Origin of the sequence: Cellvibrio sp. OA-2007 (genome assembly GCF_000953825.1) — a bacterium.
GTDB lineage: Bacteria > Pseudomonadota > Gammaproteobacteria > Pseudomonadales > Cellvibrionaceae > Cellvibrio.
The window spans coordinates 1-57671 of the sequence record NZ_BBUL01000079.1; the positions used below are offsets into that span (position 1 = coordinate 1).

56 protein-coding genes and 1 pseudogene (1 of these 57 running past the window's edge) are annotated in these 57671 nt (G+C 47.9%); 14 read left to right on the top strand and 43 right to left on the bottom strand.

Annotated elements, in window-relative coordinates; genetic code table 11:
* The first annotated feature begins 321 nt into the window (after nucleotides 1-321).
* Nucleotides 322-774, top strand: a complete 453-nt coding sequence (locus tag AWU77_RS20310; protein WP_152625272.1) for a hypothetical protein — start codon at nucleotides 322-324, stop codon at nucleotides 772-774.
* A 57-nt stretch (nucleotides 775-831) separates the two neighbouring features.
* Nucleotides 832-1236: an MAPEG family protein gene (locus tag AWU77_RS04995; RefSeq protein ID WP_062059939.1), complete on the top strand. Its 405-nt coding sequence runs from the start codon at nucleotides 832-834 to the stop codon at nucleotides 1234-1236.
* A 9-nt stretch (nucleotides 1237-1245) separates the two neighbouring features.
* Here the strand turns inward: AWU77_RS04995 and AWU77_RS05000 are convergent, their stop codons facing one another.
* The 18 genes from AWU77_RS05000 to AWU77_RS05085 form a co-directional block, all read right to left on the bottom strand.
* A complete protein-coding gene (locus AWU77_RS05000; RefSeq protein WP_062059941.1) occupies nucleotides 1246-1704 on the bottom strand; it encodes a GNAT family N-acetyltransferase in 459 nt (152 codons plus the stop codon).
* Nucleotides 1705-1706: 2 nt separating this feature from the next.
* Nucleotides 1707-2105: a hypothetical protein gene (locus AWU77_RS05005; protein WP_152625273.1), complete on the bottom strand. Its 399-nt coding sequence runs from the start codon at nucleotides 2103-2105 to the stop codon at nucleotides 1707-1709.
* Nucleotides 2106-2138: 33 nt separating this feature from the next.
* The gene (locus AWU77_RS05010) at nucleotides 2139-3518 is read right to left on the bottom strand and encodes an MATE family efflux transporter (RefSeq protein ID WP_152625274.1); all 1380 of its coding nucleotides are present in this window, start codon (nucleotides 3516-3518) and stop codon (nucleotides 2139-2141) included.
* Nucleotides 3519-3626: 108 nt separating this feature from the next.
* The gene (locus AWU77_RS05015; RefSeq protein WP_062059947.1) at nucleotides 3627-4316 is read right to left on the bottom strand and encodes an SDR family NAD(P)-dependent oxidoreductase; all 690 of its coding nucleotides are present in this window, start codon (nucleotides 4314-4316) and stop codon (nucleotides 3627-3629) included.
* 63 nt (nucleotides 4317-4379) lie between these two features.
* Nucleotides 4380-6707: a penicillin-binding protein 1C gene (pbpC, locus tag AWU77_RS05020; RefSeq protein WP_238582308.1), complete on the bottom strand. Its 2328-nt coding sequence runs from the start codon at nucleotides 6705-6707 to the stop codon at nucleotides 4380-4382.
* Nucleotides 6708-6793: 86 nt separating this feature from the next.
* Nucleotides 6794-7714 carry a mechanosensitive ion channel family protein gene (locus AWU77_RS05025; RefSeq protein ID WP_238582309.1) on the bottom strand — a complete coding sequence of 307 codons (921 nt, stop codon included), beginning with the start codon at nucleotides 7712-7714 and terminating at the stop codon, nucleotides 6794-6796.
* Nucleotides 7715-7741: 27 nt separating this feature from the next.
* Entirely contained in the window at nucleotides 7742-8563 is an 822-nt protein-coding gene (locus AWU77_RS05030) for an ion transporter (RefSeq protein WP_062059951.1), read from the bottom strand.
* A gap of 62 nt (nucleotides 8564-8625) precedes the next feature.
* Complete coding sequence (locus AWU77_RS05035) at nucleotides 8626-9414, bottom strand: mechanosensitive ion channel family protein (protein WP_062059952.1); 789 nt, start codon at nucleotides 9412-9414, stop codon at nucleotides 8626-8628.
* On the bottom strand, nucleotides 9411-12536 hold the full coding sequence (locus tag AWU77_RS05040) for an ATP-binding protein (RefSeq protein ID WP_062059953.1): 3126 nt from the start codon (nucleotides 12534-12536) through the stop codon (nucleotides 9411-9413). Before AWU77_RS05040 ends, AWU77_RS05035 begins: the two co-directional genes overlap by 4 nt.
* 57 nt (nucleotides 12537-12593) lie before the next feature.
* A complete protein-coding gene (locus AWU77_RS05045; protein ID WP_062059954.1) occupies nucleotides 12594-13817 on the bottom strand; it encodes a heme biosynthesis protein HemY in 1224 nt (407 codons plus the stop codon).
* Nucleotides 13817-14914 carry a uroporphyrinogen-III C-methyltransferase gene (locus AWU77_RS05050; RefSeq protein ID WP_062059955.1) on the bottom strand — a complete coding sequence of 366 codons (1098 nt, stop codon included), beginning with the start codon at nucleotides 14912-14914 and terminating at the stop codon, nucleotides 13817-13819. Before AWU77_RS05050 ends, AWU77_RS05045 begins: the two co-directional genes overlap by 1 nt.
* Nucleotides 14915-14918: 4 nt before the next feature.
* Nucleotides 14919-15767 (bottom strand): uroporphyrinogen-III synthase, encoded by an 849-nt coding sequence (locus AWU77_RS05055; protein WP_062059956.1) that lies wholly within the window; start codon nucleotides 15765-15767, stop codon nucleotides 14919-14921.
* Between the two features lie 2 nt (nucleotides 15768-15769).
* Complete coding sequence (gene hemC / locus AWU77_RS05060; protein WP_062059957.1) at nucleotides 15770-16714, bottom strand: hydroxymethylbilane synthase; 945 nt, start codon at nucleotides 16712-16714, stop codon at nucleotides 15770-15772.
* Between the two features lie 157 nt (nucleotides 16715-16871).
* A complete protein-coding gene (locus AWU77_RS05065; protein ID WP_062059958.1) occupies nucleotides 16872-17969 on the bottom strand; it encodes an extracellular solute-binding protein in 1098 nt (365 codons plus the stop codon).
* A gap of 1 nt (nucleotide 17970) precedes the next feature.
* Nucleotides 17971-18738, bottom strand: coding sequence for a spermidine/putrescine ABC transporter permease PotC (potC, locus tag AWU77_RS05070; protein ID WP_062059960.1), 768 nt, complete (start codon nucleotides 18736-18738; stop codon nucleotides 17971-17973).
* Nucleotides 18722-19594, bottom strand: coding sequence for a spermidine/putrescine ABC transporter permease PotB (gene potB / locus AWU77_RS05075; RefSeq protein ID WP_062059962.1), 873 nt, complete (start codon nucleotides 19592-19594; stop codon nucleotides 18722-18724). Before potB ends, potC begins: the two co-directional genes overlap by 17 nt.
* Nucleotides 19584-20684: a spermidine/putrescine ABC transporter ATP-binding protein PotA gene (gene potA, locus AWU77_RS05080; RefSeq protein ID WP_062059964.1), complete on the bottom strand. Its 1101-nt coding sequence runs from the start codon at nucleotides 20682-20684 to the stop codon at nucleotides 19584-19586. Before potA ends, potB begins: the two co-directional genes overlap by 11 nt.
* A 282-nt stretch (nucleotides 20685-20966) precedes the next feature.
* Nucleotides 20967-21278: a hypothetical protein gene (locus AWU77_RS05085; protein ID WP_062059966.1), complete on the bottom strand. Its 312-nt coding sequence runs from the start codon at nucleotides 21276-21278 to the stop codon at nucleotides 20967-20969.
* 300 nt (nucleotides 21279-21578) lie between these two features.
* On the opposite strand from AWU77_RS05085, the gene AWU77_RS05090 reads away from it, so the two are divergent.
* The gene (locus AWU77_RS05090) at nucleotides 21579-21902 is read left to right on the top strand and encodes a hypothetical protein (RefSeq protein ID WP_062059968.1); all 324 of its coding nucleotides are present in this window, start codon (nucleotides 21579-21581) and stop codon (nucleotides 21900-21902) included.
* 147 nt (nucleotides 21903-22049) lie between these two features.
* Here AWU77_RS05090 and AWU77_RS05095 read toward each other — a convergent pair whose 3' ends face one another.
* The 3 genes from AWU77_RS05095 to AWU77_RS05105 form a co-directional block, all read right to left on the bottom strand.
* On the bottom strand, nucleotides 22050-22388 hold the full coding sequence (locus AWU77_RS05095) for a P-II family nitrogen regulator (RefSeq protein ID WP_007639554.1): 339 nt from the start codon (nucleotides 22386-22388) through the stop codon (nucleotides 22050-22052).
* A 185-nt stretch (nucleotides 22389-22573) separates the two neighbouring features.
* Entirely contained in the window at nucleotides 22574-23842 is a 1269-nt protein-coding gene (locus AWU77_RS05100; protein ID WP_062059970.1) for an ammonium transporter, read from the bottom strand.
* A gap of 32 nt (nucleotides 23843-23874) precedes the next feature.
* On the bottom strand, nucleotides 23875-24213 hold the full coding sequence (locus AWU77_RS05105) for a P-II family nitrogen regulator (RefSeq protein WP_049631555.1): 339 nt from the start codon (nucleotides 24211-24213) through the stop codon (nucleotides 23875-23877).
* 445 nt (nucleotides 24214-24658) lie between these two features.
* Here AWU77_RS05105 and AWU77_RS05110 point away from each other — a divergent pair, with 445 nt between their 5' ends.
* The 6 genes and pseudogenes from AWU77_RS05110 (at nucleotide 24659) to AWU77_RS05140 (ending at nucleotide 31635) form a co-directional block, all read left to right on the top strand.
* Entirely contained in the window at nucleotides 24659-24883 is a 225-nt protein-coding gene (locus tag AWU77_RS05110; RefSeq protein ID WP_062059972.1) for an accessory factor UbiK family protein, read from the top strand.
* A 120-nt stretch (nucleotides 24884-25003) separates the two neighbouring features.
* A pseudogene (locus tag AWU77_RS05115) lies at nucleotides 25004-25846 on the top strand (YifB family Mg chelatase-like AAA ATPase); the annotation flags it as partial.
* Between the two features lie 78 nt (nucleotides 25847-25924).
* Nucleotides 25925-27799: a hypothetical protein gene (locus AWU77_RS05120; protein ID WP_062059974.1), complete on the top strand. Its 1875-nt coding sequence runs from the start codon at nucleotides 25925-25927 to the stop codon at nucleotides 27797-27799.
* 167 nt (nucleotides 27800-27966) lie between these two features.
* Nucleotides 27967-28947: an exodeoxyribonuclease VII large subunit gene (locus AWU77_RS05125; protein WP_062059976.1), complete on the top strand. Its 981-nt coding sequence runs from the start codon at nucleotides 27967-27969 to the stop codon at nucleotides 28945-28947.
* 968 nt (nucleotides 28948-29915) lie between these two features.
* Nucleotides 29916-30146 carry a hypothetical protein gene (locus AWU77_RS05135; RefSeq protein WP_062059988.1) on the top strand — a complete coding sequence of 77 codons (231 nt, stop codon included), beginning with the start codon at nucleotides 29916-29918 and terminating at the stop codon, nucleotides 30144-30146.
* Nucleotides 30147-30204: 58 nt separating this feature from the next.
* A complete protein-coding gene (locus tag AWU77_RS05140) occupies nucleotides 30205-31635 on the top strand; it encodes a hypothetical protein (RefSeq protein ID WP_062059990.1) in 1431 nt (476 codons plus the stop codon).
* 106 nt (nucleotides 31636-31741) lie between these two features.
* Here the strand turns inward: AWU77_RS05140 and AWU77_RS05145 are convergent, their stop codons facing one another.
* Nucleotides 31742-32014, bottom strand: a complete 273-nt coding sequence (locus AWU77_RS05145) for a carbon storage regulator (RefSeq protein ID WP_062059992.1) — start codon at nucleotides 32012-32014, stop codon at nucleotides 31742-31744.
* Nucleotides 32015-32374: 360 nt separating this feature from the next.
* Between AWU77_RS05145 and AWU77_RS05150 the strand changes: the two genes are divergently transcribed.
* Nucleotides 32375-32746: a thermonuclease family protein gene (locus AWU77_RS05150; RefSeq protein WP_238582310.1), complete on the top strand. Its 372-nt coding sequence runs from the start codon at nucleotides 32375-32377 to the stop codon at nucleotides 32744-32746.
* Nucleotides 32747-32879: 133 nt separating this feature from the next.
* Here the strand turns inward: AWU77_RS05150 and AWU77_RS05155 are convergent, their stop codons facing one another.
* The 20 genes from AWU77_RS05155 to AWU77_RS05250 all read right to left on the bottom strand — a co-directional run bounded on the left by AWU77_RS05155 (nucleotide 32880) and on the right by AWU77_RS05250 (nucleotide 52414).
* Nucleotides 32880-34106, bottom strand: coding sequence for a hypothetical protein (locus AWU77_RS05155; RefSeq protein WP_062059994.1), 1227 nt, complete (start codon nucleotides 34104-34106; stop codon nucleotides 32880-32882).
* 14 nt (nucleotides 34107-34120) lie between these two features.
* On the bottom strand, nucleotides 34121-34924 hold the full coding sequence (locus AWU77_RS05160; protein ID WP_062059997.1) for an outer membrane lipoprotein-sorting protein: 804 nt from the start codon (nucleotides 34922-34924) through the stop codon (nucleotides 34121-34123).
* The gene (locus AWU77_RS05165; protein WP_062059999.1) at nucleotides 34869-37211 is read right to left on the bottom strand and encodes an RND family transporter; all 2343 of its coding nucleotides are present in this window, start codon (nucleotides 37209-37211) and stop codon (nucleotides 34869-34871) included. Before AWU77_RS05165 ends, AWU77_RS05160 begins: the two co-directional genes overlap by 56 nt.
* A 90-nt stretch (nucleotides 37212-37301) precedes the next feature.
* Entirely contained in the window at nucleotides 37302-37763 is a 462-nt protein-coding gene (locus tag AWU77_RS05170; protein WP_062060001.1) for a hypothetical protein, read from the bottom strand.
* A complete protein-coding gene (locus AWU77_RS05175; protein WP_084618091.1) occupies nucleotides 37753-38406 on the bottom strand; it encodes an aminodeoxychorismate/anthranilate synthase component II in 654 nt (217 codons plus the stop codon). The genes AWU77_RS05170 and AWU77_RS05175 overlap by 11 nt, the downstream gene beginning before the upstream one ends.
* The gene (locus AWU77_RS05180; RefSeq protein WP_062060003.1) at nucleotides 38384-39928 is read right to left on the bottom strand and encodes an anthranilate synthase component 1; all 1545 of its coding nucleotides are present in this window, start codon (nucleotides 39926-39928) and stop codon (nucleotides 38384-38386) included. Before AWU77_RS05180 ends, AWU77_RS05175 begins: the two co-directional genes overlap by 23 nt.
* Nucleotides 39925-40377, bottom strand: coding sequence for a 3-hydroxyacyl-ACP dehydratase FabZ family protein (locus tag AWU77_RS05185; protein WP_062060005.1), 453 nt, complete (start codon nucleotides 40375-40377; stop codon nucleotides 39925-39927). The genes AWU77_RS05180 and AWU77_RS05185 overlap by 4 nt, the downstream gene beginning before the upstream one ends.
* Nucleotides 40377-41414, bottom strand: a complete 1038-nt coding sequence (locus AWU77_RS05190; protein WP_062060007.1) for a beta-ketoacyl synthase N-terminal-like domain-containing protein — start codon at nucleotides 41412-41414, stop codon at nucleotides 40377-40379. The genes AWU77_RS05185 and AWU77_RS05190 overlap by 1 nt, the downstream gene beginning before the upstream one ends.
* Before the next feature lie 10 nt (nucleotides 41415-41424).
* Nucleotides 41425-42672, bottom strand: coding sequence for a beta-ketoacyl synthase (locus tag AWU77_RS05195; protein WP_062060009.1), 1248 nt, complete (start codon nucleotides 42670-42672; stop codon nucleotides 41425-41427).
* The gene (gene fabG, locus AWU77_RS05200; RefSeq protein WP_062060012.1) at nucleotides 42669-43418 is read right to left on the bottom strand and encodes a 3-oxoacyl-ACP reductase FabG; all 750 of its coding nucleotides are present in this window, start codon (nucleotides 43416-43418) and stop codon (nucleotides 42669-42671) included. Before fabG ends, AWU77_RS05195 begins: the two co-directional genes overlap by 4 nt.
* Entirely contained in the window at nucleotides 43411-44328 is a 918-nt protein-coding gene (locus AWU77_RS05205; protein WP_062060014.1) for an MBL fold metallo-hydrolase, read from the bottom strand. The genes fabG and AWU77_RS05205 overlap by 8 nt, the downstream gene beginning before the upstream one ends.
* Nucleotides 44325-45344, bottom strand: coding sequence for a beta-ketoacyl-ACP synthase 3 (locus AWU77_RS05210; RefSeq protein ID WP_062060016.1), 1020 nt, complete (start codon nucleotides 45342-45344; stop codon nucleotides 44325-44327). The genes AWU77_RS05205 and AWU77_RS05210 overlap by 4 nt, the downstream gene beginning before the upstream one ends.
* A 10-nt stretch (nucleotides 45345-45354) precedes the next feature.
* The gene (locus AWU77_RS05215) at nucleotides 45355-45690 is read right to left on the bottom strand and encodes an SCP2 sterol-binding domain-containing protein (protein WP_062060025.1); all 336 of its coding nucleotides are present in this window, start codon (nucleotides 45688-45690) and stop codon (nucleotides 45355-45357) included.
* Nucleotides 45691-45699: 9 nt separating this feature from the next.
* Nucleotides 45700-46662: a diiron oxygenase gene (locus AWU77_RS05220; protein ID WP_062060027.1), complete on the bottom strand. Its 963-nt coding sequence runs from the start codon at nucleotides 46660-46662 to the stop codon at nucleotides 45700-45702.
* Nucleotides 46659-48155: an NAD(P)/FAD-dependent oxidoreductase gene (locus AWU77_RS05225; protein ID WP_062060029.1), complete on the bottom strand. Its 1497-nt coding sequence runs from the start codon at nucleotides 48153-48155 to the stop codon at nucleotides 46659-46661. The genes AWU77_RS05220 and AWU77_RS05225 overlap by 4 nt, the downstream gene beginning before the upstream one ends.
* Nucleotides 48156-48157: 2 nt before the next feature.
* Nucleotides 48158-48418 carry an acyl carrier protein gene (locus AWU77_RS05230; protein ID WP_062060031.1) on the bottom strand — a complete coding sequence of 87 codons (261 nt, stop codon included), beginning with the start codon at nucleotides 48416-48418 and terminating at the stop codon, nucleotides 48158-48160.
* A gap of 43 nt (nucleotides 48419-48461) precedes the next feature.
* Nucleotides 48462-49505, bottom strand: coding sequence for a 3-oxoacyl-ACP synthase III family protein (locus AWU77_RS05235; protein ID WP_062060033.1), 1044 nt, complete (start codon nucleotides 49503-49505; stop codon nucleotides 48462-48464).
* Nucleotides 49492-50241, bottom strand: a complete 750-nt coding sequence (locus AWU77_RS05240; protein ID WP_193747500.1) for a beta-keto-ACP synthase — start codon at nucleotides 50239-50241, stop codon at nucleotides 49492-49494. Before AWU77_RS05240 ends, AWU77_RS05235 begins: the two co-directional genes overlap by 14 nt.
* A 101-nt stretch (nucleotides 50242-50342) precedes the next feature.
* Nucleotides 50343-51890 carry an AMP-binding protein gene (locus tag AWU77_RS05245; protein WP_062060037.1) on the bottom strand — a complete coding sequence of 516 codons (1548 nt, stop codon included), beginning with the start codon at nucleotides 51888-51890 and terminating at the stop codon, nucleotides 50343-50345.
* Nucleotides 51881-52414 carry a flavodoxin gene (locus AWU77_RS05250; RefSeq protein WP_062060039.1) on the bottom strand — a complete coding sequence of 178 codons (534 nt, stop codon included), beginning with the start codon at nucleotides 52412-52414 and terminating at the stop codon, nucleotides 51881-51883. The genes AWU77_RS05245 and AWU77_RS05250 overlap by 10 nt, the downstream gene beginning before the upstream one ends.
* Nucleotides 52415-52743: 329 nt before the next feature.
* Between AWU77_RS05250 and AWU77_RS05255 the strand changes: the two genes are divergently transcribed.
* Nucleotides 52744-53898, top strand: coding sequence for an FAD-dependent monooxygenase (locus AWU77_RS05255; protein WP_084618093.1), 1155 nt, complete (start codon nucleotides 52744-52746; stop codon nucleotides 53896-53898).
* Nucleotides 53899-53937: 39 nt separating this feature from the next.
* Here the strand turns inward: AWU77_RS05255 and AWU77_RS05260 are convergent, their stop codons facing one another.
* Nucleotides 53938-54894, bottom strand: a complete 957-nt coding sequence (locus AWU77_RS05260) for a LysR family transcriptional regulator (RefSeq protein ID WP_062060043.1) — start codon at nucleotides 54892-54894, stop codon at nucleotides 53938-53940.
* 1126 nt (nucleotides 54895-56020) lie between these two features.
* Here AWU77_RS05260 and AWU77_RS05265 point away from each other — a divergent pair.
* The 3 genes from AWU77_RS05265 to AWU77_RS05275 all read left to right on the top strand — a co-directional run.
* Nucleotides 56021-56314, top strand: coding sequence for a hypothetical protein (locus tag AWU77_RS05265; RefSeq protein WP_152625277.1), 294 nt, complete (start codon nucleotides 56021-56023; stop codon nucleotides 56312-56314).
* 196 nt (nucleotides 56315-56510) lie between these two features.
* Nucleotides 56511-56795 (top strand): antitoxin VbhA family protein, encoded by a 285-nt coding sequence (locus tag AWU77_RS05270; protein ID WP_062060047.1) that lies wholly within the window; start codon nucleotides 56511-56513, stop codon nucleotides 56793-56795.
* An 864-nt stretch (nucleotides 56796-57659) separates the two neighbouring features.
* Nucleotides 57660-57671, top strand: the start of a protein-coding gene (locus AWU77_RS05275; RefSeq protein WP_062060049.1) for a recombinase family protein. The gene runs 546 nt beyond the window's last position; the window shows 12 of its 558 coding nt (coding positions 1-12); its start codon is at nucleotides 57660-57662; its stop codon lies beyond the right edge, outside the window.

Below are 57671 nucleotides of genomic sequence, written 5' to 3' on the forward strand. Positions count from 1 at the left end.
ATTCAAGCGGCTGCGGCGAAAACTAGGAATGATTGGCACTAAAACAATCATTAAATCCAGTGAAACTTCCTGTTACCAAGGTCCGCTTTTGGCCGTTCTACGACCTTCGGTAGCTTTCATCACATGTAGCGTTTGTAATTTAAATGAGGCGCAAGGATGTAAATTATTTTCATAACGTTTCAAAGCTTTAAATAGACCGAAAAATAAATCAAGCACAACATCCACTATAAGTTTGACTGCAAAAAGGAGTTTTATTTTCAGTTATGGCCAGTTTAGCGCTGGCGCCTATCTCATTATCAAATCCTAAAAAATAATAACTATTTGAAAACTACGGTTTTAGTTTTACTATGCCTGAGTACTCAACAACCTTATATGAGGCTCATTATGCGCATACAAATGTCTACCCTTTCTATGATTGGTGTCCTGTTTTTTTGCAACCTCGCCCACGCCAATAAAGCTTGTTTGCTTGAAGGAAAAGGGACAATGATGGGTATAAAGCTGGATATTAAAGACTGCGTACAAAATGCAGGGCTCTCCGAGGCTAATTTTAAAGCGCAGTGCGAAGGCATGTCTCAGGCGGCGGTTGCGATGGGCGGGCCTGCGGCTAAAATCACTTACCTCGCCAGTTGCCCTGTACCGTTTCAGGCAAAGTGCGATAACACCAAAACCGCAAAAACGATTTACTTTTATTACAAAAGAGCAGCCGATGAAGCCGCTAGTTTGCAGTCTAGCTGCGAACTAATGAAAGGAACTTATACCAAAGGTACTTTTTAAAAGGTACTTTTTAATCGGATGCTAGACTAACCAGCTCAACTTGCGCAGAGCCACACCATGAGTGATGTATTAATTGCAGCAATGTTATTTCACATTTTGTGGGTGGCAATGCTCTACGTGCTGTTAACGGTAATGCGCGCGCCTAAAATTTGGGGCATTGGTGCCAAGGCTGATGGCACCAATCCCTTTGCTAAAATTGAACCTAGAGCAAGCGCAAATCTGAGCAATCAATTTGAATGGCCGGTTTTGTTTTATGCAATCTGCACCCTACTAATTGCCCGCCCGGACTTCTATCAACCCATTTATTTATGGTTTGCGTGGCTGTTTGTAGTTGGCCGAATTATTCACAGCATTGTGCAAATCTTTACCACAAACATTCGCCTGCGCGGCCTTATTTTTACTATTAATTTTGTTGCGGTTATGTGTATGTGGTTGGTTTTGGCGCTAGATTTTTTTGGCTAAAAAGTCCATTCACACAATCGCTCTAGTCATAAACGCACTGTAAGGATCTTCTTTGTAATCGCCGAATGGCCCGCAGTATTCAAAACCGAAACGCTCATAGAGTTTTCTGGCGGGGAGAAAAAATTCCTGGGTTCCGGTTTCCAAACTCAAGCGATGATATTTTCGCTCTGCGGCTACAGCCAAAATATGCTCCATCAATTTTACTGCCACACCTTTGCCGCGATACGCGTTAGCAGTGCGCATGGATTTAATTTCAGCATGCCCCAATTCAAATTCTTTGATTGCACCGCAGCCTGCCAGCTGTGTGCCGTCCCATACTGACCAGAAGGTGATATTGGGCTGGCGCAGCTTGTTCAAGTCGAGCGCGTGTACACTTTCCGGTGGCGATACGGCGTACATATCCTCCAGATGTTCCATTAATATTTGCGCAACTTCTGGGCCGCTCAGGTCATCAATTTTAATTAACACATTTATCTCCTTGTAGTTTCAGTTAACAATTCAAGCCCATGCGCATACTGATCTTCTTGCCACTCGTGGCGATTACAGATGCTGCTAAATTTATAAATCGACAATGTTTTGTTTAATGCCTCTACCCAGCCTATTGCGTTGGCAGTAGTCGCAGCGATGGGCATGCTGCTTTCAACCAGTTGCTGCGCTGCTGGCGAAAGCGCCGTGTTAGCGCCATCGGCCACAATAAATTTAATATAGAGAAATTTATTGTAGGCATTTTTAAACTCTTGATGTGTTGGAACCGGCAGGGATACATCGGGCAAGCAGGACACTATTGCCGCATAGTCAAGCTTGTGCTGTTTTCCAGCGCGATAGATAGCCAATAGAATCCAGGCATCCAGCAGATTAAGTCTGTGCATTTTGATCCCCAGCAAACCAAGCGCCATGTGTAATTATGGCTGCGTTAAATTATTCATCCATTTGCGGCTAGCAATACGTTTAATCACCGGAATAAACTTCAACCCATCTTCTAAAAACATCAGCGCATAAATATAAACAAACGATATTTTAGTGAGAAAAACCACGGCGATATAAATGGGCAAGCCAAATACCCACATAACGATGGTGTCGGTTATCAAGGTGAAACGATTATCGCCACCGGCGCGCAGCACGCCGATAATACGCATCATATTAATAATTTTTACCCACACCAACAAACAAAACACTCCGAGGGTGTTAAATAATAATTCGGTAGATGTTGCATCCAGCTGATCAAAAATATGCAGCATTAGCGGGCGCGCAAACCAAAGTGCGGTGCAAAAAATAATAAGCAAGGCAAAGGTGATGCGATCAAAAAATTTATGCAGTTGCCATGCGGTGTCATTATTCCCTGCGCCCAGTTCACGGCCGATTAATACTGCAGAGGCATTGGCTAGGCCGACAAACAACGCAAAAAATGCACTTTCAATCGGTACAATGACACCCATCACTGCGAGCGCTTCGGTGCCTGCAAAACCAGTGACCAAATGATAGGTAGAATTGCCCACGGCCCAAATCGCATAGTTAGCCACCAACGGCAATGAGAAGGCGAGATAGCGATGAATTTGTGTTTTATCCAAGCCCATGCGCAATTGCGCAAGGTTTAACGCAAAGCCGTGTTTTTTGGCATAGACCCAGCCCACTACAATCAACAACTGCAAAGCGCGAGAACCCAATGTTGCCCAAGCGGCACCGGCAACACCCAGCGCAGGAAAACCCCAGTTGCCACCGATCAGTGCATAGTTACCCAAAATATTGAGCGCCGCTGCAAATACTCCGGCGACTAGAGGCATAGTAGTGCTGCCCAATGCGCGCAGCGATGCCTCGTAAATTACAATCCACTGGGTAAACAATAACGCCGGCGCGGTGATGATGAGATATTGCGCAGCGAGCGCTACAACCGTTTCATCGGGATTAATCCAACCCACCCAAGTAGTAGAGGCAAAACCAAACACCAGCGCAAACGGAATCATCACCAGTGTGCCTACTAACAGCGTCACCGCCAGCGTGCGCTGACAACTGGTAAAATCTTTCGCACCAATATATTGCGCGACCAAAATGCTGCAGCCCGTCGCCAGGCCGCTCATCAACACCAATAATAGAAAATGAATTTTTGCGGCCAAGCCCACGGCGGCTATCGCAGTGGAACCCAAATCGCCGACCATAATTACATCGGCCATACCCAATAGCGACTGCAGCAACATTTGCGCAGCTACAGGCAGGGATAACAAAATAACCGCACGCCAAAATGCGCGCTTATCGGTAAGGGAAATTAATGCGGGGGATGCGACCAAGAGAGACACCTGACAGTGAGAGCACAAATAATACGCTCGCAGTATAAAGCTTCTTGGTGCAGACAATTGTTAAAAAGTGGTAAGGCGGCTGCGCATATCAGGGAGAGATTATGTTTTTAACGCAGACATACCGCCATCAATATGCAAAATTTGCCCGGTGATCCAGCTGGCTTGTGGCGATAATAAAAATGCCGCCATTGCGGCAATATCTTCTGGGCTGCCCAGTTTTTGTAGCGGATGGCGTTTAGCGGCTGCATCAATTTTATCCGCACTATTTAACAATTTTTCGGCTAGCAAGGTATTGGTTAACGAAGGCGCTATACCATTTACGCGAATATTGGGTGCCCACTCCGCCGCTACACTTTTGACCAAGCCTTCAATCGCGGCCTTGCTACTCGCAATACTCGCGTGAAAAGGCATACCAAGGCTAGCGGCCACACTGCTAAATAACACCACGCTCGCCTGCTCTGATTTTTTTAACAAGGGCGCTACTGCTTGCATGGTGCGCACAGCGCCCAGTACATTGGTTTGAAAATCCTGTAGAAAATCTTCCTGTGTTAAACGCGCAAAGGGTTTGAGATTAATACTACCGGGGCAATAGACAACACCATCTAAAGCAGCGGGTAAACCAGCGAGATCAGGTGCAGACTCAGCGGGATTATTAACAAAAACTTGTGCACCGGCCAGGTCTACCAAGTTGCGTGCCCAGACAGTTACCTCATGACCTTGCTCAACAAGCTGGGTAGCGAGTGCTGCGCCTATACCGCGTGTACCGCCAACAATTAAATAGTGCCCCATAAGTTTTCTCGCATCAGTTGTGTGCCTATTAAACTGATACGAATGCCGGGCAATTTTGGATCTTTACTCTTTGCCGATCACCCGAAAGCGACGCTCCAGCCGGTAACCTTGTTTATCGACAATTGATAATTTATGCACACCGGGTTCAAGCGCAACTTCGCGCTCGTGAAAAACCTTGGTTATGCCGATAAATTCATCGTCGAGATGCCAATACAATTGCGCGGCAGGATTGCGGTGCACTGCTTTTAAAATTGCGCGGCTGCGCTTTCCATCCAAATCCATGGGGATATAAATGCGGCTTTCTTCATTGGGGTAAATCAATTCAATCGGCTGGTCTTCATCAACCTGCAACAGACCGGCAACACAATCGCCGCGCCAAGGCGGCAGGGTTTTATAATCGCTATGATGTTGGCGCCAATAAAATTCCTGTACCGGTGGCAATACAAACCAGTCCTGCGCACTCATCTTGTTAATACTTTCACAGCGCGCATGCACACGAAATTGTTGCGCTTGATCTAAATGGATTCGGCGATGATTGGGTGTGACCTTATCAAAATGGCTGGTAATGGGAATTTCTTTATCGATGGCAGCACATTGATTTCCTGCGAGATAACCATCGTCAGCACAAACAGAAATTGTTTTTAACGCCTGCGCGGGTTTATTAAACCAATTCACACTGGGCAGCGCATCAAACAGATCAAATAAAATCGGTGCGGCGCTGCTTTGCCCGCTAATAAAACTCGCCGGTTCACCGCCCGCATTGCCCACCCAAACGCCGAGCGTATAACGCCCGTTGCTGCCAATCGCCCAGGCATCGCGCAAGCCATAACTGGTACCGGTTTTCCACGCAATAGTTTGGCTGCCAGAAAAATCGCGCCAGTAATTATCATTACCTGGGCGCGCCACATCGATCAACGCTTGCAAAGTCAACCAAGCGGCACCCTGTTTCATGATCGTTTTGGCAAACTGGCTTTTTTCATTCAGTAAAAGATGGGGCATAAACTGTTGTTTATCGCCGTCACGTGCGCCGGCCGCAAGCCGCGCGTAAATGCTGGTTAATTCCCACAACGTGCCTTCTGCACCACCCAAGATTAAAGTGAGGCCATAATCATCCGCCGGGCGAAATAAAGTGCTCATACCCATGGCTTGTAATTTTTGTTGAAATTTTCCAATGCCATAATCGCGCAACATACGCACAGCGGGAATATTAAGCGAGTGCGCTAAAGCAAATTGCGCCGGTACTGCACCGCGAAAACTGCGGTCGTAATTTTTTGGGCTATAGCCGCCAAATTGAGTGGGAATATCGGCAATCAAACTGGTGGGCGCCAATTCACCGTCCTGCAACATTAAGCCGTACAACAATGGCTTTAAAATACTGCCGGTAGAACGCGGGCGCTGAACTATATCCAAATTAGGCGCATAGCGCTGTTGTTGCTGCCAGGCTTCATTGCCTATATAGGCAACCGTCTCCATTTTTTCATGATCAATTAATACCAATGCAATATTATTTACCCCTTCATTGGCCAGGCGCGCACTGTGGCGCGCCACAATTTGCTGCGCACTGCGCTGCGCAAACAGGTCAATGCTGCTGCCTAATACAAATTGCGAAGGATATTGTTGTTTTAAGGTCGCCAATAAATGCGGCGCTAATTGCGGTAGGGATTGTGGCTTTTCCGGCAGCGGCTCTAACAGCGCCAACCGCAAATCCAAATCAGAAAAATAATTGCGCTGATGCAAACGATGCAATAACCGATCGCGCTTTTGTTTTAATTTTTCGCGCTGGCGCCCCGGATGAATCATTGCCGGGCTATTGGGCAACACCGCCAACAGCGCCGATTCCGCCCAGGATAAATTTTCCGGTGGCCTGCCAAAATAACGCCAAGCCGCCGCGCGCAAACCCACAATATTGCCGCCAAAAGGTGCATGGCTCGCGTAGTGGATTAATAGCTCCTCTTTGGTAAAACGCCACTCCAATTGCAGCGCACGCAGTGCCTCTGCCGTTTTACTCCACAGGTTGCGCGCGGGTTTATTTTTATCTTGCTGGCGATAGTTTTCCTGGCGCAATAAGCGCGCCAGCTGCATGGTGATTGTGCTGCCGCCACTGGTGACGGTTCCCGCCGAAAAATTTCCACGCAGAGCGCGCGCAATCGCCAACGGATTAATGCCCGGGTGGCGATAAAAATATTGATCCTCAAATAACAACAGTGCTTTATGGTATTTATCGGGCAGGGATTCTACCGGTGCAAAGCGCCACTGCTGATCTGCAGCAATAGTCGCACCCAATAAGCTGCCATCGCGCGCGAGCAATAACGTGGCATAAGATTGTTGTTGTAACGCGGGAGGCAGCGGCGCAAATGACAACGCAGAAAATATTGTGACAGCGATTACCACTAGACCGCGCCAGTAGCGCGACCTAAAGCGCCCCTTTATTGCGGGGCGCTTTTTTTCATCTGCTCGCATGTTCATTTAATTGTTAATTAATTTTTCGGTGGCGAGCCTATGATAAAAGGGGAGGATTTGATGTGTAGGTCCTGCTGCGGAAACGGAATCTCAATTTTATACTTGCGAAACGCATCATCCAACGCCCATAAATAATCAGATGTCATCGAACTCGGGCGTTTCACCACATCGGCACTTACCCAAACTGCTAATACAAAATTCAAGCTGCTATCACCAAAACCCGTCATCCACACCGAAGGCAAACGGTTGGTAGCTTCGTCATTTAATGTCCAGCTCACTGAATGCGCTGCTTCCAATGCGGCAGTGCGCACCAGATTTTTATCGCTGCCATAGGCAACACCAAACGGAATGCGAAAACGGCGCACTGCATCGGTAAGTGTCCAGTTAGTAACTCTGCCACTGACAAATTCCGAGTTGGGCACCAGAATATCTACATTGTCTGACGTGCGAATCAAAGTACTGCGGATGTTAATTTCTATTACTTCACCAAACACGCCCGACTCTAGCTCAATTAAATCGCCGATCTTTAATGATTTTTCAAACAAAATCATAATGCCAGAGATAAAATTGCTCACTACATTTTGCAAACCAAACCCTATACCAACCGATAGCGCACCGGCGATCAAGGTCAACTTACTGAAATTTAAACCAAGCGCCGAGCCAGTGAGAATAATCGCCAAACCGATCATTACATAATGAATGATGCGAGTTAAGGTATAGACTTGCGCTGGCGTGGTGCGATGGGATGCAGAAAAAACGCGTTGTAATACTCTCTGCAATATCTTGCTGCCAAACAACACTGCAAAGAATAGAAAAATAGCAAATAAAAAGCCGCTGACTTTTAGGTTATAGTCATCCATTTCTATCAGACTAATATCCATAATTTGCTGCATTATTTTTAAACTGCTCGCCAGCGTATCCATAAGAAAATTATCCACAAATAGAATATCTCAGTTTAGAAAGCATTAATTTTCGGCAGGGTTGTTTAACTCACTGCCGCAGCGGGAACAATAATCGGCTGCTTGCTCGTGACCTTTTTTGCCACAGTTAGAACATTTAATTAACAGCTCATCATTGCGCATTTCACGGGCTAATTCCGCCGTTAAAATACCGGTAGGCACGGCGATAATCGAATAACCCGTCAACATCGCCAGCGATGCAACTACTTGCCCTAGTGGGGTTTGCGGTGTGATATCGCCATAACCTACAGTTGTAATAGTGACTATAGTCCAATAGATGCTGCGCGGAATACTGGTAAAACCATTAGCAGGCCCCTCAACTACATACATGATTGAGCCAAAAATAGTAGCAAACACAATCACCACAAAGAAAAATACTGATATTTTTCGGCGCGACTGAAACAATGCACGAATCAGAACATTGGCTTCATTTAAATAATTAATCAACTTCAGTACGCGAAAAATACGCAAGACCCGCAGCAAGCGAATAATTAACAGATAAGTGATATCGGCAAAAAATAACCCTAGATACGAAGGCAATATAGAGAGCAAATCCACTATGCCATATACACTTTTAATGTACTGCCACCGATTTTGCGAACAATAGATGCGCGTGACGTACTCCAAGGTAAAGAGCGCAGTAAAGGTCCACTCTGCAATTTTAAGATACAAACTAAAGCGCTGATTGATGACTTCAATTGAATCGAGCATTAGCGCAGCAACACTCAGCAAAATGGTATAGATCAATACCACATCAAACAGCTTTCCTGCCGGAGTATCTGTTCCAAAAATAATGGTATAGATGCGATCACGTAGTGGCTCAGTCATAACACACTCAATAAATCAAAAAGGATAATTACACTAAAGGAAGGCTGGTGAACCTAAACAGGCTATTGATTTGGCCAGCGAATGTTATGTTCGTTAAAGGCGAGATGCAGGCGCTCAATTACTTCCGACTCAAAGCGCTTTTCATAGGTCACATCCAACACATAAGCTTTAAGTAAGACGCGGGTAAAAAACATATTTTCCGCGACTTGATCCTTCAGCAGTACCACAATTGGTTTTTCCAAATAAATGCAGCGACTGGAAATGGCAGCCTCACGCACTAATTTTTTTACCAGCATAAAGTCATTATCGGGTGCGATAAAAATTTCCACTTCCACCTGCATATCGAGCGCACCGGCATTGGCCGAGGTGACCGGCATATTCATAAACTGGCTATTGGGTACAGTGACAATCGAGTCGTCCAGCGTGCGAATACGGGTTGAACGCACACCAATGGATAGTACATCGCCATAGATATCGCCAAATTTAACCCGGTCGCCCACGCGAAACGAGCGATCAAACATAATGATAAAACCGGAGAGCAGCGATGCCGCCACATCTTTTGCACCAATCGCAAACGCCAAACCAATTGAGCCACCAATCGCAATCGCCGCTTCTTTAGAGCGAAACAATAAAAAAATGGCGAGCGCTACCGAACCGATAATCAACACAAAATTTACCACTGTAATGCTCTGTTCAATGCGCAAGCGATAATCAGGAAAGGCTTTACTCATGCGGCTGCTAAAAATTTTAGCCGCTTTGGCAATAATCAATGAAACTATTATGACAATCAGCGAGAGACTGATGCGCGAGAAATCAAAAGCTTCAAATAACTCTGAGGGATTGGGGTTCACAGCTTACCTCCATGAAACAGAAACTGTCTTTTCACCAGATAATTCTCTACCGATTTAAACCAGAAACTGTCTACGTGCCAGCTTTCGCCATCTGCATCATCAACCGCATACACCATTGAATAAGATGAAATTTCTTCAATTCGGCGCAGCGCAATAGTCTCCGTTGTGTTCATCACCTCACCCAAACCGGTGAGCGTAAGGCCATTGTGCTCAATCAGTGCGGCCAACAACATGAGTGATCCATCTTGCAAACGCTCCAAAATTTTTTGTTGCGGCACGGCAAATAGTTGCACGGCAACCTGATCTTTTTCCCATACCAACGAATTTTTCCAATGGTAGAGTGCATGGCGTGGGTTGCCGCGGGTATAGCTCCACAAAATACGGAAATATAATTGTTGCGCCTTTTGATTGCCTTCCGCAGAGCGAACATACTTTTTGCTTTTTGCCGAAAATTGCAACTGGGTAAAATCAGGTTTGCGCGTATGCGCCAGCGCATGACGCTCCATGACCATACGCGCCACCTCCTCTTCACTCATGCCTTCCATATCAATGGCATCAGTAAAACAGTCAATGCCGCGCACCCCCTGTTTTGCGATAGTCCAGGAATAGGAATTACAACTAACCAGCCACAAATGGCGTGCCGAGGTGTGCAAAATAATATCGATCAATAAGGTAATCGCTTCAAACCCGCCAATCTTACGCAACAGTAAATTTTCTATGTTTTCGGCAACTATAATCGACGGTGGTAACTGATCAATTCGCTCACTTAATTTCTCACTCTCACTGCCATCGACAAGCGGGAAACTTTTATTCAAATAGGTTTGCAGTAGTTCTATATTTGCCATCGCTGGATTCAGGTCTAACTGCCTTACTTCCGCACTTTCTACCTGTTCTAAAAAATGATTGATTAGCGCCGACTTACCAACTCCGCGGTCACCACTGATAATAACTCGCGCACCTATACCCGTGCTTTTCCATTCGCGATAGACAACCTGTAATTGCTCATCCTGCTCGGGGCGTTTGACATAGGCATCACCCGCAATGCGCTGCCGATAATCAAACAAATCGCGATAACTAGCAGGCATTTCATTGAGCGTTTCATGTAGAAGTAAGCGCGGTTTTTGTCGCTCCAAAATTGCGCGACTCAGAGTTGCCTGCAAGCTGCGCGTCATATCAAGCTCAGACAGGCGTGCAGACAATAAATCCCACAATAGACGATACACACCCAAGCCACCGCTAACCAATAACACCAAAGGCTCCCACCAGCGACCACGGGATTCAGCAATTAACTTTGCCCAGCGAGTATCTTTTACTATAGGAATGCCAATAAGGCGCCACTGCTGTATATGGCGTGCAATCGCAATATACATCGCCACAAAACAGCCGAGCTTTAAGAGCGTGACCAAATAAAGTTGCAGTAAATTTACATTTAAAATTTTAAACAGCACCAGCTCCACCAAGCCAGCGACTAACCAGTAATAGAGCAGCACCTTAGGCAACAGAGTCAATGCACCTTCGATCGCTTGAGTTTTTTCGTTGAGCGCAGTTGAATTGCGCAAACTGAGCAGCGGCACAAAATAATTTAACGCGCCCGACATTAAAAAAAACAAGACTAAATGGTCATAGATAGGCAAGAGTTCGAGAATGGGTGAAAAACCCAAGCTGGCGATAAAATCAATCACCAATTTGCCCATCAGGATTAACACTAGAAACACGTAAAAATATCTAAACAGATCAAACACCAACGACAGCAGACGACGCATAGATTCTGTTTGGGCACGACTATTTAAACGTTTGCGCAGGGAAGCAAGCAGCGGGGCTTTTTTGATTAATAATATAGTGGTTAAAAACAACAACAACAGCAAATTGACCAGATGCGCAAGATTGCTCACCGCAAATACACCCGTGGACGACTCCCGCCACCAACCATACTGCATAGACCAGAGGGCAAATGAGGTGCGTGTCGCCAAGGTTTTTAGTTCCAGCCACAAGGGTTCCGTATTGCCTAATTGATACGCGCCCTCTTCGATAAATTGGCCAATAATAACGCCGCGCAATGCCAGCAACTCATCGCGCTGCTGTTGATTCCAGCGCAGCACTTCATGTAGTAAGGTTTCGCGCTCGCGCTTTAATTCTTTAGCTCGCGCAATCAATACCAAATGTTTTTCTTGCAAAGCAAAAATCAGCGTCTGCGCTTGCTCCGAATCTTGCTCTTCAATTTGCAGTGAAGATATAGAAAGCCTTGGACTCCAATCGTTTTCATTGATCCCCTCATAATGGGCAAAAAAATCTGCCCGACTCCAAAGGCGGTCATTGCTTGAATACAACAACTTGCGCAACAACATCCTTATTTCATTACGCTGCAGATAACGTGCGCTGGTAAACTCCTCCTGAGTATTCGCCGGGGCAGATAGGCCACTCAATTTTGCGGATTCTTGCCGCCACTCATCTATATCGCGGGCAAATATTTTTTTAGCTTGCGCGAGCTGCCGAAGTTGCAAACCTATTTCACCCATCGCATCTTCAAGGGCTAGTTGCGACTCTAACAATTGAGTTTCACGGGCAGACTGACTGCGCTCAATCGCGCCACTGATAGCTTGTTTATTATCGTTCGATTCTCGCGTCACCTCGTCAGCCTGAGTCATAGCTGCTTCAGCTTGAACCTGGGTGCGCAATGCCAAGGCTTTAGCTTGCGCCTCCATAACCAATTGCTTGCGCTGTGGCGCAGAATATTTCAGCCACTGCAATTTTAATTGCCACAACAAAATAGCTTCTTTGAGTTCAGCACGCCGCTCAGTAGAAAGAGATACAGCAGCTTGCTGCGACAACAATTGCGTTAATTGTTCTTCGGCAATTTTTCGCTCTTTTTTCGCAGAAAAATTTTCCGTTAGCCACGGGGTAGGCATTACCCCGCCTAAGGATTCAATACCTACTAGTTTTTTTTGATAGAATTTTTCCAATACAACAATCTGCTGCGCAAGTGTGAGGGCTTGCCCAGCAGAGGATGAATGAAAATTAGATACTGAGGGGGATGTTGCTAGAGTTTCTGCCGTTGCAGATGTCGCAATATTGATTTGCACCAACAGAATATAAATAAGAGCCAATGCCGTTTTTTTTATCATTCCAATACTCTCTGTTTACAACCCGGCATATTGAAAACATTCTGCCAATAACCATTATCAGCCTTTATTAGACTCTTGGTGCTGTCCCGCCAGCTCAACACTTAGGCGATAGTATTCGTTGGCGCGCTGATGCTCGCCCATCTTCTCCATAAGATTACTCAACTCCATACTCGCCTCCATACTTTTTTGCAGATTCAAACTGCGCTGAAAATACTCTCGCGCCAATTCCCATTGTTGATTGCGTAACATAGCGCGCCCCATACTGAGCAATAGTGTTGGGTCTTGCGGATTGTTCTTGAGCCAACCTTCGAGGGTGCGAATCTGGCTGTGAATTTCTTTTACCTGCAATCGCCCATAGAGGCCTACTAAAGGCTCATACCAGCTACTAGCAAGCGCTTTACGCACAATCACTTCCGCTTCCTGATCTTGATAGTTCTCAACCAAAGCTTGGGCATAGGCTGTAATTACCGCCGGTCGCTTTTGCACGCCGCGCGAATAGGATTTCCACAAGGTTTGCAGTGCAGGCAAACGCTCAGCGATCAACAAGGATTTACTTTGTGCACTCTGCGCCTTCATTTTTTCGCAGGCGAGCAATACCTCTAACTCTTCAAATTCTACATTTGATAGCACTTTCGCCTTGCGCATAGCGGGAAACATATCTTCTAGCGCGCGCCAATTTTTCTGCGCGATGTAGACATGGTGCATCAAATCCAATACCGCCGCCTGCCGTGGCATTTTGATATCGATGGGCTTTAGAATTTCAATAGCTTTTTCGTAGCGGCCAGACTGCACATGCAACCGTGCACGAGTGAGTGCTACAGGCAACTCGCTGTGCGCAAGCGTGAGTGCTTTGTCTAGAATATTGTCTGCTTCAGCTTCATCGCCCATTTCAAAACTGCTGCGCGCAGCGGCAATATAGTTAGCCAAGGGGTATTCCACTTTGTCGAGGGTACGCACTAGTTTTTTATGAGCTGCCAGCCAATCACCCGTTAGATAATCAACCATTCCTGTTGCCGCACGTTTTTGTGCGCGCTCAACACTGCCAAATAAAAACATTTCACGGAAACGACGCACCATCTCTACACTGCCGAGCAAAAATTTACGCACAAACCAGAAGGCGACATACAACAACACAAGAGCTAAGGCAGCGACCCACAGGGTCATCTCGATAGTTTTAGTGCCGTATGCAATTAACAGATAGCCGTCGCCGCGCCAGAGAAAAAACACCAGACCGCAGGCAATGAGTAGAAAGAAAATGGCTTTTAACAGACGACGTCTCATTAGCGCACCCCGCGACGTGCTGCGGCCATTTTTTCCCGCTTGGCGATGTATTCGGTCAAGGCGGCAGTGGAGTTGCTGAAATTAGTTAGCTCAGGAGAAATCTCTTCCTGCTGCAACGCCTCTAATTCTTGCAATACGGCAGTCGCCTTTTCATTCAAACTGTAATATTGATTTATCCAATTTTGGGCTTTTACTAAGCTTTCCAGATAAATATTTTCTTCATTGCGCAGGAGTGCAACTTGCGCTTGCTCCAGCATCAAACGCAAATTTTGCTGCAAATATTTTTGCTCCGCAGGCGGCAGTACTGCATTAATCGTTTTGCCGTGATCGCGCACCCGCACATAGGAGCTCAGCTTATGCAACAGATCGTAAACATTGCGCGTAATTTTTTGTTTTAGGGTTTCTTCTGCCGGCACTTCAGCTTCTTCCAGTAATTGCTCCTGACTGCCTAGGGGCTCAATAAAAGGAATAGCTTCGATTTGATTGGACAGGGCAGACAAGCGCAGATAGATACCTTCCCTATCAATCACACCCGCTAGCTTGAGCACGGCAATTTCTTCAACCAACAGTTTGCGCACGCCGACTAAATCCGCCTGATCCATATCGCGCAATATATCGTCGGCGGAAAGCGCCAGCGCAAGTGCGTTTTGACTATCTTGCTCTAGCAAAATACGTTGGTCGGCGAGACGCAACAGATACTGCGCCTCCTGCAGTTTCCATTCATCGCGATTGACACTCGACAATGACAGCAAGCGTGCATTATTGCTATTAACTTGTGCGGCCAAATCATTCAGGCTCGCCTGCACGGCGGACTGCTGCTCGACCAACTCTTTGTCCAAGCTATCTTCCAGCATTTGCTGGCGCGCTTCTGTCGCCTGCGCTTGCTGCTCAACCTGAATACGCAAGCTTTCAATTATTTGCTGTTGATTCTTGGATTGCTGCGAAACGAAGAGTGCGCCGTAGCACACCGCTGCAACAATCAGCACTACAAATAACCACAGCAGCGCAAAACTGGCGACGTGCGTTTTTACTGTTTCGGGCACTGCCACGGAAGAGCTAGCAGCAGGTTGTTGAGTTGTCGTATCGGAATCAGTCACTGTGTTAATCCTGTAATAAAATGCACTCTTGCGTGCGACAATATTCTAGCAAGGCTGCCGTCATAGCCTGATCGGTGGCATTTTCGGCACATATAACGCGCTTCAATCCTGCTGCTTGCGCTGCCACAACTATGCGCGCACTAGGCACCAGAAACACACTGTTGTTCATCCATGCTTGCACTCTTTGCTGTTCAGGCAGAGCAAGTTGCGCCAACACCGCTAACAAATTTTGCAGACTTTCACCGCTGTGTAAGCTCACCAGCCGTTGCGCAGAACTCGCCTCTGTGTCGGTAATTAATTGCAGTAATTGGGCCTGCGCTGCCGCAGGTAAAACACGCTCGTACAATTCACAATAATCTACCTTGGCGCCGCGTTTGCTCAATTCATCGGCGAGATGACCACGCCCGCCACAGCCGCGAAAAATAAGAATTTTTTCGCCATCGACCTGCTGTAAATGCTCCGCACTTAATAAATCTTCACTGGTCATGCCGCCGCCAGTGCTCGCCGCCAAATCTTGCACAGCCACGCCATAGCTCGCTAATTTTTTTGCCGTGGTGGCGCCTACCGCAAAAAAATCTATGCCTACAGGCATTTGCGGCCAATAATCCTCTAGCCACGCCATACCAAAATCAACCGCATTTTGGCTGACAAAAATAATTTTCTGGTAAAGGTCAACATCCAGAATTCTATTTTTGATTGCGCGAATTTTTTCCGCGTCGCTCACCGCCACGATATCGAGCAAATTCACCCGCGCGCAGTTAAAACCTAACACTTGCAACTGCTCAGCCCAAGGTACAGCTTGCGCATCAGGGCGGGTGATAACAATAAAATAATCTTGCGGTGAATCGGCCATGGTTATTCCGCGCTTGCGTATACCTCAGCGAGAATTTTATCTGCACCGGCAGCGAGTAAACGCTCGGCCAATTCGATACCCATTTTTTCTGCATCGGCAACCGATCCAGTGATCTCATCAAACAACATTTGGTTGCCATCGGGTGAACCAACTAAGCCGCGCAGCCACAAATGATCGCCGCGATGAATAGCATAGCAGGCGATAGGCACTTGGCAGCCGCCTTGCAGATGGCGATTCAACGCGCGCTCGGCAAGCACCTGTTCAGCAGTTGTTTGATGATGCAAGGGTTTTAACAGTGCAATAGTAGCGGCGTCATCCACCCGGCACTCAATACCAACTGCACCTTGACCACCCGCCGGTAAACTTTGCTCGGGCGTTATGTAGGCGCGAATACGCTCTTTTAATTCCAAGCGAATCAAACCAGCGGCGGCGAGGATAATTGCATCGTACTCGCCATCGTCTAATTTTTGCAGACGGGTTTGTACGTTGCCCCGTAAAAATTTAATCTCTAAATCCGGCCGATTCGCCAGCAGTTGGCATTGGCGACGCAAGCTGGAGGTGCCGACTACCGCACCCTTGGGTAAATCATCCAGCGAGTTAAATCGATTGGAGACAAACGCATCGCGTGCATCTTCGCGTGGGCAAATGACCGATAACCCAAGGCCCTCAGGAAAATCCATCGGCACATCTTTCATCGAATGCACCGCGATATCCGCCTCGCTCGCCAGCAATGCCTGTTCTAATTCTTTAACAAACAGGCCTTTGCCGCCTATTTTCGCCAGCGGCACGTCGAGAATTTTGTCGCCGCGACTGGTGAGTGGAACTAATTCAACCAACAGGCCGGGATGATGCTTTTCCAACTCAGCTTTGACATATTCAGCCTGCCAGAGGGCAAGCAAACTTTTACGGGTGGCGATACGCAATGGGCGCGCGGCAGAGTAAGTCATGATAGAAATTCACACTATTCGAATAATAGCGGCCATGATAACACTCTGACTTGCGCTAGGGATTAGCAGATACTTACTGAGTTGAAATCAGTTCCAAAAAAAACGCCAGTCGTATGACTGGCGCTTCAGGTGAATTGCATATTTGAAATACCGGTGCTTATTGACCCGCTTTCAACAATTCCCAGTATTTTTCGTAGACCAGAACTGTATCGCCCAGATCCTGATGGAAACTGCCTTTGGCAATATCTTCCGCCGCAGGGAATACGGTTTTATTGTTGCGCAGCGCTTCATCTAACAGCGCGATACCTGCAGTGTTAGGTGCGGCATAACCCAACTCTTCGATCGCGGCTTTTGCACTTTCAGCGCGCAGCATAAAGTCGATGAACTTGTGCGCGTTTTCCACGTTTGCAGCGCCTTTGGGAATCACAAAGCTGTCAACCCAAAGTACCGCACCCTCTTCCGGATAAATGTACTGCAGGTCTTCCATCTCTTGTTGCGCCATATAGGCTTCGCCGTTCCAGATTGCGCCAATGCTGACGTTGCCTTGGATCAATGGGGTTTTGGGCGAGTCAGAGTTGATTACCTTGATGCTTGGCCAAAGTGCTTTTAATTTCTCGTAAGCGGCTTTGATTTCTTCTTCGTTAGTGCTGTTGTTTTGGAAACCGGCCACACGCAAGCCAACATAGAAGTTGTCGCGAACGTCGTCCATGATCATCAACTTACCGGCGTACTCAGGCTTCCACAAGTCAGCCCATTTAGTGATTTTGCTCGCATCAACATCTTTATTGTTGATCGCAATGGAGGTGGCACCCCACAAATAGGGAACACTGAAATCATTATTGGGATCGTAGGGTTTGTTCATCATGTTGGCATCGAGGTTACCGTAATTCGCCAACATGTCTTTTTTGATTGGCTGAATCAAACCTTCTTTGCGCATTTTTTCAACGTAGAAAGTCGACGGTACAGCAATATCGTAGCCCTTGCCGTCCATCAATTTGATTTTGGCGTACATCGCCTCGTTACTTTCGTAGGTGGCGTACTCCACTTCGATGCCGGTTTCTTTGGTGAACTCTTCCAATACTGCAGCAGGAATATATTCGGTCCAGTTGTAGATCACTACTTTTTGCGGACCTGCAGGTGCAGCCGCGTCGGTTGCAGCAGGTGCTGCGGTAGTTTCTGCAGGCGCTTGGGTTTCGGGTTTATCGGAACATCCGCCAATCAACAGTGCTGCGGCCAAAGCCAACCATTTTTTCATCTTATTTATCCTCACGTAAGAGTAGTTGGGAAATAACAACCAGAACCAAAGAAACAACCAATAAAATCGTCGAAATTGCATTTACCTCGGGTGAAACTCCCACACGCACCATGGAGTAAACCTTGAGCGGCAGGATTTCATAGCCCGGACCAGTGACGAAGGCACTGACTATAACGTCATCTAGCGACAGGGTAAAACTCAATAACCATCCAGACGCCACCGCAGGCAATGCCAGCGGTAGAATAATTTTCCAGAAAATACTGCTTTCGGAAGCGCCCAGATCGCGCGCGGCCTCCAGCATTTTCATATCAAACCCTTTCAGGCGCGAGTAAACCGCCACTATCACAAAAGGAAGGCAAAACGTGATGTGGCCAATCACCAGGGAGATAAAACCCAATTTAATCCCGAGCGCCATAAACACAATCAGCAACGAAATCGCCATCACAATTTCCGGCGTAAGCATGCTCACAAACACCATGGACGATAAAAGCGCTTTGCCTTTGAACTGATAGCGATGTAATGCCACAGCAGCAAGTGTGCCAATTACAGTCGCGACACTGGCCGCAACTATGGAAACAGTGAGCGAATTGAGCGCAGCTGTCATCAAACCATCGTTATTCCAGAACTTTTCATACCACTTAAAGGTAAAACCGCCCCATTTAATGCCGTATTTAGATGCATTAAAAGAGTTCACTACCAGCACCAAAATGGGGATATAGATTAAAAACAGGATGAGCCCGGTAAACCCTACTCTAAAAATCGGAGCCATTGAGCCCTCCTTGTTTGCTGACAAAACGGGAGGCGCGGAAATACAGCCACAACATAAAACCGAGCAACACAATCAAAATCACACTAAATGCTGAGCCGAATGGCCAATCGCGGGTGTGCAGGAATTGGGTTTTGATTACATTGCCGAGCAACAGATTTTTTGCGCCGCCAAGCAAGTCAGAAATATAAAACATGCCCATCGCTGGCAGGAGCACCATCAGACAACCAGCCACAATACCGGGCGACGTGAGCGGCACAGTGATATGCCAGAAACGGCTTAAGGGGCCTGCACCCAAATCTTTGGCCGCGTGATGTAAACGCACATCGAGTTTTTCCAGCGCGGAATACAAAGGCAACACCATAAACGGCAATAAGATGTAGCAGAGCCCCAGAATCACTGCGAATTGGGTATAGAGCAGCTGCATGGGCTTGTCGATAAGCCCCAGGCCGATCAATGATTTATTGATGATGCCCTGATTGCCCAAAATAAATTGGATCGCATAGGTGCGCACCAGGGAGTTAGTCCAAAACGGCAAAATCACCAAAAAGAGAATCACCGGCTGCCAGCGCTTTGGCAAGCTCACAATAGCCATCGCAAAGGGATATCCAATCAGCAAGCAAGCAATCATCGCCAACAGCGACATGCGCAGCGAATCCCACAGCACCCGCAAATAGAGCAGATCAAGGGTGCGCACATAGCTGTCTGCGTTGATCGGCAAACTCACTGTGGCTTGCGGGTCGCGGGTTAAGAAACTGGTGAGAATAACCAGTAGGTTAGGGAACAGGACAAACAGTGTCAGCCAGACACTGGCAAGCCCAATTGCCCAGAAGCGGAATTGACCGATACTAAACTTCATGGGGCAGCACCACTTCCCAGCCTGGCACCCATTTGATCGCGACTTTTTGATTCAGGCTGTAGTCAAACGAAGGATCGTCTTCATCAAAAAATTCACTGGCAATCACTTCGATGCCGGAGGGTAAACGAATCAGCGAATCGAGAGTTTTGCCTTTGTAGTTGCGCTCAACAACCTCGCCCACCAGATACTGGTCAGGATGGGGGTCATCAATGTATTCAACACGCACATCTTCCGGACGCAACAATACATTGACCTTATCGCCCACTTTAAAATTGTGTTCGGCATGAAGGCGCCATTTGAGCCCTTCTACACGCACTTCGTATTCGTGATTACCGTCAATTTCAACAATTTCACCGTCAAGCTGATTGATCTCGCCAATAAACTTGGCCACAAACAAATTGGCAGGCTGCTCATAAATTTCGCGCGGCGTGCCCAACTGCTGCACCTTGCCTTTGTTCATCACCACCACGCGATCCGACATGGACAACGCCTCTTCCTGATCGTGGGTTACATACACAAAGGTGATGCCCAGTTTGCGCTGCAAGCGTTTCAGTTCGATCTGCATTTGCTGGCGCAATTTGTAATCGAGCGCAGAGAGAGATTCATCGAGCAATAACAATTTGGGGCGATTCACTACCGCACGGGCGATGGCGACGCGCTGTTGTTGCCCGCCAGAAAGCTGTGCCGGTTTACGCTGGGCAAAATCACCCAAGCGCACCATCTCCAACGCTTCTGTCACACGCGGTGCGATTTCTTCTTTTGCTACGCCGCTCATGCGCAAGCCGAAGGCAACATTGTCAAACACTGTCATATGCGGAAACAGCGCGTAGCTTTGAAATACGGTATTGATCGGGCGTTTTTCGGCAGGAACCTGACCAATATTGTGGCCATCCAATTGAATGTCGCCGGTGTCTGTATCTTCCAGCCCGGCAATCATTCTCAACACAGTCGTCTTACCGCAACCAGAAGGACCTAGTAAGGTAAAAAACTCACCGTCAAAGATAGTCAGATCAAAATTATCGAGAACCCGGTTAGCACCATAGGTTTTGGACAAATTATTGAGATTTAGCAAGGCGCGCGGTTCATTCACCTCGACAGAGCTCCTCTGGTTATTTGGCAAGGGGTCAGATGTCACGTGCAGGCGCGCTCGGGACGGTTCAGGTTGGCAACAGATAAAAACTAAGCTGCGAACCTACGCAAAAGAGAGGCCATTCTACTCAAATGAGCAGCTAAAAATCCAGCATTCAGCGGCGCAAAAAACAGCCTGCCCAGATTGGCTAAGCCTATGGATTTAAAGCAAAAAAGATTCAGCGGTATTCGCTGGCAAAAACACATCGGCCCCAGTGCGGGGCCGACAGAGGATACAGACGCTTTAGATAGGGCGACCACCATAATCCGGGGTCGGTTTTTTCGGTGGATCTGCAGTGACATTAGCCGGCACCTCATTGATCTTGCCGCCACGGGCAAGAAAGGCAGCAATTTGCGCTTCTAGCTCATCGCGCGCCTTTTGACGCGAGGCGATACTGAAATCTTCCAGTGCTTCAGACTCAACCACTTTGGCAGCAGGGCTTGCATAGCTCACTTCGTCGCTATCGAGCGCACCGTCCACCTCATCGGCGTCGTCTTCCCCCTCTACGCCAGTATCTTCAATCTCTTCGTCGTTAATGGGGTCTTCATCAGTCATAATGTCACCTGAAAACTGTACAATGTGAGTTCTTAGTATTTTCATCCCAACCAAAGCCTAGCGTATTTCTACAAAGGCTTCGGCTAATTTATAGCGCAGACTCTTTTAAACGTCATGATATTTGGTGATGAATTTTTAGGCTTTTTTTATCTTACCGATAGCCATTGCGGCGGATTTTAGTTATTAACCTTGAGCAAGTCTAGCACCTGCCAGCGGCGTGAATAAAAGTTACAACAAAGCTGCAATTGCAGTGAAATCTTTGCGCATTAAACACCCACCAGTAGATTATTAATTAAGCTTATGAACTACAAACAACTTGCAAAACATTTTCCTGAATTAGCAACAATGGAGCCAGCACAGCAACAAGCCCTGCTCGCTCAGGCTTACCAAGATGCCTTTGCCACAGAGCATAAAATGAAAAACTGGCGCAACAATCTGGTTAGCGCCGCCATTATGCTAAGCCTGTGCTTTTTGTTTGTTCTGGTGCTGCGGCCGGCACTGGGCATGTCACAGCAAACCAGTGCGCTTGTTTTGATGCTGATCGCGCTGCCAGCCTATTTTTTTATTCAGCAGCGCCGCTTTATCAATCAATTACGCCGCAGCTTACAAAAACTTTTACCCTAGAAAATTAATTGCTATTTATATTTAACATCGGCTCGCTACAGCGGGAGGAGTGACAAACATAAATACCAAGCCATAAAAAAACGCCACTGGATAAGTGGCGTTTTTGTTGGTCGCAGCAAATTAATATTGCCGCGTCACACTGCTCAATTAAACAGCATCGGAACCGGTTTCGCCGGTGCGGATACGAATAATTTCATCGAGCGGAGCGATGAAAATTTTACCATCGCCAATTTTTCCAGTCTGTGCAGCTTTGGTGATAGCTTCTACTGCCTGCTCAACCATTGAGTCATCAACTGCCAACTCAATTTTCACTTTCGGCAGAAAATCTACAACGTATTCGGCACCACGATACAGCTCAGTGTGACCTTTTTGACGACCAAAGCCTTTTACTTCGGTCACAGTCATGCCTTGAACGCCTACGTCAGATAATGCAGTGCGCACATCATCAAGTTTGAACGGTTTTACAACAGCGGTAATCAGTTTCATTATTAATTCCTTTGCTGGAGTTTTGTGAGTGCCGGTGCCGGAAATTCATACCAATTTGCGCTTGGCTTGAATCCGGAAGCTTGGGGTTAAGATACACCCAAGCTTCGCACATCAACAACAACTTTATAGCGGATAGAGTTTTTACTACTACCAAATCTTAAGCGATTTGGCAGTGGCGATGAATATTACTTGCTGCGAGTGAACTCTGGATAAGCTTCCATACCACATTCAGCAATATCCACACCTTCGAACTCTTCTTCTTCAGAGACGCGGATACCAATCACCAACTTGATCACAAACCAGACCAGTAAACTAGCGCCGAACACCCAAGCAAAGATAATCGCAGCGCCCGCCAACTGACCAAAGAACGTAGTGCCTTCGGCAGTGAAAGGTACAACCAATAAGCCAAACAAGCCGGCCACGCCGTGCACAGAGATAGCACCTACCGGGTCATCAATACGCACTTTATCCAAGCTGAGAATAGAGAAGACTACCAATACGCCGGCAACCACACCAATTACGGTTGCAGCCAAAGCGCTAGGGGTATCGGGGCTAGCAGTAATGGCGACCAGACCAGCAAGAGCACCGTTGAGCGCCATGGTTAAATCCGCTTTACCGAACAGAACACGGGCCACTAACAATGCGCCAATCAAACCACCGGCAGCAGCAGCGTTAGTGTTGAGGAATACCATAGCAACAGAGTTGGCATTAGCGATATCGCCCAGTTTCAATACTGAACCACCGTTGAAGCCGAACCAGCCCATCCACAGGATGAATGTACCCAAGGTCGCCAATGGCAAGTTTGCACCGGTGATTGCGTGAACCTCACCGTTTGGACCATATTTACCTTTACGTGCACCCAGTAACAGCACACCAGCCAACGCAGCGGCAGCACCAGCCAGATGCACAATGCCTGAACCGGCAAAGTCTTTAAACCCAAATTGGTCATCGATATTCAGACCAAACATGCCTTCGGCACCCCAAGTCCAGGAGCCCTCGATTGGGTAGATAACACCGGTCATCACCACGGCAAACAGCAGAAACGCCCAGAGCTTCATACGCTCAGCAACAGCACCCGAGACGATCGACATAGCCGTCGCAACAAACACCACTTGGAAGAAGAAATCTGACGCTCCGGAATAAATAGAGCCGCCAGTGAACCCATCTTCGCGCTCGGCAAAACTTTTCAGGGTTTCGTCAACATCAACACTGGCAATACCAGACAGGAAGAAATCGCCGCCATACATAAAGGCGTAACCGCACACCATGTACATAGTGCAAGCAACTGCATAGAGCGTTACGTTTTTGGTCAAAATTTCAGTGGTATTCTTAGCGCGCACCAAACCCGCTTCGAGCATGGCGAAACCAGCCGCCATCCACATCACCAAGGCACCACATACTAAGAAGTAAAAGGTGTCCATCGCGTACTGAAGATGAAAAATATTCTCTTCCATTGGTCTTTCCCCGTCTGTTTATTAAAAGTGAATTACAACGCTTGGTCGCCGGTTTCGCCGGTACGAATTCGCACCACCTGCTCCAAATCAGATACAAAGATCTTGCCGTCACCAATCTTGCTGCTGTTGGCAGCCTTACTGATAGCCTCAACCACTGAATCAGCTTCAGCGTCTGAGACGGCAATCTCCACTTTGGTTTTTGGCAAAAAATCCACCACGTACTCTGCCCCACGGTAGAGTTCGGAATGGCCTTTCTGACGACCAAAACCTTTTACTTCGGTCACGGTCATGCCGTGTACACCTATGTCGGAGAGTGCTTCACGCACCACATCCAATTTGAATGGCTTGATGATCGCTGTTACCAATTTCATTCATCCCGCTCCTAAAAAAATCCCCGCACCTGAAGGTGCGGGAAACACCGGAAAAACTATCAAGAGGTGAGTGGATATCGCATAAACCTGGCTACCTGCCCACTTTGGGCAACACCAACAATGCGAAAACAACTAACCTAGCCTCGTAAATGATTCATTTGCAATTTTGCACAGAGCAGGCCAATTTCATAAAACCTATAAAAATCAAAATGTTACGATATATTCACGCGCCAAGGCGCAAAAATATCCAAGTTCGAATACAAGTGTTGCACCACATAAGTGCATCACCATAAATGACAAGCACCATTTGTGCACACTGACACCAAAAGCAACATCCAGCAGCTACAGTTGCCAGCAAATCAGCAAAAACAGGAGCGAGAGGATGGGTGCAGGAGAATAGAGCAGGAGGTAAACTGGGATAAATTTACCGACCGGATGATTTTTGATGATAAATGATCTAGCGCAGCGATTGCTGGAAGAGCTGCACACCCAACTCCCCAATGCCGAGCGCCTAATCCCCAAGCGCGAGTTACATATCGCACTGCAAGCAGCACTGGCACGACTGGATTTGGTCACCCGCGAAGAGTTTGACGCACAAACTGCTGTGCTGCTGCGCACCCGCCAAAAACTGGAAGCACTAGAACAGGAACTGATGCGCCTGGAACAATAAAGAAAGGCTAAACAGCCAATTGTTTTATGCCGACTGATTGCTTTATAGTCGGCCAATATTTCGCTACAAGGTTTGTGGCGAAATAAAAAAACCGTTCAAAAACAACCACAAGGATTGTCCATGTCTCTCGCCATAGTAAATTCACGCGCCAAGCTCGGCATAGATGCCCCGCAAGTCACCGTTGAAGTTCACATCTCCAATGGTTTGCCCAGCCTCTCCATCGTCGGCCTGCCTGAAACAGCAGTAAAAGAAAGCAAAGATCGGGTGCGCAGCGCGCTGATCAACAGCCATTTGGAATTTCCCGCCCAACGCATCACCGTCAATCTAGCGCCCGCCGATTTGCCCAAAGAAGGGGGCCGCTACGATTTACCCATCGCACTCGGCATACTCGCCGCATCAGGGCAAATCCCTGTGGCACAGCTAGCGCACTACGAGTTTTTGGGGGAGCTGGCACTTTCGGGCGAATTGCGCCCTATTAGTGCGGCGCTACCGGCAGCGCTTGCCTGTGGTGATGCGGCGCGAGACTTGATTATCAGTGGCGCCAATGCGAAGGAGGCCGCGTTTAGCAGTATTACGCGCGTATTTGGTGCAGATAACCTATTGCAGGTCTGCGCGCACTTGCACCAACGCGAACTACTCAAACAAGCTGAGTACACCCAGGATGACGGCAAATTCACTGAAGATATGCTCGATATTCTCGATGTAAAAGGCCAGTCGCAAGCCAAACGGGCACTGGAGATAGCGGCCAGCGGCGGCCACAATTTGCTGTTTTACGGCCCACCAGGCACCGGGAAAACTATGCTGGCGAGCCGCTTACCGGGAATACTGCCCAGCTTAAGTGAGCGAGAAATGTTAGATGTCGCGGCGATCTACTCAGTCGCCGCACAAGGGCAGGATTACCACGGGCGCCGTCGCCCTTTTCGCGCCCCACACCATACAGCGTCGGCAATTGCGTTGGTTGGCTGTAAATTCTATAAATATTTGCGAATGGCCATCGCTATATGATAATAAATAAGGGAAATTGGAAATGGATGTTGTTCTGTGGCGCGTTTTATTTGCGGACGATTGAAGAAAAGACCGGGGGTTTGGCGCGTTGATGGTATTGGGAACATTCGTCCTTCTGCCATCTTGGGCTCCAGAGTCACTTACCTTTTTTCAGAGATTAAACCGGGATTCATTAACAATCCCTATCAGGTTCATGCTACAACTGACAACGCTTACCAAATGAGCGGTCACGCCGGTTGGCTGCGATTGTTTACACCAGGCACCGTGTGGCAGGATGGGCAAAAAACAATATCGCCTCCAACTCTCGAGTTAGCAATCACTGTTGATACGCGCTCCTGCGTCTATACACTTCCAGAGAAAGTTAACCCTAATTTTGCGCCGTTCGCCACGCTGTTGCCGACGACTCATTTAGATTTTGGCGAAAATTTGGCGCACCTCAACCAAACTCTTTTTGCCCTCGTTCCTATCCCCAAATCCAATAACATTGGTGTATCTTGGTTAATCATCCCAACGGCAGAATTGTTTCGTTATTACGTGGGGGCGTCATCCCGTCTGTTAGCTAGTGCATTAACGGGAACTACGTCAAAGTTAGTTAAAGATGCAAAGTTGGTGAATGGCCAACTCATTCTCACTGCTGAAAATTCAACACTAACCAAATTCGAAGCATGCGTTTATGGGAGGGCCGCAGTATCCGATGAAGCTCGCGAAGCCTTCCATGGCCCTCATAAACACCTTGTACTAAATCGATTTCCTAACGCTAGTGCTCCACAACCGCTTTATATCAATTCCCGCTTTCCCTTCAATGGCGTTACGACGCTACATCTCGCTGGCAAAAAGATTCCTTTAAGAAATACCAGGACTTCCAAAGACGAATGGGCAATCTACGTTAATCAAATTCGTAACTGTACACATCCACTAGGCTTCAATAGTTTGATAGTCAATTGTACTGGAGCGCCCACCCAAGGTTCTGGTGGCGGTAGCACCGGTGGAGGCCGTCCTCCTACCCCACCAAAAACCGATATTGAAGATCCCGCTGAAATTAATGACAACCCGGCAGATCCGAGCCTCGGCAGGCTTATAGCCAGAAATCCCACGTTACTTTTTGATCAAATCAATCACGTACATTTTCAGCGGCAGTACCATGGGCGCGATTATATCAATGGGCGACCTTATCGATCCGACACAGAAGCGACTGGCCATACATTTGAGGACGGAAAAGGCGGGGCTGGCGCCGGCAATCAAGGCGTTGATGACGTGGATGTACCAGCAAAACCTATTGCTCGTGACATTAGCCTTTTCCTCGAAATGCTTAAGCATTTACGCGTCAAATCAAAAAAAATTAATTGGGAAATTATCACCTTAGGGCATGTAAACAACGAATACATGGACGGGGAAATCGTGACATCGTTTCCAGTCATGGATAAAAAGCTTTCTTGGTACAAAATTTTTCTTGATGAGAAGGACTCGGAGGGACGATCAAGAAAAGTCGTCTGGACTCAAATCAAAACCCCTAATAAGTATATTTATCTCATTGAAATGGAATTGCGCCCTGACGAGAGAGGCCGTAGTTCGCTCGCCATTACATCCAAAGATCTCAGCAAAGGTCCTGTCGAGTTTACTAAAGATAATTTCGGGGGTCTGCTTAAACTCACTGCATCGCATAACGGGTGGCCGCCCAGTAACAAGGAATGGAAGCCGAAGCACGCCGAAATCGCAAAACATCTATTCGAGTCCTTTTTTTTCGAAAGGTTGACACATGCATATGCGGTGGCAAAAAAGATAACACCTAAAGATTCTCAGGCGTCAACCAAAGGAGGCATAGCTGAACAAGTTAATGACCAACAGGTGACCGTAAATCCTGAAGAGTGGGCAGAGGACACATTGGAAAAAATAGTCACGCTATTTGGTTAAAGCGCTTCAGTCGATCACTCTTTCAGTTAGTGAATTCATCATATTGTTTACTTCTCCGTGACATTGGTCAACGAAGTTGGCGCACCAATATCGGAGGTCAACTGAAATTGATCTGACCTTTCTCATATACTGCAATCGCACAATCCCAAGGCCTGGAAGCTGAACACATGGAAATTACACAATCAATCACCACCTCAATCGAACCATTATGCTATTCCGTTGAAGCTCTGCTCCTGAAGGCTGGTATTAGTAGTCAGCAAAAAGTATTCACCCGCATAGAAGGCGTAGTGAGAGTCAAAGGGGTCGTCACAAAGGTCAATCGTTATAAAACCGCCACCTATCTAACGCTGAAAGATCAGGAATTCAGCATTTCAGTCAAATGTGACAGCACTGCTGATATTTATGAAAACGAATCGATTCTCGTTGAGGGGCTCTTATACCTCAAGCCAAGCACCTTTTTCGTCGGGTTAGAGTGCTGTATCCACGGCAATATTGTCGGTTCCTGGGAAATTGCTGAACGAAGGATCCCACGCAATCATTCGATACCGAAAAAGAAGCGATTCATTAGCCTCGATAACGCCATCAATGAGTGCAATCTCAACTCTCTCCTACTGCTAGGGACGGAAACGGGCATCAACGACGTACTCAGCCAAGTGGACAACGCTACCGCAAAGAGTATTCGCCAAGCTGTCATTCGTGTTGGCCGGACCGATACGTTGTTAAGCGATATAAGGGAGGCAGAACCTTACAATTTTCAAGCGTTCGTTATCGTCCGTGGTGGGGATGATAATACGATGGAAATATGGAATGATCCGGAGGTCGTGTCGTTTTTAATGCACTACGACATTCCATTTTATACCGCATTAGGACACAGCCATTCCAGGACGTTGGCAGACCAGTATGCTGACGCATCGTTTCCAACGCCGACAGCCTTCGGTTCGACTTTAAGCTCGATATTGACTACTGGAAGGCGATTCAAGGAAATGGAGGCTGAATATGCCCGGCTAAAACAGGAATACATTTTGTTGGCCAACGCGACTCAATCAGCACCGCAACCAGCCAACCATGGGCATGACTGGATTAAGATTATTGCAGTTTTCGCTGCGTGTTCATTGTTGATATACCTGCTTGTCATCGCACTAACCTAGCCAACACACATTCATTTAGTAACCAAAATGATTCGATATCCGACCGACGAAGAATATGCCGCCTACGATGGTATGCACTGCAATCGAAAATGGGAAATGCTGAACCATGGCTGGCACTGTCCGGTATGCAATAGGACCAAGCGCCAAATCCTGCAGTAGGGAAAACGCGTCGGCTCTAATGCTTTGCGATATGGCGATATTGGTTGGAAAGCGGGGATCCATACACACCATGACCATGGCCAGGAAATGGGAAAATGTCGTTTCCCTCCTACCCTCATTTGTGGAGCCTGTAATTACTTAGATGCGCGATTAAAACGCAAGATTGGTATAGGGAATGAATTCTCTTTTTCGCCCATCGAAATGCGTGAATGCCTTGTTTTAGCACGACATAACGATAAAATTCGCGACTCCGATATAGATTTTGAAACAGCACAGACGATATATGCCACTTATGTATATGCCCGTCGATGAAAAATTTACAATTCATTGCACCAAAGAAATCACTACAGCATATTGAAAAAATATGCTCATTTGGCGATTTTCCTGTTGTAGGAAATCACGCACGCGGACTATTTATTAATGATGACAGCCAGTTAAGTTATTGACTTAGAAAACAATTCAACATCCTGCATGGCTATATATACAGATAGCCGCGATGGTATTTGCCGATTACATAGTCAGGATTAACTTGTTTTGCTAATTGCCTGATTACTAAAGTAATTTTAAGCTTATTCCAAAGTGTAATAGCGTGTAACTTGCATAGTGGTACCGCCTTTGTCCATACTTGCGTAGTGACATCTAAGAAACTCTTTAATCGGAACTATTTGTTGACACTGTACCCTAATGACGTGAGAATGCCGCGCCTTTTGCCAAGGGTGACAACGCCCGATGGAATGGTTTTTGCATAAGGACGTTCGATAATTAACTTTATTATAATAACAAAGCCTTAAATACAGGAGTGATGGCAGATGAGTGTATTTGCTATAGCGATATCAATAGTATTTTTTTCACTGTTAGCCGCAGAGTTTTATACCCTATGGCGCAAGAACAGAATGCATGCAACAGAACAGCAATTCAAAGAAGCTGGGATCGTTCCTTATGGTTCTGGTATCTGTCATGGTATGGTTTTATCCCCAGACAAATCGGGCGTTCTTAAAGACCAGAAAAATACGCCCGCTTGGTATAACCGCCTCGATTGATTTAACAATAATATGTCTTTAGAAATCCTGCTCAGGCAGGATTTTTTTTGGAAAAACTATGGATAACTGGGAATACATGGGTTGGGTGCCCTGTTTGAATGGGCACCTGGACTTTGGGTTAATGAAAGTTGGCATCTCTGGGCCGTTTAGCGTTGGCAAATCGCAAGACCGCGAATACATCTCGGTCAATCAGTCCACTAAAAAGGAGCGAGACTCTCACGAACGTAAGATCTTTTTGCAGTCCAAAGTAGACTGGAGGGATTCAGAAACATTTAACCCTGAAGACGGGCTTTTCAGAGTACTGGTAACCGCAGAAGTTACCCCATCGCACTCGATGGACATGAGAGCACTCTCTGGACACATTTCCATCTACCCTATAGCCGCTGAGCCGTCATCCTATGCCGAACGCATGGACATGAATATTCATCGTCTTAGCCACGAGCTCAGGGATATTGCGACGGAGCGCGATAGAATCAACTTAAGACTGGGCCAAAATGAAAATAACCGTTTTGACGTTCTTACAAATGACATAAACGATTGCTTTTCTAAGCTAGAAAAAATTGTTTCTAGTGAAACAGCTATCGAAAAACTTGACGACTCTTATTTCTTCTCATCATTCGAGTTCCGAATCGAAGCAAACGGAATAGTTTGGATTAAATCTGTTAAAGATAATATTCGAAAAGACATCAGATATATCATTGCAAGACAAGCATATTACTTTTTGAAGTATTCGCTTCACATTCATAAACACCATCAAACCAAACAAGACGCCTTGACCACCATCGTTGCGCTTAGCGACGACAACAATGATGGAAGATCAGAAGCTGGCTTAAGGCTCGTATGTCAGTTAAAGCGAGAATTAACCTCACTAAACAGAATCAAAAGCAATAGAGCGCATCGCTACAAGGACCAATTCTTTCTGAATGATACATGCGGGATAATTGCCTATGGAAAAGCCCTCATTAGATCTCTTCGGAATGGTCAAATATTTTCGGAAGAAATCGCAGACAGAGAGCTGGAAAGATTTGATGACTTAAAATCTTCCTCTGACGCGCTCAATTTCAAAATGGACAAAATGCATGGGATCACGGAACTCGTATCCGCCAAATCAAAGGTACTAGTTGGTTTGTGCATGGGGTTGTTTTATTTCATATTGGGTAGGCAATTTGTAATCAATAACTCCGCTATTGATATAACCGGAGCAGTCAATAACATTCCAAAATTACTTACTGCCAGCAGCGTTTTCTGCATCGCATTCTTGATGAGTTATTTCATCTTCAAAAAAATTTATTCCAGTAAGCATGGTCTAGAAGACCCCGATCGAGCCGAGGCCATATTTAACACTCATAAGAACAAGTTTTATATACGAATCGGGTGCTTATGTTTCGCATGGGCAGCCATGATGTATATCAACTATCTATTCGGCGACACATTACTTAGCACCCTTTCAAAAGGATTTTCATGGATTGGTGATGCTTTCAGCGGCTAATTGAATGTGTGATGTCATTAAATGCAGAGCAGGTAACCCGATGGATGAATCCTGATGAGGGTGTCAAAAGTCTCCTGCAGGACTTGAACGGGCAATCAGCAAAGCTTCATTGGCGGTCAGTTGATCCGCGTGTAAATAATGCTCGCAACAAGGAAGTGATTGTCTTCATTTGATCTGACACCGGCATTTTCGGCATGCTGATATGCCTTCCTTTTACATGGGGACTGTCTATCTCTTCTCGCATAATTTTTACACTAGCAGGTGCGACGAAACCAAGTCTTGCTTGGCTTTCATTGCAATCATTGAGATGCACTTCGATTATGCCATCGCTGGTATGTATGTGAACGACTTGGTTAGGGCGGCGACTGAGAACAAGCATAGTAAACTCCTTTTAAGTTAGGCTGTCTTTTATTAAAGCAAGGCTGATACTAAAGATTATGCCTTCTAAAATCCGTGCGCTGGTTTGTGTTGTAGCGAAATGAACTCGTTAGACGGCACATGAGAGTTAAATTCAGTATTAACCACCTGGAGTAGTTCAGCCAGAGTGCATCTCAGTAGATACGAGCCCCCGATAAGATTCTCTGGAACTCCACTGTTGGTGACTGTTGATATTTTTTGTAGTCACCTTGGGCGCTTTGATCATCATTAGGGGGTTAGGTAATATCAAGTAATTGACATATCAATCCTTCCATACCATCTTTAATCCCAAACCAAAGCCCCCAATGGAATCATAAAAGCAATGAATGCGATCCGCTCTCTTCACGCCTCCATAATAGTTTTATTCCTGTCCATGCCGTTTTCAGCGCAAGCGACTGACATCTACGGAAAAGTAGTCGGTATCAGCGATGGTGACACGATTACAATTCTCACCAAGGACATGCAAAACATAAGGATTCGCTTGGTTGAAATTGATGCGCCAGAAAAAAATCAGCCTTGGGGTCAAAAATCAAAGCAAGCACTTTCAGACCTTATTTTCTCACTAAACGTCACAGTTGATTCGTCAGGTCAAGACAGATACGGAAGAACTCTGGGAACAGTTTTTCTGAGCGAAATAAATGTTAATAAGCACATGGTAGAAAATGGCAATGCTTGGGCCTATAACCGAGCCTGAACCCAGGCGGCAACTGAAAATGACAACGTTGCCTCTATTTTTACACTTCCCAACAAAAACGGCCCACTACACTTGAGGTGCAGGGGGCCGTCAGGTAAGGGGAATTATCGACTATAGAACTTTATTACCGCAGCTAAAAAAACTTCTCCAAAGAAATTTGAATAAAATTCTGCTCTGAAAATAAATAAACAGGATCGGTAGCATCATCGCTGTTAAAAAACCATGCATCAATACTGAGCCTGAAACTATCACCCAACCGATGGCTGGCCTCTACTTTACCCATGCTGCTGCGACGGTTGTCCAGATCAGTTGAAACCCCCATTAAAATTTCCGAGCTTTGTGGATTGTTAAAGCTATAGCGCATACCAGCGAACAAGTCATTTTGATTGGGGCTCGTGGCCTGATCGCCGCGGCTGTCGTGATTCCATTCCAGCAACAAACCCAAGTCTGCACCTTGCTCACTTACGCCGTAAACGGTGTATTCAAAACCTGCACTGAGTGCCGAATAATTTTCCGCGCTCCAGTCCCGCTCTATCGCCTCCAATTTCAACAGCCAGGCACCTAGGGTAGCTTGCAAAGTTATGCCCCATTGGGTCATTTGTAAGTAGGTTTGCGACCAATAGGCAATTTGCTCTTGCTGATCAACCCTCGCGATGGCTAACAGCGGGTCACGTGCGGTGCCAGAGAAATAGCTAATCCCGACATCAATGGGGCCAATAAAGTGACTGTAGCGAATGGCAGAATCAACATGTTTGTCTTCCTGACTCGATTCATATTCCGCATCTAGCCAGTGAGCCTTGAAGGCTTGCTCACCGGTAGCCGTGTTGAGCATTAGCTGATAGTTAAAGCCGCCATCCTGACCGGGAAATTTTCGCTCGCGAAAATAGGGCAACACAAATGCATCAATTACGCCCCAATCATTTACAGATGTTAACTGGAGCATGGGCTGACCCAGTTTGTCTTCACCATCAAAACCTTCGAGATAATCAGTTTGGTTGAGGACATCAACCAAGTGCTGGCTTTCCGTCACCCCCCAAAATACTTTGTTGATACCCGCACGAAATTCCCAGCGCTGATTAGCGTATTGAAAAAAAAATTCACGCAAATCTGCATGGGTGCGCTCGTCATCGCGGTTATCCAACCGGGCAAAGGGTTTGAGTTTCCAGGCGATACTGCTATCGCCTGATTCCCAATACCACTCTGTTTCTAACGCCAGCGAGGATTGAACAAAATCCAATTCAGTAAACGCGCGAGCTTCTAATCCGACCGAACCACGCAAATCGATTGCCGCGTGGGAGCAAGGTAAAACAGCAACCAATAAGCTGCCTGCAAGGCAGCTTTTCCAACGTAAAAAAAACATCCATTCTTCCTTGGCTAGCGTGCGCGCATTAATGTGTTTTGATTGAAATCCGCATCAGTTAACCCCAAGCCGAACTCAAAACCGGACCAGTGTAGCTCGGTGGATTTTCCTGTCTGGTGGTTAGCCATATAAAATTTGTCAGCGCGCCAGTATTTGTCGAGATACTGCCGATGGCCATGCTGCTCAAGGGTTTTTAGCAATTGCCCTTTGCGATCGAAGTATTCAATACGCAATACGCGATAGTGTTTTTTATCTATCCATACATCGCGATGGCTATATCCCGAGTGCTCGTACTGAGGAAAGTTGCGCACGACATAACAATCTTGATTGTCGATAGTTTCATCGCGCAAAAACTCATAGCTGTATTTTTCAATTTCGCTTGAACTTAAATCTTCAAACGCAAATTCGCTGCCCATAAACGGTCCGGACTTATTGGTCGATGCAATACGTTTTACCCGTTTTAAGGCGGGCAGGAATAGCCATTGCTCGTCGGATTGCAACGCATGGGAAAAGGATAGAAAAGCGGTGCCCTGAACATCTTTGGGCGAATCAAAAATACTCAGGCTTTTATCGCCCGCTTCTTTGCCTTCCAAATATTGCATGCGCACTTCACGGGTAGTTTTCTGCCCGTTGGGACTAATTAATACCATATGCAATGCCACCCGTGCAGATTCCCACCCTCTGTCCACCCGGTCAGCTTCGGTGGCTATACGCAGACCTTTTTCTTGTGGTGTTTCAGCGCTTGCTATCTGAGCAGCGCTGTTAAGCCACATCAAGCTCAGCAGTGGAATTAGTATTTTCGATACGCGATTTAACATGATTTTTATCTCCATCAAGATATGACAACAGGGCGGGCAGCGCGAGAAAATCCAGAACCAATGCAATTGCAATTGTCATGGATGCCATCAGCCCCAAATCAGCATTTAATTTAAATTGGGAAAACAACAATACAGAGAATCCGCAGATAAGAATCACCGTTGTGCTTATGAGCGCGGGGCCAACCTGATTGAATGAAAAACCAATCGCCTGTTCCGCGGTGAAATGATGCTCGCGGCGAGCACGTAAATATTTGCTTAGGAAATGAATCGTATCATCGACCAAAATGCCCAAAGTCATGCCGGCAGTGATGGCAAGAGTAATACCGATATGACCGTCAATAATTGCCCATAAGCCAAAAGCAATTAACATAGGAGCAACATTGGGAATAAGACTGACCAAACCGATTTTAACCGAGCGCGTAATCACAATCAGAATCATCGAGATTACGAACAGGGATAAAAAAACACCAATGGTTTGACTGGCGGCGTTGCGCTGCCCTATGTGAGCAAAAATGAGCGTAGTGCTGGCGATAGTGGGAGAAAGCTCAGGATAATGGCTGGCAAACCATTGGTTGATTTTATTTTCAAGCACAATGATTTCTGCCGAGCTAATATTTTGCAGCGCCAAATTCACTCGCGTTGCACTTTTATCCAGATTGATCTGGTTAGTCAGATCCATGCCATAGGGCAGCGACATTTCGTACATCAATAGATATTGCGAGGCAAGTTCGCTGGATACCGGCAAACGATAGTAAGCCGGATCATCCCCGTGCATATTTTTATTGAGCCGCTTGAGTACATCGGTCAGCGTAAAAATATGGCTAACCTCTGGCTGCTGGTTCGCGAAGGCAACAAAATCTTCCAGCTTGCGCAAAAACTCGGGACTAACAATTCCATTTTCACTGCCAGAGTCTACAGAAACATCCAGACTGTAAGGGCCAAGCAATACGTCTGCGGCGTAGTCGGTCGCTTTGCGAAATTCAACTTCCGGGTCGAAATAATTTACAAACTGGTCGTTAATTTGATTATTGGGAATTAGCCAGACGCTGAATAAAGTTACACCCGCTGCAGATAATAAAATCGCTTTCCGGAACTTGATGACAAAACGGGTCAGCGCATTAAAAAAGCCTGAGGTAACCGCCGTTTGACTCGCTACCTTTATCTTGAAAGGTAAGCAAACCGCAAGCGCAGGCAAAAATACCAAACTGATAAACCATGCTCCCGCAACGCCGACAGCGACCGTATTGCCCAAATGTGCAAGCGGTGGCGCGTCGCTAAAATTCATGGTGAGAAAACCGATGATAGTGGTCGCAGAGGTCAGAGTTACGGGCGAAAAATTAATACGCAGACTCTCCACCATAGCATCGTGCTTACTCATACCTTGTCGCATTCCGCCGAGGAAACTCACCAACAAATGTATCGCATCGGCTACCGCAATCGTGAGCAGGACTGTCGGTGCTGTCGTCATAGGCGCGGTGAGTTTTACTCCGCTCCAACCAAAGGCGCCCATACCAATCAGGATGGACATGAACACGACCAACAGGGTAATTACCAAGGCGCTAAAACTGCGCAACATCGCCCAAATAAGCGCTATCACCACGGCAAACATTATCGGCAGCAAGCGCTTCATATCACCCTCGGACTCGCGATCAAAGGTGTCGTTAAGCATCAACACGCCGGTCAAATCAATGCGCAGGTTGTTATCGCGCGCTTCCAGTTCACTGGCTAGCTGTCGTGCATAGTCAGCCACTTCAGGAACCTCGGTTAGCGATTTGCCCGGCAGCTGGAAGGTGACATTAACGGCAGTTACCGAGGCGTCACTATTGATTAAACGCTTAATTAAAACAGGCTCATTAACTGCAATGTGTTCCAGATGTTGGAGTTCTGCGCTCGATAATTTATCGGGACCAGAAACCAGATTCGCGACCGTCAGATCATCGCCATCAGCGTAGGTGTGCTGAAAATTGGTGATGGATTCAACGCGATTGGAAAAGGGGATTTTCCAGGCCTGCTCTGTCAACCACTGCACCGAAGCAAGCGTCTTTGGAGTGAAGATCTGGCCATCTTCAGCAGTGACGACAAACATCACGTTATCGGTTTTTGCATAAGCATCCTGCATTGCATCAAAGGCTTGTCGCTGCGGATTTTCATCCGAGAAAAAAGCGCGGTAGTCATTGGTAAATTCCAGCTGACGCATGCCACTGGCGATAAGACCAACCAGCAGTATAGTGAGGATCATAAAAGGCCAGCGCCAGCGTAAAAGCCAGCGTGCATATTGGGTAACCATGGGTGCTCCTGGGCGAGATTGTGCTTTATTCAGAAATGATGACAAATCAAAAAATTATCAGCAGTGTTTGGATTCATCCGTTAATCAGCTTTAGTCGAGTTGGCGCCAACGCTGCCGCAACCCGACCAGAAAGCAGACGCCTATTGCAATGCAAATAGTGGAACTCACCAGCAGAAATAGCGGCCGCTGCTGCAACTCTTGCAGATAGGGATCGTCGCTCATTGACATAACCAAGGCTCCAACCGTACCCCGGCCCAAAAACACCAGGATAATCAACACCAGTGCGATACGACGCAGAGGCAAACGGTGAATAGCACCAGCGGCAGAGAGCGCCCATAAACCGCAGAAAAATAACGCGAGACTGATTGCCAGTGTCATCAATGCAGGAAGCCATAACCCCTGCTCAGCCATTTGCGCCATCTCTTCGCCCGCACCGAACCACCGGTACCAGTCGGGGCCACCGACAATGATTCCCAGATGAGCCAGTGCAGCTGCAAAGCAGGCCAGAGCCGCTACAAGCAAATAGGGGTTAGTGTTGTGGTTAGAGTCCATAACTGAGTTCCTTGGCATTTGACGTCCGCACCGATGAGGCCAGAGTAAGAGCAGGCTCTTTAGCTAAGGGCTTTAGCCAGTCGAGCGCATTGCGCAGAATCAGCGCACCATGGGTGGTAAGAATGGATTCCGGATGGAACTGCAGCCCCAACTGGCGCAACTCAGGAATCGCAAAAGCCATGATTTCGCCGTCGCAGTCTGCAAGTACTTCGGCACATACAGGCAGCTCATCCACTACCAGCGAGTGATAACGAGCAACATGCACTGGGCCGACCAGCCCGAGAAACAGCGGGTGGCATTGGGTTAGTTGTAAGCGCGAGGCCTTGCCATGGCGAATCTGGTTAGCTCTGCGCACTTGCCCACCTGCAGCCAGTGCCAGTGCCTGATGACCAAGGCAAATTCCTAATATTGGCCAACGCCCTGAGACGGCGTGTATGAGCTCCATCATGCAACCCGCATCACGCGGGTTGCCGGGGCCGGGGCTGAGCACAATCAAGTCAGGCTGTTCTCGCTCCAACCAATCGAGCACCGCGAACATAGGCTGGTTGTTGCGAATAACCGTGACCTGATGCTGCGCACTGCGCAAGGCATCGACCAGGTTGTAAGTAAACGAATCAATGTTATCCAATAGCAGAATATGCATACATTTCCCTCGCAGTGGACTGGTTGGATCGAGTAATCGCCTGCAGTACCGCCATGGCTTTCATCCGGGTTTCTTCCATTTCAGCGTGTGGATCTGAATCCAGTACTATCCCGGCACCTGCCTGAACGCGCGCGCGCCCCTGTTTAACAAAGGCGGAGCGGATGACGATACAAGTATCCAGATTGCCGTACTGATCAATCATGCCCAGCGCACCCCCATAGCAGCCGCGATAGTCGGTTTCGTGCTGACGCAACAGGCTCATGGCCCGCACTTTGGGCGCACCGACCAACGTGCCCATATTCAGGCAAGCCTGATAAGCGTGGAGTGCATCCAGCTCCGGGCGCAGATGTCCGCACACAGTGGATACCAAGTGCATAACCCGACTGTATTTTTCGACTTGCATCAGGCGCTGCACATGGCGTGCACCGGGCAGGCAGATGCGCGCCAGATCATTGCGCGCCAAATCGACCAGCATGCTATGTTCAGCCAGCTCTTTGGCATCCATCCGCAGCTCTGCCTCCAGGCGCTCGTCCAGATCGGCGTTGAGCAATCCGGTTTCAGTCAAACCTCTGGGTCTGGTTCCGGCAATTGGGTAGAGGGTAACCCGGCGGCTATGGGCGTCCACCTGCACAGAGGTTTCCGGTGATGCACCGAATAGCTGCCAGTCGGGGTGGTTCCAGTAAAAGTGATAGGGAGCGGGATTCTGCTGCAGCAATTGCTGGTAAGCGGACCAGGGGCGCGGGCAATCGATAAAGAAACTGCGCGACAGCACCATTTGAAATACATCGCCACTGTGAAGGTAGTGCTTCACACCTTTTACCCGCTCCATAAATTCCGCGTCTTCGCAGTCAGTAGAAATGCTGGAGTCGCCACCCAATCCCGGTTCGCGCTTGATTTCCGGTACAAATCGGGCAAGCCGCTGCTCCACCTTGAGCCGCTGGTTTTCAGCGAAGGCGAATCCGGTAAGTGTCGCTTCAGCACTTCTGCCATCCCATTCGAGAAGAATTTCGGGGCAAAGCATTTCTACGTCCGCCACTTGGCGCTCCCCCTTTGCTGCGGGCAGCTGCTCCATTTGGTCAGCGAGGTCGTAGCTAAACATGACGCCACAATGCCAGGGGCGACCACAGTCCACGCCGTACATCAGGGTGCGCACCACATCCATCACTCCCGCATGGATGAGGCGCTGCTCTTCATCCAATGGCGGCATACACTCAGGCCAACTGGCTATGAGCACTTGATCGCGCATGCGCCAATTGAGGCTGGCAGGTAACTGCTCGCACAACCAGCAACGCAGGCTTTCGCCATTTTCGGTAAAAGCCTGCAGGTGAATATCCCGCCCGAAGATTTGCACTTTCAATGCTGCGTGGAGAATGGCGCGGTGCTGAATGTCTGCGCTGCCATGGGCAGCGCGGCGCTGAAACAAAAAGCGATTGGGAGCGCTGGCGACATGGGAAAAACAACCCATTTTGTCGCCCGGTAATAACACCGGCATTTGCTCACTGTGAATGCTTAACCGTTTCATATTGCTGCCACTCCCTGCTGCGGGCGGCAGGCGACGGTCAACTTGCCACGCGCACAGCATTCGCCGTTAACAGTGGCACGCACTCTGAAGACATCGAAGGCGTCGCTCTGCTCTTCGCGCATGATTTGACACTCCATAACCATGCCTGGCGCTACCGGCTTGATAAAGCGCATATCAGTGCGCAGCAACAAGTAAACCTGAGCGACTGTTGCCGGGTTGTCTTGCGATTCCATCGCCATAAATGCCGCACAAGTTTGAGCCAGTGTTTCGGTAATAAGCACCCCGGGCATTACCGGATTGCCGGGAAAATGGCCTCTGACCCAAAAGGCATCGTCGCTCACCGCAGTAACAGTGGTAAGCCCTTCGCCAGCGCTGTAGGTTTTGATCGAGTCCACCAACAACATCGGGTCGCGGTGAGGAATCAAGCTACTGATTGCAGGAAAGTCCATCACACACGCTCCAACAACAGTGCGCTGTAGGCATACTGCTGATCCAGACTTAAGATCAGAATCGAGTTTACGCTTGACGGTGCCGAGCCCAGGTAATCACCCTTGAGCGTTGCAAGCAGACTGTTGTCTTGCAGCAGGTTGTCTGCCAGTAACATTCCGCAAGCGGCTGAAGCGGACTCGCCGCGACCAAACAGAGATTCACCGCAGAGGATCGACGCAGAAATACCGGCGCCCGCACACATAGAGGCCAAGCCATCTTGTTGCTTAGCAGCCAAGGGCTCGCCAGCCAGCATGACCAGATCGACCGATTGGCGCTGATATTTGGCAAGATAGTTTTGCAGCGCAGCTTGCAGCAGCGACGGCTTCCAGCTCGGCATGCGCCCCAATAGCGGCTCAACAAAACGCACCTTGCCACTGCGGTGAGGAACTACATCCAGCAGCAGCGCCAGTTCGCGCTCCTGCTGGCAAGCCTGGTGATAAACCGAACTCACTTCTACAACACCCAGCAACGCACGCTGAATAGTGCCAGCCTGTAAGGCCAACTGTGCGATATCCAGACTTTGTAACCAGCTGTGCTGACCCGCCGCAATAGTGCAATTGGGCCCCTGGATTTCGTAAAGCCGTGCGAGGTGACTTCCCACCACATTCGACAGGGTGTTGGGCGCCTTCAACGGGCTGACAAAATCCGGCCCGAGGTTGCGGGCGCAGATATCAAACTCGAAGTCATCTTCCAGATTGATGGTATCCGCTGCCACATATACACCAACTTGAGTTGCCGCACCCGGGTCAATTCGGTTATCCGGGCGCTCCATTAATTCTACCGCCGTGCTGCATAGCAACTTGGTGGCTGAACTCAGGTGGCGGCTTTTACCCAACAAGCCTTTGGCGTCGTAGTGGGTGAATTTTTGCGCAGATAAACCACCAGGCTGTCCTGATGTAGATGCACTATCGGAAAGATTAGCCAGTGCGTTGGCAAAGCTGGGCGCGGCTTCCGCAGTGGGTAGTTGGTAGGCGCTGGCCTGAATTGAAAAATACATAAGCTCCTCCTTAGGCTGATGGTGCCACTTGGCTGAAAATGACACAGGACACATTGCCACCAAAGGCAAAGGCATTACTCATTAAATGGGTCAACTCGGCCGACCGCGCTTCACCGGGTACAACATCCAACGGGGCAGGAAAAGCCGGATCGACGGTTTGCGTATTAAGCGTGGGTGGCAGCTGCTGATGTTGCAGGGCGAGCGCACAGGCTACTGCTTCAAGTGCACTCGCGGCACCCATGCAATGACCGAGCATGGATTTGATTGAACTCACCGGTGTGCTTGCCAGCTGCTTGCCGAATACCTGATACAGAGCCTCAGCTTCCGAGGAATCGTTAGCCTGAGTACCCGTACCGTGAGCACTTACATAGTCGATGTCAGCGGGAGTCAGGCCAGCCATATCCAGCGCCTGTTGCATGGCCTGAATCGCGCCGCGACCTTCGGGGTGCGGGGCGGTAGCATGATAGGCATCGCAGGTCAGTGCATAACCAGTGACCTCCGCGTAAATAGGCGCTCCGCGGGCTACCGCATGCTCGTAGTCCTCTAACACCAACATGGCAGCGCCCTCGCCTACCACCATACCGGTGCGATTTTCATCAAACGGTCGGCAGACATCCGCTGAAGAGGCACTTAGACGATGGAAAATGGTGTAGCAGGTGCGGCTGAAAGGATCTGCACCGCCAGCCAGAATCATCTTGTTACGGCCAGTGCGAATACGGTCAAGCGCCAAGCCCACCGTGTAGTTCCCGGCGGCGCAAGCGTTGACGAGTGTGGCACTTTGGCCATAGCAGTTAAAACGACGTGCAACTTCACTGCTCAACAATGCAGGAGAGAAATAGCCCAGTTGTTCAGCCATTTCCGGATGGGTTGGTTTTTCCTCTGACAAATCAAAGCGATCAATCACCCGCTCGACTATGTCCTGATTGCCCATGGTAGTGCCAACCATTACGGCATAATCATTAGTTTGTTCCGGGTCGATATGGATACCTGAATCTTCAAGCGCCATACGTGCTGCAGCCAATGCGTAACCAACGGCTAGACCATAGGCGCCCAGCTCGCCGTCACTCGCTTCGGCGAGATCGCCGAAATCGCGGACTTCTGCCGCGCGCGGGCGCGGGTAGAGGCTGGCATCCAACTTGGTCAGCTGGTCGATTCCGCTTTTGCCTTCCGTCAAGCTTTTCCAAAACGTGTCGAGCGAGCTACCCAGTGGTGAAACCACACCGAGCCCGGTAATTACTACTCGTCCTAAAGTCGTCATGCGCTTAATCCTCCATCGATAACCAGGCAATGCCCGGTGATATAACTGGCTTGGTTAGATAACAGGAACAGTACCGGCGCTGCGATTTCCTTGACGGAACCCATACGGCGCAGCGGGACTTGTTTGGGAATAGCGGCCTGGGCGGCCTCGGGCATTGCGCTGGTCATTTCAGTGGCAATGAAACCTGGGGCCACGGCATTAACCAGAATATTAAAACGAGCCACTTCATGGCTTAGGGTGCGGGTCAGGGCAATGAGCCCAGCCTTGGTTGCCGAGTAATTAGCCTGGCCACTACTGGCGCGCAAGCCGCCCACCGAGGCCATCATGACTACCCGCCCTTCTTTGTGGTACATCATCTGTTGCAATACAGCCTGGGTGAGCAAAGCAGTTCCCGTAAGGTTGGTATCTATGACCTGATGCCAGAGCTCGGCGGGCATGGTCAAGAAGGATTTGTCGGCTGTGATACCCGCGTTATTGACCAGCCCATAAATAGGGCCCCAATCCTGCTCAATATTTTCAACCAGCGCGCGCGATGCTTCGCTGTCGGCCAGATCGGTCTGAACCGCCCGACACCAATAGCCCTGGCTACGCAAGGTCGCCGCCACATCTTCGGCGACATTTTGCTGTCCACGGTAGGTGAATACGACGTGTGCTCCTTGCATTGCAAGCTGTTCAACGATGCCGCGCCCTATACCGCGGCTGCCGCCGGTGACCAGCACCACTCGGCCTTTTAGTTCCTCATACATGGTTTGGATAATCCTTTTGACTGTGTAAATTAAATATTGCTACCTGCTGCAGCATGCGATGCATGCTGGCAAAGTGAAGATCTGCCGATACAAAACGCTGGCTTTGTGCGCGCCAACGCTGGTGTAAATCCTCGGCAGTTTTGCGCTGTTCTTTTTGATCAAGGCTTTGGTACTGCGCAATAAATCTGGCGCAGTCGCGCCAAATGCCGGGCATGATGGCGTGCTTGTCTTGCGCCGTCAGGCATCCACCGTGGCCGGGAATCAGCTGGCGCACCGGCAGATCTTTCCAACTAGCCAAGGTGGCGAGATAGTCGGGTGCATGATCAAAAATTAATGGTCGCCAGTTGCGATTGTCCGGGTCGTACTCTCCCACAGCGTCAGCCGCAAACAGACGTTGCCTTTCGGGGTCATACCAAGCGATGGAATCATCGCTATGCCCGGGAGCTGGCAACATTTCAAAAACGCGACCCGTTTCGGCAATAAAACGAGTTCCCGGGCTGACCAGTTGATGGGGCAGCTGGTGTAGATGCATACAGATCTGGCTGCGCATTTCACCGGCAGTATCAAGTTCAGCATTCAGGCGTGTAATCAAGCGGCGGCAGGATTCGCTCTGCCATGCCAACCAAGTTTCCGGCGATACCAACAAACGCGCCTCGGGCAATCGGGGCATGAGTACAGCAGCAGCGCCGCAATGGTCGTAGTGCTTGTGGGTGATCAGCCAGTAGCGAATTTGCCCGGGAGTTACCCGTTCCAGGAGCTGCTGCCAGATCAGCTCGGCATCAACGCAAATGCCACCTTCAATCAGCGCATATTGGTCGCGCCCCAAATGCAGCAAGTAAACAGGGACATCCGCGTGCCCCAGTAGGCACAAGTCCTCCTCAATCCAACCGGACTGTTGATGCCAGATCATTGCTTTTGCACCTGATATAAACCAGCGCCCCAAGTTGCGCCCGAACCATAGGCAAGAAATAACACCAACTGGCCGGGTTGCAGGCTGGGGAATTGCATCGCGAGCGTTAAGGGCAAGGAGGCCGAAGCCATATTGCCCAGTTGATCCACACTGACTGGCATTTTTTCGCGGGGGATATCCAACTGCCGCTGGACTGCATCGAGAATGCGCAGATTAGGTTGATGGCAAATCACCTGATGCAAATCACTGATTTGCAATTGGTGATCGACCAACAACTCCTGCGCAATACGCGCGAGCGTTGAACTCGCATGGTCAAACATAGGTTTGCCCTGCATGCGAAATTGGTGGCGCGCATCGGTTAAATCTTCATCCGCAAGGAAAGAACCGGAACCGGCACTGCCCGGCTTTTGCGTTTTGAGCAAATCAAAGTAATGACCGTCGGCCCCCAAGCGCAGGTCTTGCAGGCCCGCATTGGGTTCAGTGGAAAGCGAAACCACAGCCGCCGCCGCACCGTCGCCCAACAAGATGGCAAGGTTGCGGCCGTCGTCGGAGCAATCCATCCGCTTCGACAGGGCTTCACCACAGATCACCAATATGTTGCGATAACGTCCCGTCTTGAGCATGGCTTGCGCCAACTCAAGACAGTAGAGAAAACCGCTGCACTGGGCGCGGATATCAAACGCGGGAATCTGACGCAACCCTAACCTCGCCTGCATCAAACAGGCTTGCGATGGGTCGTGCACATCCGGTGAAAGGGTGTTGATAATCAGTGCATCCACATCCTGCATATTCAATCCGGCGCTGGCGACTGCTTGCTCGGCAGCGGGTTGCATCAAGCTGCTTACCCCTTCATTACCGTCCAGGTGATACCGGTTAAGCACACCGGTGCGCTCGACAATAAACTCTTCCGTAGTATTCATGCGTGCGACTATGTCGGCATTGCTCACACGCCGTGTCGGCAAGGCATAACCCATACCCCGAATCACTAACCGCCCTTCTTGTGCAACCTGCTGCATTTCCATCACCCTATTTAAAAATATGATCCATCTTGCCCGCGAGGTAGATATTGCCCCGCACCTGCAGCTTGCGCGTCAGAATCGCGGTCATGCCTTTGAGCTCGTTATTCACCAGCCGCAAATAAGTATCTGCATCTGTCTCAAAGGTCACACTCGGATCAGTGACCACACCATCGATAATTTCGAACGCACCCTGATTCACCGCGACACAAAAATCCTTGCCTTTCTCGCCTGAAATTCGCCATTGATAATTGGCTTTGATTTTCTGGCAGGCGTCCGGATTGAAACGGTTGGTCATTGAGGCAATTACCTGCTCAACGGATGTCATTTTGGTTGTGTTAGACATGTGTTCTCCTTAACTGGCTTTTTTCAGCAGGGGCATCAAGTCGGCCTCAAAACCTTGCGAGACCCAGATGTCGTGGTAGTCAGGGTGATAGATTTCGGCCTGAATAAAGTAGTGCAGCAGCGGGCGAATCAATTCACTGTTGAGTTGTTGACGATGCTCGGAATACAGCACGGCATCGAGCAGAGCTTCATGATCCTGAAACGCCGGGTCGGCAAATCCTATCCGGTCAAAACACTCCACATTGGTGATGCCTTGATCGATCAACTGACGCACATAGACCGGTGTTAATTCCTGCGCGTGACGACGAAACTCATCGTCGGTGCTAATCAAACTTTGCACCATCTGTTGCCCCCACTTGATGTGGCGCATCTCTTCCCGCCAGTGCTCTTGCACAACGGCCTTGGCCATGGGGTGAACATAATCTGCCTCTACATCCAAGCGCTGGTACTGGTCGGCAATCCACTCAATTACCATGGTTAGATAAACCGCCATCAGCGGATAGCGCCCGGTGCCTGCGTTATCGTCATAAAAACTGCGCAAAAATGGCGGCATGGCATAGAGGGAGCTGCCGAAATAATCGATGGCTTTTTTAAACACCAGTGTGTGTACCAACTCTTCTTTAATAAAATGTTTCATGTAATCGCGCACAATGGGCAAATCATCAAACGCATCGTTGTTGAGCTCGCGCATGTAGTACTCGACAACCAATGATTCCAAGTGCACAAAAGCAGCCCACCAGGTCACCATTTCTTCAAGGGACAAACGTTGAATTTCTTCCTCTGTGGCCTTTTCCCAGTAGGGTGTGCCATAAATAGAAATACGTTCTTTACGGCGCAAGTAAGGCGCTTCGGTTACAGGTTCATCCCAAGGATGGCTGTAGAGCGTGCTCATGGATTTTTTTTCCGATGATGCGATCAGGCGCTCGGTCACCTGATTCAAACGCTGCAAGTGCAAGGCAGATACTTCAGTCATGTTGCTGTTGTCCTCGTTAGTGATTGACGCACACGCAAAGTGGCGGCTGTAAACCCAAGACACATGGCAGGTTCGTAGCCGGCACCGTTGATCCAGGTACCGACGAATTGCAGTCCCTGCAACGGCGGGTGTTGTAAGAAACGGCTATTGCGTTTGGGCAAAGGTTTATACCCAAATGCAGATCCACCGCTGGAATTGGTAAATTTTTGATTAGTACGTGGAGTAGAAATATCGATGTAGCGGACTTTGTCGCGCAGGCCTGGAAAATATTCCTCAGCACGCTGCATAATCTGCTGCGCAATTAATTCTTTGCGGGCTTTATAGTCGCTGCGTGACAAGGCAAACCAATCGCTGGCCTGATCGAGAATTTCCAGTTGCACAACATTGCCGTAACTCGGATCGAGCGCGTGGTAGTTAGATATTGACAAGGGCCAGCGCTGATAGCGCAGATCGCTGTGGCAGGCCGTGGCGGCATCCTCAAGGTAACGGCAGTCAGCAATCAAATAGTCCTGCTTGACTAGGCCGCATTCTTCAGGGGGGCAGTCCAATCCCAAGTACACAATAAAAGCACCCAAGCCCAACTGCAGTTGCGCCAACTGTTCATTAAAGCTATCGGGAATACTGCCTTCGGTTGCCAGTAAAGGCAGCTGGTTCGGGCAACCGGTCCACACCATATGTGGAGCACGCAAACAATAACGGCGCGTTTGACAACCGATAATTTTTCCCGCTTCGCTATCCACACTGGTCACTTCTTCGCGCAGCAATAATGTGCCACCGCGCTTTTCCAATTCCGCCGCAAGTGCATCCGACAAGGATTGGGAAGAACCTTTTATGTACTTCTTTTCGGTGAAAATAAATGTGTAAGCAAAGTGCAAAAAATACAGTGCATCGGCTTCGAAAGCTTCCACACCAAGATTGATCGCGAGTGAACACAACAGTGTGATCAGCTGCTTATCCTGAAAGCATTCCTGTAAATATTGGTAGGTGCTAATCCGACTCAACTTGCGGCTGGCAGAAAACAACTCGGTGTCCATTTCGAACTCACCGAGCGCCATACGCGCCAGCATGTAATTTTGTCGGCCAATCTGATTTATATCCTGAAAAAAACGCATGAGCCCCGAGGTTTCGTGCGGAAAATAATCCAACAACAATTGGGTCAGCGCGGCTCCGTCGGCGGGCAAACTGAGATGCTCGCCATCCAAAACAAACGTTGTCAGGTGTTCGTAATGATAAAACGGAACCAAGTGGTCCAGATTGGCGCGACGCAGTGCGTCCGCCAAATTACCGTTCTCACCAAAACCGGTAATTTTGTGCAAACTGCAATCAAACACAAATTCCCGTTTACGACTGAAATTGCTGGCATAGCCGCCGGGCTTGGTGTGTTTTTCAACCACCACAACCCGGCGCCCAGCAGCAGCCATCACATTGGCATAAACCAATCCGGTCAGGCCCGCGCCTACAACAATCTCATCAACGTGCAAATGGTTCATCATGATTAGGCTGGCACTGCTTCTTTCGCTTCAAGCAATTCCTGAACTATGTCAGCAATGGCCTTGATACTGGTCATTTCTTCATAGCGGGTTGCGGGCACCTTAACCTTGAATTGTTTTTCGAGGTTAACGGTAACTTCCAAACCTGCCAGACTGTCCAGACCCAGTTCAATCAAATCCTGTTCCGGTGCAATATCCATCGGATCCAGTTCGGCCGCTTCAATAATTAATTCCTGAATCAGGTTATAGAGCTCTTGTACTTGCATAATGCGATTCCTTTAAATTTACTTCATCAGTTAAAAAGCGGTTTCAACACAACACCACTTCATCCATTTGCCAAACCTGTGCGGCAAATCCCCAGCCCGTTGCTGCGCCAGCAAGCACAATCCGCTGGCCAGGTTTAACCAGCCCTTTGCTTAAGGCGCTATACAATGTGAAGGGAATAGACACAGACACCATGACCCCATGCTGATCCATCGTCAGCAGGGTTTTATGTTCCGGACAATCGACACCACTAGCCCATGCGTGGACCAAAAAGGGTGAAGGTTGATGAAACACAAAAAAGTCAATTTCCTCGCTACGCAAATGCGCTTTCTTTAACGCGCGCTCAATCGCAAGAGGAACTTGATGGGGAACGAAGGTTTGCATTTGCGCTTGCCCTTCTTCCAGTAATGAGAAATACAATTTATGTCGTGCATCGTCCGTTGCCAGCTCCGGAGCACGCCAGCAACCTGTGGCAATTTCGTAAAAATCGGCGTTACTGTGATGGGCACTGGCAAGCAAATCTGAACGACCAGTTGCATCTGCGGTGACCAGAGCACAGGCACATCCATCCGCGAAAATGGTGGCACTGCGCGCGGTAAAGTCCAACATATTGGAAATATATTCACTGCATATCACCAACGCATTTCTGGCTTTGCCCTGTCGAATAAATGCGGCTGCCTGCGCCAATGCGAGCAGGAAACTGGCGCATTCCATTTGCACATCCCAACAGAGCGCATTGGTTAAACCCAGCTCCTGCTGTAATGGTGTACTAAGACGCGGGTAAAGCCGCGCTCGTTGCGCCAAAGCCCCCGGGCCGTCGGTCATAATTGGGCAAGAAGCAGCGCAAATAAGCAGATCAACTTCTTCCGGCGCGCAACCGGTACTCTGCAAAATACGTGACGAGGCCTTGAGCGCAGCTTGATATTCGTTCTCTCCCGCTTCAGGGCTAAAAAATCCCCGCTGCTTGATACCCCAAAACTTCCACCATCGCCCAGAGGTTTCGGGCAACTGATTAAAAATGGGATCATCATTAGCGAACGAAACTGAAGGTAACTCCACCGTCAGCGCAGAAATTTTAACACCCGTCATACGAGCCTCCCGCAATGGCAAGAGTGACGCCTTCCACTCTCAAATTAAAAGGATCGAAGCTGGTTGCAAGGATCGGTTCACATTTGAACTCCATGCACATTTCCAATTGAAAGGCCAAATCGAATGGACCCAAGCAATGGGGACGACCGGTTTCATGGGAAAGCCAGCATTCGTGCAAGACATTGTCCAGCGCAAAACCAAAAGGTTTGTTGAGTGCTTCAACAGCGTGACAAATAGCCTCGTCCAGCTCGGATTGATGTGGGAAGCACAGAGTGCCTTTTGCATCTGCAGCGCTGAAAATTTGTGTATTCAAATCAACTCGCAGCGGTTGAAAACCAGCACCAATATCAATGCTGGAGAATTGTTGCTGAGCATCCGGTTCCAATAAAAGCGCGAAAGCACCATCTGGAATTGCAAAGCCCGATTGTGGATCCGAATTCAACCCCTGCCCTATATCCGCACGCACAACCAATATGCGCTGCACAGCTTGACTGATGGCAAATTGGTTGACGACATAAAGTGCTTTGGCGAGGCTGGCATCCATCAAATCAAAAACGAAGGCGTTGCTCGCACCAATTTTTTTCTGCAGAGGGTGGCCAATTCGAGGCCCCATAATCCGGGTGTCAGCCACCAAATGATCTGGAGACCACGACAGGCTTACAATCAAATCCAACTCAGCCGCTGAACATTTTGCGCGCTCAAGTGCGCGTTCGACAGCAGTAGCAAGATAATCCATTGCAACTGTTCCTTCCGGCGCGCGCGCGCGCGCGACCCCATACACTTTTCCCGGAGTCGTACCGGTTTTGGCTGGCATACAGCAAGAAGCTGAAATTAATTTCATACTAATGCCTCGTCTAATTCCTTTTGCAGGAGTGCATAGGCTTGCTGTTGCAAATCCCGACGCGATAACTTGCCATTATCATTGCGCGGTAGCGCCTGCACTTGCGCGATGCAACGCGGCACCATTGGCGCTTCACAACTTTCTCTTAACCAGCGCTGCATAGTGTCACGCTCGGCCAGTGAGAATTTCCCGGAGACGATGAACAGGGTTGGATGGTATTCGTCAGTGTGAGGATGGCTGGCGACCAGAGCCGCTTCGGTGACATCGGAAAACTGTGCTAAAAATCGTTGCTCGACAGCCTGGGGGGTAACCCAGCGCCCTTTGACTTTAAATAAATCGTCAGCTCGCCCGCGAAAATGGTAGAAGCCGTTTTCATCGCGCGCAAAACGGTCGCCCGTGTTATACCAGCCGCCCGTAAATCGCTCGATGGTTGCTGCCACATTACCCGCGTAGCCTGGCGACATACTGGGGCCACGCACATAAAGCACGCCTTCTTGGTGACTGCCGTCAAGAACATCCCCTTGCGGAGCACGCAGCTCGCACTGATAACCGGGCAAAGGTAAACCCGCACAGCTATAACTATCGAGCGAGTGCGGCTGGGCTAGAAAAATGTGCCCCATCTCTGTTGCACCCAAACCATCGCGCAACAACAAACCCTGCGAACGCCAAAATTGGTATTCCGTATCAGGCAATGGCGCGCCGGCGGAAACTGCAAAAGTGATATTTTTTAGTACGGCACTGTGGGATTTCAGCTGGGAATAAAGTGCGGGAACAGCAAAAAATAATGCCGGTTTAAAATCAGCCAACACATCGAGCACAAGCTCTGTTGATGGCCACTCCGCATGTAATAAGGCGTGCCAACCTGCGTAGAGCGGAAAGAATAAACTGTTGCCCATGCCATAACCGAAAAACATCCGCGCGACCGAATAGCTGCGTACTCCTGGCAGAACTTGCGCGCAATGATCAACCACAACTTTACAAAAGCCGAGGGTGGTGTTGATGGTATGTATTACCGCTTTGGGCGTGCCGGTTGAGCCTGAGGTATATTGCAAATAGCAGCGTTCATCAGCATTGGCTGAATAAAAATTGTCTAAAGATAAAATTTCATCTTCAGTAACTTCCAGCCCAAAACCTGCAAAACTAGTGTGGTCAGCAGTAGCATCAGAAAATACCTGCGAGCGTCCCTCTACGCAGATTTTTTTTACGCGTTCTGGCTGAACAAATAACAGTTTGGTTTGGTTATGTTGCAATAAGTCTTGCAAAGTGACATCGCGGCAGCGCGGATTAACAACAGCAGGCACCGCACCTATAGCTATAGCCGCCAGAAACAAACTCACCAATGATGGACTGTCATTCAAGCACAATAAAATATGCTCACCTGGGTTCACCCAGCGACGTAGTCCTGCGGCTTTCTTTAACACATCCTGCTGCAGTTGCTGGCGCGTGATCGTTTTACCCCCAAATTCATAAATGGGCAGATCACCAGCCAGTTTTTCATTCCACAATAATAATCTGGCCAAGTTGGTGTTGTTACTTAGAGGCATGACTCCTCCAACACCTGAACATATTCTTCCACCAGATTTACGCACCACTGTTGAACACGCTCTTGCGTTAGCAGCGGTTGGGACTCTTCATCCAAAGCCAAACCAACAAAATATTTTCCATCGGAGGTTAAGGCTTTTGAGGCGACAAATTCGTATCCCTGATTAGGCCAAAAACCAATAACACGCGCACCTTTCGAGACCAGAAACTCATAAATTGTGCCCATGGCATCCAAGTACCACTCTGGATAGCCGTATTGATCACCAAGCCCAAACAGACCAATCGCACGATCCTGCCAATCCTGCGCTGTAAATTCCTCCCAGCAAGCCTCCCAATCCGATTGCAAATGGCCGTAATCCCAAGTCGGCGCACCAAAAATCACCAGATCATAAAGTTCGTGACCAATAAAGCCCTCTTGCTCTATGTTGTGGCGGGTGACATTGCTTTCACCCAAAGAGTCGATCAAATAGTCTGTTACCACCTCAGTATTGCCCGAGGTTGAGGCATAAAATAAACCGATTTTCATACTGCATTCCCTACAAGTGACACAAAAAATAAATTGTGCTCAATTTTAGGGTTAACAATAAAAATCGAGGTAGCGAATGACTATCTACGAAAATGCTGTTGATGTTTGCTTATTAAAATATGCCGCAAGATGCGAATACAAAAACCTGTTCAACTTCATCAGGTTTTTGTTGTGGTTCTTGTTAAGAAAATAATATTTTACGGCACATTTGATTTAAGGTTAAAAAGGCTTGGAAATTCTTATGTCATCAAGTACCTTTCAAATCGCAGAAAACCAACCAAACCAGATCATAAAAAAAATAGCAGAAATTATTCAACGGAGAAAAATAATTGCAGAGTGTTGATATAGTTATTCAAGGAGCAGGGATTGCGGGATTAGCATTAACTAAAATGCTACAAAAAACCACCATGTCGATTATGACATTGGATCAACGCCATACTTTGGACGCTGCGGGCGCAGGCATCTTATTGCAGGAAAATGCAATTCTGGCACTATCGCACCTCGATATCGATATACATCAAATAACGCACGCCGCAACCATAAGCCATATTAATCTCGGCTCTGTGCAACACCCTGATGCCATGCGATTATCCACTTCAGGCAATGCTCGCGGCATGCCGCGAGCAGGCCTGCTGCATGAATTACATAAGCAGATCAATGATTCCGATCTCTATTGGGGCACTAGCATTAAATGCTGGCGACAATGCAGCGACAAAACCATTGAACTCGAATTAGATAACAACCGCCGCGTGCGGTGCCGCTGGTTAATTGCTGCCGATGGTATTCACTCCCGCTTGCGACAAGACATGCAAGGCAAAGCCACCGCGTTTCGCTCGACAGGGCAATATTGTTGGCGAATGCTGGTTGATGATGTTGAGCACAATAATGAAGCCTATGAAATCCACGCCGGCGCATTGCGTTTTGGCATGATTCCCACCGATTCACGACAAGCTTATATTTATTTGGTAAATGCCGACATTGATGGGGTTTTAGCGGCCACCCAGAACTGGCAGCACATTAAAAAATCCTTGCAACAAGGCGGTAAATTGTTTTCGTATTTGGCAGATAAAATTGACTCATCTACGAACATTTTGTTTCACCCACTGGTCGATGCGCCGGTCTATATGCCGATGGAGTCTTCTACCATTCTAATCGGCGACGCAGCTCACCCTATGACACCAAACTTGGGCCAAGGCGCTGCAATTGCATTGGAAGATGCGGTAATCCTCGGTTATTTGTTACAAAGCCACAGCAATAATCCAAGTAACGATTTTCACAAGCTGCGTGCGAAACGAACCAACAAACTCATGCAGTCATCATTTGCAGCGGGCGCTATTGCTCATTGGCAAACAAGTTGGATACAACAAGCCAAAATCCTGGGCCTACAACTGACACCACGACGAATTTTAAAACATAAACAACGATTATTTACTGATGAATTTAGTCAGCAATTAACTGCAATAAAAAGAGATTACCTTCTCTGAAGCGAACTGCATTGGCGGAGCTGGCTCCAGTGCGAACTATTAACTTGCTCTATTCAAAAATGGAATAGAGGCTTCCCGTCGCAACAACGGTGTTGGCGCATTTTTTGGCGCATTCAAATCTTGAACAGTTTGCTTGGCTGTTGAGATAAAATTTCGAAAACATTGATGCTGAAGCAAGTGCGCACTGAAATAGCAATAGATTTTAGTGAGAATCCCCCCCTGCTCATAATCCTTGCTCAGATCAACAAAGGTTCCATTCTCCAGTTCGGCTTGCACAATATGTGACGGCAGAATACCCCAACCCAAACCCCTCATAACCAATGACTTCATGTCGCAAAAATTATCCACGCAACAGACTTCGTCACTTACTGGCACAAATGACGGGGATACTTCGACTGCAGAGCAAGTCAAAGCGATTTGGCGATAACGCACCAAATCATTGATCGAGGTAATATCAACCTTAGCTAAAGCAAGATCGCGATGACAAACAGCTACACCGCGACAATAGCCAAGCACAGATTGGGAAAACAGTTTAGTTTTTACTTCTTCATGAATAGTGATAGCTACCTGAATATCACCTTCTTTCAGTTTTTGAAAACTATCAGCGGGTGAACCACGCTTTACGGTAACACATTCAAACTCATCGCTGCGTATCAGATGTTCGAGCGCATTGCAAACACTAGGTGGAATAGCATTATCAATAAAGAGTGACAGTTTTTGTCGCTTGGTCTGCAAGCTATTAATGACATCGTCAATGACACAGGCATAGTCGAGCAAGTTACGAAAATACGGCAATAATTTTATACCACTTTCTGTTGGCGTGGCTTTATGCCCATCACGCAACAGCAAATCGACACCTAGATCAATTTCAAGATTAGTCACGCTGTTGCTGATAGAAGTTTGGGATTTCCTTAACTGTCGAGACGCGGCCGTGATTGAGCCAGTATCTATAACATGTAAAAAGGCTTTAATATGGTTAAGATTTTTTATAATCATATATATCAACTCACCTGTACCTGATATTAAATATTAAAACTGGATCATGGAAAACGAAGACATCAGCCAATGCTCTGAACAATACAAATCCGGTCACCCGCAAAAAAAATCATCGACACAAACCTCTCTGAAAGCCAAATATTAAAGACGTTTTTGCAGAAAAACCTCTCTACTTGCGCTAATTTTTTTGGAAAACAAAAGCGAAACAAAAAAAGACAGCGGCATGCCAATTAATTAGTCGGAAAAATTAACGAGAAATATTTGGAGATTCTCGCAAAAAGCAGTCAACCGAGGTTGAATAAGGGGGGATTATCGTGAGAATACAAGCATGCACACCTTCGATAAAAATAGCGTGCAGTGCCTCACAGAGTACAAAATGCATTCTGTTACACGTTCCTTCTCCAATCCTTTACATTAACTACTTTCCCATCCTTAATCATTTGCAGCAAATACTGCACCTTTCCAGGCTGGGTCGCATGCTACTCAGTAAGAACCTCAATGACAAGACAGCGAGACACTTAAAATGAAAACTAACGCGACAACACGCAACTCCAAACGCCATATGTGAAAAAGTCACAAACAAAACAATCAAAAACCAACCAAAATTTCAGTGATCACCAATTAAAAAACACTTTTTAAGAAACTAACGACTCCCAGTAAATTTATTCGACAAAAAATAACATGCGGACAATTACAAACTTGTTAAAAATTGTGCGTTAAATAGCAACCTAATCGTAAGCGAAGCCCCAACCACACCCTTGACGCCGCACTATAGTCAATTTCCTACAGATTTTTCCGCTTTTTACGACTATTGCCGCCGATGTGAATCATTAAAATAGCAACCACAAGGATGTCGCCGATACAGGAGTGCGGTGAAGGAAATTGTGCTTCAGGATGAAGCGGTTAAATGGAGAAAAAGGGATCAGGCACAGGATGCCGTGGCAATTAGGATGATTGCTTACCCATGCAGGAGCAAAGGGGCTAGCTGGATGCAACGTCCCTTTTTTTAGGTTGATATTATTCCGCAGAGACTGCTACGCAATTCCACGGCAACAAGGCTTCAAAAGGTAGCAACATCGATCCTAAATGGGTATATCCATTTGGCAATGAGGTGCGCGCTTTTCATGTGGAGCGATACGAACTTTCCAAGAGATTGCCATCATTGCTTCCAGGATTGATGGAAACCAAGACGTATTATGCGGGATACAACAACTATGCTTTTTGCGAAGTAATCCAAGGGGAGGTTGTGGTGCATTACAAAGTGGCTTTTGCAATTTACCGTTTTGCAAAGAAATTCAGGTTACACATTGCGAGCGCATACCGTGTTGATGCTAATACTTACGATGCTAAAAAACGGGTGAACTTTGCCTCTATCGTTCTGAGTGTTGCGCAAAACAAGAAATTGCCTACCCCAAAATAACAAAGGGCTCCCGAAGGAGCCCTTACGACAAGCAGTAGCTTGTTCCAGATCACCCTTACCGCCACTGGCTGACCCTTTCGGGTGGTGGGATGTCATGTTGTTACCAACAAGTCTGTCGCATCCGGTTTAAAACAATTCGTGTTACAGATCATAATATAGTCCATTACTCAAAAATGATCAACAAGAAGGCACTTTGATGGGAACTGTAAATGAGAGTTTCGCAAGCGAAACTGAGCTTGCCCGGCGCGAGATTGTGGAGCAGGTGGACGCCATTCACCGGTTGGAAGGGTTTGATCCAGATGATGCGCCCCAGTGGTTCCATGAACTGACAGAAGCCTACGTCCAGGGCAAAGTAACTGCCGAACAAGCCACGCAAATTGCGCTGGCAAGAATCACAAAAAACCCTATTTTTATAGACTCAAACGAACCTTTGGAGCTTCCGGCCTTTGTCAGTTTCGCAAGCGAAACTAACCCTCGATGATGACACTTGAGGGGCTGTAACCGGAGGAACGATAAACAAGAAATTCCTCCATATATGCCCAACGTAAAGGTATAGCCACTACCTGTAAAATCGTTAAAATAGCCTTGCGTCAGTCCCTCGCACCACGCAATTAGAGCGGAAATGTCACACTGCCGCGCCTCTTATCGTTCTTCCGGTTACAACAAGAAATCTCTCCACATATCCGTTGCAACACCTTGCCAGTTTCGCGGACGCGAAAATACGCCTGCCCCTCAAGTGTCACCATCTGCGCGTTTTAACCGCGATTTAAAGCCATAACCACTACTTATCCCGTAACCGTTAGAACGACGGATATGTGGAGTAATTCCTTGCTGCAAATAAAAATCTATACAAATCAGTATGTTATATTTTCTGATATGTGGAGGAATTCTTACTCTAAGTCAAACCCCTACCTTTTTCCGTTCTCCTGGTTACACCGACCTAAAGTTATAGCCACTACACCGGCGCGCTATCGTTCTACCGGTTACAGGTAAGAATTCCTCCACATATCAGGACTAAGCTGCTGATTTTTCTTGCGACCTTGAAACACGGCGGGCTTTGTTGACATTTGAGGGGCGTAACCAGGAGAACGACTATTTAAAGTTGTGGCCACTACACCGGCGGCCTATCGTTCCACTGGTTACGAGTAAGAAGCTCTACATATATAGACACTTGAGGGGCGTAACCGGGGGAAACGACAAAGGCTACTTCCTAAATGTGTAGCCACTACTATGGTGTATATAAAACGGTGGTTTTTAAGACAGTCTATTTCTCCTGGTTAAAACAACACAAATCCATTCGCTTGGTGTATAAATACCCGTCTATCAATCTATGTATTAAAAACGTATGTCAAAGTTA

Coding starts and splice junctions, on each gene's coding strand:
- AWU77_RS04995 (WP_062059939.1), top strand. CDS start 832: ATGAGTGATGTATTAATTGCAGCAATGTTATTTCACATTTTGTGGGTG.
- AWU77_RS05005 (WP_152625273.1), bottom strand. CDS start 2,105: ATGCACAGACTTAATCTGCTGGATGCCTGGATTCTATTGGCTATCTAT.
- AWU77_RS05015 (WP_062059947.1), bottom strand. CDS start 4,316: ATGGGGCACTATTTAATTGTTGGCGGTACACGCGGTATAGGCGCAGCA.
- AWU77_RS05030 (WP_062059951.1), bottom strand. CDS start 8,563: ATGACTGAGCCACTACGTGATCGCATCTATACCATTATTTTTGGAACA.
- AWU77_RS05040 (WP_062059953.1), bottom strand. CDS start 12,536: ATGATAAAAAAAACGGCATTGGCTCTTATTTATATTCTGTTGGTGCAA.
- AWU77_RS05045 (WP_062059954.1), bottom strand. CDS start 13,817: ATGAGACGTCGTCTGTTAAAAGCCATTTTCTTTCTACTCATTGCCTGC.
- AWU77_RS05055 (WP_062059956.1), bottom strand. CDS start 15,767: ATGGCCGATTCACCGCAAGATTATTTTATTGTTATCACCCGCCCTGAT.
- hemC (WP_062059957.1), bottom strand. CDS start 16,714: ATGACTTACTCTGCCGCGCGCCCATTGCGTATCGCCACCCGTAAAAGT.
- AWU77_RS05065 (WP_062059958.1), bottom strand. CDS start 17,969: ATGAAAAAATGGTTGGCTTTGGCCGCAGCACTGTTGATTGGCGGATGT.
- potC (WP_062059960.1), bottom strand. CDS start 18,738: ATGGCTCCGATTTTTAGAGTAGGGTTTACCGGGCTCATCCTGTTTTTA.
- potB (WP_062059962.1), bottom strand. CDS start 19,594: ATGAAGTTTAGTATCGGTCAATTCCGCTTCTGGGCAATTGGGCTTGCC.
- AWU77_RS05085 (WP_062059966.1), bottom strand. CDS start 21,278: ATGACTGATGAAGACCCCATTAACGACGAAGAGATTGAAGATACTGGC.
- AWU77_RS05090 (WP_062059968.1), top strand. CDS start 21,579: ATGAACTACAAACAACTTGCAAAACATTTTCCTGAATTAGCAACAATG.
- AWU77_RS05095 (WP_007639554.1), bottom strand. CDS start 22,388: ATGAAACTGATTACCGCTGTTGTAAAACCGTTCAAACTTGATGATGTG.
- AWU77_RS05100 (WP_062059970.1), bottom strand. CDS start 23,842: ATGGAAGAGAATATTTTTCATCTTCAGTACGCGATGGACACCTTTTAC.
- AWU77_RS05105 (WP_049631555.1), bottom strand. CDS start 24,213: ATGAAATTGGTAACAGCGATCATCAAGCCATTCAAATTGGATGTGGTG.
- AWU77_RS05110 (WP_062059972.1), top strand. CDS start 24,659: ATGATAAATGATCTAGCGCAGCGATTGCTGGAAGAGCTGCACACCCAA.
- AWU77_RS05125 (WP_062059976.1), top strand. CDS start 27,967: ATGGAAATTACACAATCAATCACCACCTCAATCGAACCATTATGCTAT.
- AWU77_RS05135 (WP_062059988.1), top strand. CDS start 29,916: ATGAGTGTATTTGCTATAGCGATATCAATAGTATTTTTTTCACTGTTA.
- AWU77_RS05140 (WP_062059990.1), top strand. CDS start 30,205: ATGGATAACTGGGAATACATGGGTTGGGTGCCCTGTTTGAATGGGCAC.
- AWU77_RS05145 (WP_062059992.1), bottom strand. CDS start 32,014: ATGCTTGTTCTCAGTCGCCGCCCTAACCAAGTCGTTCACATACATACC.
- AWU77_RS05150 (WP_238582310.1), top strand. CDS start 32,375: ATGAATGCGATCCGCTCTCTTCACGCCTCCATAATAGTTTTATTCCTG.
- AWU77_RS05155 (WP_062059994.1), bottom strand. CDS start 34,106: ATGTTTTTTTTACGTTGGAAAAGCTGCCTTGCAGGCAGCTTATTGGTT.
- AWU77_RS05160 (WP_062059997.1), bottom strand. CDS start 34,924: ATGTTAAATCGCGTATCGAAAATACTAATTCCACTGCTGAGCTTGATG.
- AWU77_RS05165 (WP_062059999.1), bottom strand. CDS start 37,211: ATGGTTACCCAATATGCACGCTGGCTTTTACGCTGGCGCTGGCCTTTT.
- AWU77_RS05170 (WP_062060001.1), bottom strand. CDS start 37,763: ATGGACTCTAACCACAACACTAACCCCTATTTGCTTGTAGCGGCTCTG.
- AWU77_RS05175 (WP_084618091.1), bottom strand. CDS start 38,406: ATGCATATTCTGCTATTGGATAACATTGATTCGTTTACTTACAACCTG.
- AWU77_RS05180 (WP_062060003.1), bottom strand. CDS start 39,928: ATGAAACGGTTAAGCATTCACAGTGAGCAAATGCCGGTGTTATTACCG.
- AWU77_RS05185 (WP_062060005.1), bottom strand. CDS start 40,377: ATGGACTTTCCTGCAATCAGTAGCTTGATTCCTCACCGCGACCCGATG.
- AWU77_RS05190 (WP_062060007.1), bottom strand. CDS start 41,414: ATGTATTTTTCAATTCAGGCCAGCGCCTACCAACTACCCACTGCGGAA.
- AWU77_RS05195 (WP_062060009.1), bottom strand. CDS start 42,672: ATGACGACTTTAGGACGAGTAGTAATTACCGGGCTCGGTGTGGTTTCA.
- fabG (WP_062060012.1), bottom strand. CDS start 43,418: ATGTATGAGGAACTAAAAGGCCGAGTGGTGCTGGTCACCGGCGGCAGC.
- AWU77_RS05205 (WP_062060014.1), bottom strand. CDS start 44,328: ATGATCTGGCATCAACAGTCCGGTTGGATTGAGGAGGACTTGTGCCTA.
- AWU77_RS05210 (WP_062060016.1), bottom strand. CDS start 45,344: ATGCAGCAGGTTGCACAAGAAGGGCGGTTAGTGATTCGGGGTATGGGT.
- AWU77_RS05215 (WP_062060025.1), bottom strand. CDS start 45,690: ATGTCTAACACAACCAAAATGACATCCGTTGAGCAGGTAATTGCCTCA.
- AWU77_RS05220 (WP_062060027.1), bottom strand. CDS start 46,662: ATGACTGAAGTATCTGCCTTGCACTTGCAGCGTTTGAATCAGGTGACC.
- AWU77_RS05225 (WP_062060029.1), bottom strand. CDS start 48,155: ATGATGAACCATTTGCACGTTGATGAGATTGTTGTAGGCGCGGGCCTG.
- AWU77_RS05230 (WP_062060031.1), bottom strand. CDS start 48,418: ATGCAAGTACAAGAGCTCTATAACCTGATTCAGGAATTAATTATTGAA.
- AWU77_RS05235 (WP_062060033.1), bottom strand. CDS start 49,505: ATGACGGGTGTTAAAATTTCTGCGCTGACGGTGGAGTTACCTTCAGTT.
- AWU77_RS05240 (WP_193747500.1), bottom strand. CDS start 50,241: ATGGATTATCTTGCTACTGCTGTCGAACGCGCACTTGAGCGCGCAAAA.
- AWU77_RS05245 (WP_062060037.1), bottom strand. CDS start 51,890: ATGCCTCTAAGTAACAACACCAACTTGGCCAGATTATTATTGTGGAAT.
- AWU77_RS05250 (WP_062060039.1), bottom strand. CDS start 52,414: ATGAAAATCGGTTTATTTTATGCCTCAACCTCGGGCAATACTGAGGTG.
- AWU77_RS05260 (WP_062060043.1), bottom strand. CDS start 54,894: ATGATTATAAAAAATCTTAACCATATTAAAGCCTTTTTACATGTTATA.
- AWU77_RS05270 (WP_062060047.1), top strand. CDS start 56,511: ATGGGAACTGTAAATGAGAGTTTCGCAAGCGAAACTGAGCTTGCCCGG.